Origin of the sequence: Leptospira barantonii (assembly GCF_002811925.1) — a bacterium.
Lineage (GTDB): Bacteria > Spirochaetota > Leptospiria > Leptospirales > Leptospiraceae > Leptospira > Leptospira barantonii.
In genome coordinates, this window is sequence record NZ_NPDS01000010.1 from 57055 (window position 1) to 114725 (window position 57671).

50 protein-coding genes and 1 tRNA gene (2 of these 51 only partly in view) are annotated in these 57671 nt (G+C 45.2%); 29 read left to right on the forward strand and 22 right to left on the reverse strand.

Translation table 11 applies throughout. The features are described 5' to 3' along the window. The 4 genes from CH367_RS19120 to CH367_RS19135 all read right to left on the reverse strand — a co-directional run. Positions 1 to 41: transfer RNA gene (locus CH367_RS19120), tRNA-Ile, on the reverse strand (it extends 33 nt beyond the left edge of the window). Positions 42 to 115: 74 nt separating this feature from the next. After that, entirely contained in the window at positions 116 to 1471 is a 1356-nt protein-coding gene (locus tag CH367_RS19125) for a YncE family protein (RefSeq protein ID WP_100764102.1), read from the reverse strand. A gap of 14 nt (positions 1472 to 1485) precedes the next feature. Beyond that, positions 1486 to 2661: an acyltransferase family protein gene (locus tag CH367_RS19130; RefSeq protein WP_100764103.1), complete on the reverse strand. Its 1176-nt coding sequence runs from the start codon at positions 2659 to 2661 to the stop codon at positions 1486 to 1488. Next, positions 2658 to 3272, reverse strand: coding sequence for a Crp/Fnr family transcriptional regulator (locus tag CH367_RS19135; protein ID WP_100764104.1), 615 nt, complete (start codon positions 3270 to 3272; stop codon positions 2658 to 2660). The genes CH367_RS19130 and CH367_RS19135 overlap by 4 nt, the downstream gene beginning before the upstream one ends. A gap of 334 nt (positions 3273 to 3606) precedes the next feature. Here CH367_RS19135 and CH367_RS19140 point away from each other — a divergent pair, with 334 nt between their 5' ends. From CH367_RS19140 to CH367_RS19170, 7 genes are all read left to right on the forward strand, one after another. Further along, complete coding sequence (locus CH367_RS19140) at positions 3607 to 4725, forward strand: SMP-30/gluconolactonase/LRE family protein (RefSeq protein ID WP_100764105.1); 1119 nt, start codon at positions 3607 to 3609, stop codon at positions 4723 to 4725. Further along, positions 4722 to 5021: an ArsR/SmtB family transcription factor gene (locus CH367_RS19145; RefSeq protein ID WP_100764106.1), complete on the forward strand. Its 300-nt coding sequence runs from the start codon at positions 4722 to 4724 to the stop codon at positions 5019 to 5021. The genes CH367_RS19140 and CH367_RS19145 overlap by 4 nt, the downstream gene beginning before the upstream one ends. A gap of 80 nt (positions 5022 to 5101) precedes the next feature. Further along, positions 5102 to 6277, forward strand: coding sequence for an acyl-CoA dehydrogenase family protein (locus CH367_RS19150; RefSeq protein WP_100764107.1), 1176 nt, complete (start codon positions 5102 to 5104; stop codon positions 6275 to 6277). Positions 6278 to 6297: 20 nt separating this feature from the next. Continuing rightward, on the forward strand, positions 6298 to 7338 hold the full coding sequence (locus tag CH367_RS19155; protein ID WP_100764108.1) for a phosphotransferase family protein: 1041 nt from the start codon (positions 6298 to 6300) through the stop codon (positions 7336 to 7338). After that, complete coding sequence (locus CH367_RS19160; protein WP_100764109.1) at positions 7328 to 7723, forward strand: DUF6285 domain-containing protein; 396 nt, start codon at positions 7328 to 7330, stop codon at positions 7721 to 7723. Before CH367_RS19155 ends, CH367_RS19160 begins: the two co-directional genes overlap by 11 nt. 6 nt (positions 7724 to 7729) lie before the next feature. After that, complete coding sequence (locus tag CH367_RS19165) at positions 7730 to 8464, forward strand: histidine phosphatase family protein (RefSeq protein ID WP_100764110.1); 735 nt, start codon at positions 7730 to 7732, stop codon at positions 8462 to 8464. Between the two features lie 116 nt (positions 8465 to 8580). After that, a complete protein-coding gene (locus CH367_RS19170) occupies positions 8581 to 10710 on the forward strand; it encodes a sensor histidine kinase (protein ID WP_100764111.1) in 2130 nt (709 codons plus the stop codon). A 15-nt stretch (positions 10711 to 10725) separates the two neighbouring features. Here the strand turns inward: CH367_RS19170 and CH367_RS19175 are convergent, their stop codons facing one another. The 5 genes from CH367_RS19175 to CH367_RS19195 all read right to left on the reverse strand — a co-directional run bounded on the left by CH367_RS19175 (position 10726) and on the right by CH367_RS19195 (position 17484). Continuing rightward, positions 10726 to 11400: a glutathione S-transferase family protein gene (locus CH367_RS19175; protein ID WP_100764112.1), complete on the reverse strand. Its 675-nt coding sequence runs from the start codon at positions 11398 to 11400 to the stop codon at positions 10726 to 10728. A gap of 99 nt (positions 11401 to 11499) precedes the next feature. After that, positions 11500 to 14649 carry an efflux RND transporter permease subunit gene (locus CH367_RS19180; RefSeq protein ID WP_100764113.1) on the reverse strand — a complete coding sequence of 1050 codons (3150 nt, stop codon included), beginning with the start codon at positions 14647 to 14649 and terminating at the stop codon, positions 11500 to 11502. Between the two features lie 3 nt (positions 14650 to 14652). Next, positions 14653 to 15693 carry an efflux RND transporter periplasmic adaptor subunit gene (locus CH367_RS19185; RefSeq protein WP_100764114.1) on the reverse strand — a complete coding sequence of 347 codons (1041 nt, stop codon included), beginning with the start codon at positions 15691 to 15693 and terminating at the stop codon, positions 14653 to 14655. Further along, positions 15690 to 17054: a TolC family protein gene (locus tag CH367_RS19190; RefSeq protein ID WP_100764115.1), complete on the reverse strand. Its 1365-nt coding sequence runs from the start codon at positions 17052 to 17054 to the stop codon at positions 15690 to 15692. Before CH367_RS19190 ends, CH367_RS19185 begins: the two co-directional genes overlap by 4 nt. 73 nt (positions 17055 to 17127) lie before the next feature. After that, positions 17128 to 17484 (reverse strand): hypothetical protein, encoded by a 357-nt coding sequence (locus tag CH367_RS19195; protein ID WP_125226149.1) that lies wholly within the window; start codon positions 17482 to 17484, stop codon positions 17128 to 17130. 135 nt (positions 17485 to 17619) lie between these two features. On the opposite strand from CH367_RS19195, the gene CH367_RS19200 reads away from it, so the two are divergent. Together CH367_RS19200 and CH367_RS19210 are read left to right on the forward strand one after the other, a co-directional pair. Beyond that, complete coding sequence (locus tag CH367_RS19200) at positions 17620 to 17940, forward strand: DMT family transporter (protein ID WP_100764117.1); 321 nt, start codon at positions 17620 to 17622, stop codon at positions 17938 to 17940. Positions 17941 to 18368: 428 nt separating this feature from the next. Next, complete coding sequence (locus tag CH367_RS19210; protein WP_165783343.1) at positions 18369 to 21059, forward strand: PAS domain-containing hybrid sensor histidine kinase/response regulator; 2691 nt, start codon at positions 18369 to 18371, stop codon at positions 21057 to 21059. A gap of 79 nt (positions 21060 to 21138) precedes the next feature. Here the strand turns inward: CH367_RS19210 and CH367_RS19215 are convergent, their stop codons facing one another. After that, positions 21139 to 21609: a nuclear transport factor 2 family protein gene (locus CH367_RS19215; RefSeq protein ID WP_100764120.1), complete on the reverse strand. Its 471-nt coding sequence runs from the start codon at positions 21607 to 21609 to the stop codon at positions 21139 to 21141. A gap of 105 nt (positions 21610 to 21714) precedes the next feature. Here CH367_RS19215 and CH367_RS19220 point away from each other — a divergent pair, with 105 nt between their 5' ends. Next, complete coding sequence (locus CH367_RS19220) at positions 21715 to 22335, forward strand: TetR/AcrR family transcriptional regulator (RefSeq protein WP_100764121.1); 621 nt, start codon at positions 21715 to 21717, stop codon at positions 22333 to 22335. A gap of 50 nt (positions 22336 to 22385) precedes the next feature. Here CH367_RS19220 and CH367_RS19225 read toward each other — a convergent pair whose 3' ends face one another. Continuing rightward, on the reverse strand, positions 22386 to 22961 hold the full coding sequence (locus tag CH367_RS19225) for a PaaI family thioesterase (protein WP_100764122.1): 576 nt from the start codon (positions 22959 to 22961) through the stop codon (positions 22386 to 22388). On the opposite strand from CH367_RS19225, the gene CH367_RS20880 reads away from it, so the two are divergent. Both CH367_RS20880 and CH367_RS19230 read left to right on the forward strand, forming a co-directional pair. Continuing rightward, positions 22960 to 23115, forward strand: a complete 156-nt coding sequence (locus CH367_RS20880) for a hypothetical protein (RefSeq protein WP_165783344.1) — start codon at positions 22960 to 22962, stop codon at positions 23113 to 23115. The genes CH367_RS19225 and CH367_RS20880 overlap by 2 nt on opposite strands. 96 nt (positions 23116 to 23211) lie before the next feature. Beyond that, complete coding sequence (locus CH367_RS19230) at positions 23212 to 24243, forward strand: zinc-binding dehydrogenase (RefSeq protein WP_100764123.1); 1032 nt, start codon at positions 23212 to 23214, stop codon at positions 24241 to 24243. Between the two features lie 123 nt (positions 24244 to 24366). Here the strand turns inward: CH367_RS19230 and CH367_RS19235 are convergent, their stop codons facing one another. Next, positions 24367 to 24963 (reverse strand): beta-class carbonic anhydrase, encoded by a 597-nt coding sequence (locus CH367_RS19235; protein WP_100764124.1) that lies wholly within the window; start codon positions 24961 to 24963, stop codon positions 24367 to 24369. Positions 24964 to 25257: 294 nt separating this feature from the next. Between CH367_RS19235 and CH367_RS19240 the strand changes: the two genes are divergently transcribed. From CH367_RS19240 to CH367_RS19250, 3 genes are all read left to right on the forward strand, one after another. Next, entirely contained in the window at positions 25258 to 26739 is a 1482-nt protein-coding gene (locus CH367_RS19240; protein WP_100764125.1) for a hypothetical protein, read from the forward strand. A 103-nt stretch (positions 26740 to 26842) separates the two neighbouring features. Beyond that, a complete protein-coding gene (locus tag CH367_RS19245; protein ID WP_100764126.1) occupies positions 26843 to 27418 on the forward strand; it encodes an Ig domain-containing protein in 576 nt (191 codons plus the stop codon). 76 nt (positions 27419 to 27494) lie between these two features. Next, complete coding sequence (locus tag CH367_RS19250; RefSeq protein WP_100764127.1) at positions 27495 to 28088, forward strand: hypothetical protein; 594 nt, start codon at positions 27495 to 27497, stop codon at positions 28086 to 28088. 77 nt (positions 28089 to 28165) lie between these two features. Here CH367_RS19250 and CH367_RS19255 read toward each other — a convergent pair whose 3' ends face one another. Beyond that, a complete protein-coding gene (locus tag CH367_RS19255; RefSeq protein ID WP_100764128.1) occupies positions 28166 to 29617 on the reverse strand; it encodes a pectin acetylesterase-family hydrolase in 1452 nt (483 codons plus the stop codon). 246 nt (positions 29618 to 29863) lie between these two features. Between CH367_RS19255 and lon the strand changes: the two genes are divergently transcribed. The 4 genes from lon to CH367_RS19275 all read left to right on the forward strand — a co-directional run bounded on the left by lon (position 29864) and on the right by CH367_RS19275 (position 36409). Continuing rightward, positions 29864 to 32377 carry an endopeptidase La gene (gene lon, locus CH367_RS19260; RefSeq protein WP_100764129.1) on the forward strand — a complete coding sequence of 838 codons (2514 nt, stop codon included), beginning with the start codon at positions 29864 to 29866 and terminating at the stop codon, positions 32375 to 32377. 50 nt (positions 32378 to 32427) lie between these two features. Beyond that, positions 32428 to 33552, forward strand: a complete 1125-nt coding sequence (locus CH367_RS19265; RefSeq protein ID WP_100764130.1) for a DegT/DnrJ/EryC1/StrS aminotransferase family protein — start codon at positions 32428 to 32430, stop codon at positions 33550 to 33552. A 103-nt stretch (positions 33553 to 33655) separates the two neighbouring features. Then, on the forward strand, positions 33656 to 34141 hold the full coding sequence (locus CH367_RS19270; protein WP_100764229.1) for a Dps family protein: 486 nt from the start codon (positions 33656 to 33658) through the stop codon (positions 34139 to 34141). Between the two features lie 177 nt (positions 34142 to 34318). Next, entirely contained in the window at positions 34319 to 36409 is a 2091-nt protein-coding gene (locus tag CH367_RS19275; protein WP_100764131.1) for a methyl-accepting chemotaxis protein, read from the forward strand. A gap of 54 nt (positions 36410 to 36463) precedes the next feature. Here the strand turns inward: CH367_RS19275 and CH367_RS19280 are convergent, their stop codons facing one another. The 4 genes from CH367_RS19280 to CH367_RS19295 form a co-directional block, all read right to left on the reverse strand. Next, positions 36464 to 37429, reverse strand: coding sequence for a hypothetical protein (locus CH367_RS19280; RefSeq protein ID WP_100764132.1), 966 nt, complete (start codon positions 37427 to 37429; stop codon positions 36464 to 36466). A 38-nt stretch (positions 37430 to 37467) separates the two neighbouring features. Further along, positions 37468 to 39828 carry an ammonium transporter gene (gene amt / locus CH367_RS19285; RefSeq protein WP_100764133.1) on the reverse strand — a complete coding sequence of 787 codons (2361 nt, stop codon included), beginning with the start codon at positions 39826 to 39828 and terminating at the stop codon, positions 37468 to 37470. A 251-nt stretch (positions 39829 to 40079) separates the two neighbouring features. Continuing rightward, positions 40080 to 41411, reverse strand: a complete 1332-nt coding sequence (locus tag CH367_RS19290) for an N-acetylmuramoyl-L-alanine amidase (protein WP_100764134.1) — start codon at positions 41409 to 41411, stop codon at positions 40080 to 40082. Beyond that, entirely contained in the window at positions 41408 to 41998 is a 591-nt protein-coding gene (locus CH367_RS19295) for an Asp23/Gls24 family envelope stress response protein (protein WP_100764135.1), read from the reverse strand. Before CH367_RS19295 ends, CH367_RS19290 begins: the two co-directional genes overlap by 4 nt. Positions 41999 to 42108: 110 nt before the next feature. Here CH367_RS19295 and CH367_RS20885 point away from each other — a divergent pair, with 110 nt between their 5' ends. Continuing rightward, positions 42109 to 42270: a hypothetical protein gene (locus CH367_RS20885; protein ID WP_165783345.1), complete on the forward strand. Its 162-nt coding sequence runs from the start codon at positions 42109 to 42111 to the stop codon at positions 42268 to 42270. A 114-nt stretch (positions 42271 to 42384) separates the two neighbouring features. On the opposite strand, the gene CH367_RS19300 is transcribed toward CH367_RS20885, so the two are convergent. After that, a complete protein-coding gene (locus CH367_RS19300; protein WP_100764230.1) occupies positions 42385 to 43197 on the reverse strand; it encodes a tetratricopeptide repeat protein in 813 nt (270 codons plus the stop codon). Positions 43198 to 43231: 34 nt separating this feature from the next. On the opposite strand from CH367_RS19300, the gene ribH reads away from it, so the two are divergent. From ribH to CH367_RS19320, 4 genes are read left to right on the forward strand one after another with little or no spacing between them, the layout of a single operon-like run. After that, the gene (gene ribH / locus CH367_RS19305) at positions 43232 to 43693 is read left to right on the forward strand and encodes a 6,7-dimethyl-8-ribityllumazine synthase (RefSeq protein ID WP_100764136.1); all 462 of its coding nucleotides are present in this window, start codon (positions 43232 to 43234) and stop codon (positions 43691 to 43693) included. Beyond that, positions 43694 to 44110 carry a transcription antitermination factor NusB gene (gene nusB / locus CH367_RS19310; RefSeq protein ID WP_100764137.1) on the forward strand — a complete coding sequence of 139 codons (417 nt, stop codon included), beginning with the start codon at positions 43694 to 43696 and terminating at the stop codon, positions 44108 to 44110. It begins immediately after the preceding gene. Next, positions 44103 to 46169: a tetratricopeptide repeat protein gene (locus CH367_RS19315; RefSeq protein ID WP_100764138.1), complete on the forward strand. Its 2067-nt coding sequence runs from the start codon at positions 44103 to 44105 to the stop codon at positions 46167 to 46169. Before nusB ends, CH367_RS19315 begins: the two co-directional genes overlap by 8 nt. Before the next feature lie 47 nt (positions 46170 to 46216). Beyond that, positions 46217 to 47521: a HEAT repeat domain-containing protein gene (locus tag CH367_RS19320; RefSeq protein WP_100764139.1), complete on the forward strand. Its 1305-nt coding sequence runs from the start codon at positions 46217 to 46219 to the stop codon at positions 47519 to 47521. A gap of 238 nt (positions 47522 to 47759) precedes the next feature. Here CH367_RS19320 and CH367_RS19325 read toward each other — a convergent pair whose 3' ends face one another. Continuing rightward, a complete protein-coding gene (locus CH367_RS19325; RefSeq protein WP_100764140.1) occupies positions 47760 to 48530 on the reverse strand; it encodes a hypothetical protein in 771 nt (256 codons plus the stop codon). Positions 48531 to 48620: 90 nt separating this feature from the next. Between CH367_RS19325 and CH367_RS19330 the strand changes: the two genes are divergently transcribed. Together CH367_RS19330 and CH367_RS19335 are read left to right on the forward strand one after the other, a co-directional pair. After that, positions 48621 to 49697 (forward strand): helix-turn-helix domain-containing protein, encoded by a 1077-nt coding sequence (locus tag CH367_RS19330; RefSeq protein ID WP_100764141.1) that lies wholly within the window; start codon positions 48621 to 48623, stop codon positions 49695 to 49697. Between the two features lie 292 nt (positions 49698 to 49989). After that, on the forward strand, positions 49990 to 50445 hold the full coding sequence (locus CH367_RS19335) for a PaaI family thioesterase (RefSeq protein WP_100764142.1): 456 nt from the start codon (positions 49990 to 49992) through the stop codon (positions 50443 to 50445). A gap of 96 nt (positions 50446 to 50541) precedes the next feature. Here the strand turns inward: CH367_RS19335 and CH367_RS19340 are convergent, their stop codons facing one another. After that, complete coding sequence (locus CH367_RS19340) at positions 50542 to 51705, reverse strand: Lcl C-terminal domain-containing protein (RefSeq protein ID WP_100764143.1); 1164 nt, start codon at positions 51703 to 51705, stop codon at positions 50542 to 50544. A 222-nt stretch (positions 51706 to 51927) separates the two neighbouring features. Beyond that, positions 51928 to 53100 (reverse strand): Lcl C-terminal domain-containing protein, encoded by a 1173-nt coding sequence (locus tag CH367_RS19345; protein ID WP_100764144.1) that lies wholly within the window; start codon positions 53098 to 53100, stop codon positions 51928 to 51930. 733 nt (positions 53101 to 53833) lie between these two features. On the opposite strand from CH367_RS19345, the gene CH367_RS19355 reads away from it, so the two are divergent. Both CH367_RS19355 and CH367_RS19360 read left to right on the forward strand, forming a co-directional pair. Then, positions 53834 to 54277 (forward strand): host attachment protein, encoded by a 444-nt coding sequence (locus CH367_RS19355; protein ID WP_100764146.1) that lies wholly within the window; start codon positions 53834 to 53836, stop codon positions 54275 to 54277. Between the two features lie 156 nt (positions 54278 to 54433). Continuing rightward, on the forward strand, positions 54434 to 55981 hold the full coding sequence (locus CH367_RS19360; protein ID WP_100764147.1) for a glycerol kinase 5: 1548 nt from the start codon (positions 54434 to 54436) through the stop codon (positions 55979 to 55981). Positions 55982 to 56021: 40 nt separating this feature from the next. Here the strand turns inward: CH367_RS19360 and CH367_RS19365 are convergent, their stop codons facing one another. Further along, positions 56022 to 56537: a hypothetical protein gene (locus tag CH367_RS19365; RefSeq protein WP_100764148.1), complete on the reverse strand. Its 516-nt coding sequence runs from the start codon at positions 56535 to 56537 to the stop codon at positions 56022 to 56024. A 13-nt stretch (positions 56538 to 56550) separates the two neighbouring features. On the opposite strand from CH367_RS19365, the gene CH367_RS19370 reads away from it, so the two are divergent. Further along, positions 56551 to 57671, forward strand: partial view of an alpha/beta hydrolase gene (locus CH367_RS19370; RefSeq protein WP_100764149.1) — the 5' portion only. Its footprint extends 118 nt past the window's final position; only the first 1121 of its 1239 coding nucleotides appear in the window; the start codon lies at positions 56551 to 56553; its stop codon lies beyond the right edge, outside the window.

Genomic DNA, 57671 nt, shown 5'->3' on the forward strand with positions numbered 1-57671 from the left:
GCTTATCAAGCGTGTGCTCTAACCAGCTGAGCTACAGGCCCGGTAAGAGACATGTTTTTAACTAAGATCCCAAATGCAACAGTTTTTTACTAAAAAAACGTTCTCGGGTCCGAAATTAAAAACCGTCTCTGCGAAAGACTCGAATTTGATGATCCAAAAAATCCGAGATCACCAAGTAGCGATTATCGGGAGAAACGTCGAGCCCCGTGGGTTGGTTTCCCGCTTCCCAAAATTCTTTTACGGTATCGGTCGCGGTGTCGATCACGTAAACTCTTCCGAGAACCAATCCTTTTTTGAGATAACCTTCGGTGGGATTGTTCGGACCTCTGCAGGAAACATACAAATACTTTCCATCGGGAGACAAGGCGATCGTATTCGGTTTTTCGAATACTGGAATCGTCTTTTGAACTTTCTTTTCTTTCAGATCGTAGACTTCGATTTTGCTACAACACATATCGGAAACATAAATTTTATTTTCTGTGTTTCCCGGAACGATATGACGTTTGTTACCGGGAGGGCCGATCGTATCGATCAGCTTTTCCTTTTCCATGGAATAGATTCCGAGTCTTCCTCCACCGGATTCCTGATTGCTCGCGGAGAATTGAGCTATGTATAATTCCTTTCCGTCTTTGGAAAGAAGAAGGCCTCTTGGTAAACCGATCTTATCCGTTTTGCGTACTTCCGTTTTTGTTTTTCGATCGATCACGGAAATGTCTTCGCTGATCCAATTCGAACAATAGACTAAATCTCGGATCGGATCGTAGAGAAGAATCTTGGACCACTTTCCGGTAAGATCCACTGTCGCTTTATACTCGAGTGTTTTTAGATCGAATACGTGAACCGCGTTTGCCTGCATCTGACTCACCCAGAGTTCGTTGTGTTCCGGAATCGCGATCGTTTCCACGAAGCCCAATTTCTTTTTGTATTTTTCGGGAGGAGCAAGACGAACCGTTACGCCCGTGCTGATATCGAGAACGTCCATTCCTTCGTCTTCGAGAAGAGGAATTGCAAGTCTTGTGTTGTCTATAAAACGCACGCTTTTGGGTTGCATTCCGGTTTTGAGTCTGGAAACGAAACGATGCGTTATGCCCTCTTTGTCCAAGGCGATCAATTTCTCGTTCAATTCTTCCGTGGACTTGGCGCGATAGGAAGAATTTTGAAAACCGGGAGAGGAAAGTTTCAGTTCGATTCCCTTGCCGTCCTTGTAAACGGGAGCGTCGACTTCGACCAAAGCGATATTCTTATCCGTTTCCAAAACCTTAAAGGGAAGAATCTCTTCTCCCGATTTGATTACGGTTCCTTTATACGGTTGAATGCTGAACTTAACGATCGCGCTTCCGCTCTTTTCCCGGTTTGCCGGCGAGGAGATTAGGGAAGAATTCCCGCTTTCGCAACAGACTAAGAACAAAAAAACCGGAATCAAAAACGCGACGTTCGGTTTGAGAGGATTCTTTTTGAAATTCGAGTTCAAGGGAAACTCCTGAGTTATGGATTCTTTTTTTGTTGTGTTTGGTTTCCGAGGATCAGATTGACCCAGTGAAACGGACGTATTAGAAAATGATAAATTGCGAATGTGATTCCGAAAACAGAAATCAGATGTAGTGCGAATTTCGCGGGAAGACTCAAGGAAGTATGAACCACGAAGTAGCCGACCAAAAGCGAAACCGGATGATGGACGAGATAGATCGGCAAACTCGCGGTTCTCATATATTCGGTTTGATCGTTTTTGAAATCGCAGAACTTCTGAAAAAGTCCGATCAAAAGACGGATCATCAACCAACCGGCCGCACATTTAAAAAGGATATGGAGAATTCTCCTCCAATTTCCGGTATAGCCGAAGTAAGACCAGAACGGATCGATCCTGCTGATTTCGTAAAACGCCCCAAAGGCGACTAACGCAAGAGGGGCCCAGATCCAAAAACGATCGGATTGCGGTTCCAAAAGAAGATTCTCCTTGGAGATCAAAAGACTTCCGCAAAGAAAAAAGGTGTAGTTATATACGAAGTTCACGGGTTCGATTGCGAACCAGGAGTCGTCCTTCATATAGTAGAAGTTGATCAGACATGTTCCGACAAAGCTGATAAAGGTGAAAACGAGGATCGTTTTCCATTCCTGCGCGAATCCTTTTTGAGAAGGTTCCTTTTTCAAAAGTACGGTCAGAGGAAGTGTGACTCCTCGTATGAGAATGTGCAAAACCGTAAACAGGATCAGAAAGTACAAAAACCAGAGATGAGACGGTCGTATATTCCCATTTAAGAATATTCTAAAATAAAAATCAAGATACGATACTTGTTCACCGGATTGAAGGATCGAAATGTAGGATTGCATCGGCGCAAAAAGAAGAATTCCGATCACCGTCGGAATGAAAATCCGAAAGATTCTCATTCTTAAAAAATCCTTTAGGGCCTTGGCGCGAAAGATCGCCTCGGTGAAGTAACCCGAAAGAAAAAAGAACAAGGGCATTCTGAATATATGAACCCATTCTCCGAACACGTCGAAGAACTCCGATCGTTCCTCGTTTCGGAGAGGATATTTAATTTCAGCGGCGTAAACGATCGCCACATGAAATACGAGTCCGAGCAAGAGAGCGAATGAACGAAGATTGTCTAAGTAAAAAAGTCTCTTTCGGTTTTTTGTCAAGGTCGGCTTAGTAAGGCTCAAGCATCCACCGTATATTTGAAAAGCGATTCCCGGATGATTAAGGTCGAAGGATCCTCTTTTCTCTGTTCCACCATTTTATCTTTTACTAATAGACTGATCGAACTCACCAAATCTTGATGTTCCAACCCGACTCTGAGAATCGCCCACTTGATGAAATGGCTGAGATGAATTCGATAATTGTTTCCGTCTTGTTGTCCGTTCGTTTGCGAGAAACTGATCAACGCGGAAGTCACTAAATTCTTTTTGTCCGCTTTTAAAAGCGATGCGATCGTCTTGTTGGTTTCCCGAAGTCTGGAAGAAAGAATTTTTACGATCTTCATGGAGAATCCGGGATTCGTTTGGATGAGATTGAAAAAGGCGCCTTCGTTGATTGCGATAAGCGAAACATCCGTCCTCGCGACGGCTCTTGCGCTTCGAGGCGTCTTATCGATCAGTGCCATTTCGCCGAACATATCGCCCTCTTTTAATTCTACGAGGAGTTTATAGGCTTCCTTTACTTTTTTGTGAATTCCGACTTTTCCTTTCACGATCAGGTACATCACTTCCGCTTCCTGATTTTCTTCAAAGATGATATCGGATTCTTTGAACTCAACGCCCAGCCTGTGGACCATGGATTCGGTTATTTTCATAGTTCTTAACGGACCTTAATTATAATTTCGCAATCAACTTTATCGCTTTTTAGAATTTGAATTCTTAGAGAGAGGCCTGCACCAGCTTGGAGGGCTTAGGAACCGGAATCAACTAAAATCCTGGACCGGTTTCATTTAGGCGATTTATAGAAAGCGTGAATGGAGAAGGGCGTAAAGCGAGCGGAGTTCCGACTTTTTCGAAACGGCTTCCTCGAAATTTAAGAGGTTTCATTCTCCGTAGAGAATGGAAATTGCTGTTGACTCTCACCCCGTCTCCCATAATTTTTTGGGGTCTTAGAACTTGAACGGAGGTTGCATGAACCGGAATCGGATTCTTGCCGTTGTTTTTATTCTCGTTTTACTCGGGATCGTATTTTATATTTTGAAACCTTCTCCCATCGATCCTCTTGTTTATCTTCCGCCGACTCCTCCTGCGATGGAAGGAGTTTACGCACCCAATGAATTCTTATCCGAAGCCGAGTTGATCGGTTTGGGAAAATTGCAAGGACCCGAAGATATGGAAGTGGACGATCTCGGAAACGTCTACGCTTCCTGCGAAAACGGAAAGGTGATTCATATTTCTCCCGAAGGAAACGTGAAAGCGCACGCCGCCACATCGGGTAGACCGCTCGGAAGCAAGTTGCTTCCGGATGGACGTTTGATCGTCGCCGACGCGGACAAGGGACTTTTACAAATCGGAACCAAGGGAGAAGTGAAGGTTCTCACAACCGAAGCCGAAGGAATTCCGTTTCGATTTACGGACGACCTCGACGTGGCCAAGGACGGAACGGTTTATTTTTCGGACGCATCGGACAAATACGGAAGTCAGGAATATCTTTACGATCTGATGGAGGCTCGTCCACGCGGTCGACTTTTGAAATACGATCCTTCCACGGGTAAGACCACCGTTTTGTTAAAAGAATTATACTTTGCTAATGGAGTTGCGCTTTCCAAAAACGAAGACTTCGTTTTGGTCAACGAAACCTATCGATATCGAATCCGAAGATATTGGCTCAAAGGACCCAAAGCAGGGGAGAATGATTTTTTCATCGAAAATCTTCCCGGTTTTCCGGATAATATTTCCGCGGACGGAAATGGAACCTTTTATCTCGCCCTTTTTACGGTGAGAAATTCCTTGATGGACAACGTTCTTCATCCTCGTCCCGCATTGAAGTCCTTTATCGCGAAACTTCCTAAGTTTCTTTGGCCCAAGGCTCAACCGTACGGTTTTGTTTTGCTTTTGGACGAGAATGGAACCCCACTTCGCAGTTTTCAGGAGCCTACCGGAAAACATCTGAAGGCGATCACGTCCGTGAAGTATAAGAACGGATTTTTGTATCTGGGAAGTCTTCACAACGATCGGATCGGAAAGTATAAGTTCGATCCTTCTTCGCTACACGCGGGAACATTAGAAAATTCTAAACCGATTGAATGAAAAAGAAGAAAAAATTTCCTTTCGAAACCGAATCCACTCTTCAGCTTATGTCCGCGATCTCCGATCCGGTTAAGCTGAAGATCGCGAAAATTCTTTCCTGTCATAGGGAAGTGAAAGCCGGAGATATCGCGAAAGAATTCGACATATCGAGAACGACGATCTCGCATCATCTCAATAAGATGAAACTTTTGAACCTGGTTTCGTCCCGAAAGGAAGGAAAGGAAATCTATTACTCGGTGGACAAAAGTCTGATCGTACACACTCTAAAAGAGGTTGTAAAATTTTTGGAATCTTGAAGGATTCGTAATATGTCGATGAGTGTCAACATATCGATATATAGAAAGAATCGCACGTATGTCTTTTAAGGAGATGGAGAATGGATTTTACGATACCTAAGGAAGTCGAAGAGATCAAAAAAAAGATTCGGGATTTCGTGGAGACTTACGCGATTCCCGCAGAAACTCATTACGATTACGATCACGGGAGAATGCCCGAAAAAATCACCGAAGAACTCAGAAAAAAAGTGAAGGAACTCGGTCTTTGGACTCCGCATCTTCCCAAGTCCGAAGGTGGTCTCGGGTTGGACATGGTCGGAACCGCGATCATCTTTTCCGAACTCGGACGTTCTCCGATCGCTCCTTATCTTTGTAACTGCGACGCACCGGACGAAGGTAACATGCATCTTCTTCATATCGCGGCCAACGAAGAACAAAAGAAAAAATACTATCATCCTCTTGTGGAAGGAAAAATTCGTTCCGCATTCGCTATGACCGAACCTCCACCGGGTGCGGGAGCCGATCCGCAAACGTTGACCACCAATGCGGTGAAAGACGGAACCGATTATATCATCAACGGACACAAGTGGTATTGCACCGGAGCTAACGGCGCGGGTTTTCTCATCGTGATGTCCAAGGTCGCGGATTCTTTTCGAAGAACGACTATGTTTCTCGTCCCGACCGACGCGCCTGGTTATACGATGGTGAGAGAAATCGGAGTGATGGGTTCTCACGGACCGGGCGGTCACTGCGAATTAAAATTCGAAAACGTTCGTGTTCCCGAGTCCGCGATTTTGGGAAGAGTGGGAGAAGGTTTTAAATGGTCTCAGGAGCGTCTGGGCCCTGCTCGCCTAACACACTGCATGCGATGGATCGGTCTCGCAAGAAGATCGATGGAAATCGCGAGGGAATACGCGATCAAACGAGAAGTTTTCGGTCAGAGAATCGCGGATCATCAGGGAATTCAATGGATGTTCGCGGAATCCGCGCTTGAAATCGAATCGGGTTATATGCTTACCTTAAAGGCCGCTCATACTTTGAGATCGGGAGAAGACGCACGACAGATCATCTCGATGGCCAAGTGGCAGGTTTCCGAAACTCTTTGTAAGGTGATCGATCGTGCGATTCAAATCTGCGGATCACACGGTTACGGAAGGGATATGAAACTCGAACTCTTTTACAGGGACGCGAGAGCCGCGAGAATCGCGGACGGACCGAGCGAGGTTCACAAAATGGTGATCGGAAGAAATCTGGTCAGCGGCAAAAACGATTTTTAATATTAGAATAAAAGAATATTATGAACGACACCGAATTAAAAAACGCACTGGAAGGTTATCTTTCCGGAAGATTGAAGGGAAAAACGGAGATCCATTCTATGGTTTCTCTGAGCGGCGGGGCCTGTCAGGAAAATTTTTCCGCACAGGTTCAGGTAATGGACGGCCCCGAAAAGGGTTCGTATGACACCGTGTTTCGAACGGACAAAGGCGCGGCCTTACTCGCTTCCTTAAGTAGGGAAGACGAGTTCGGCGTTTGCGATCTTGCATACAAGGCGGGCGTAAACACACCTCGACCTTTCTGGTTGGAAACAGATCGGGGAGTTACAGGAAGTCCGTTTTACTTTATGCAGAAAATTTCCGGCAAAGCTACGGGAAGATACGTCGTAAAGGATCCTTCGCTTAACAAAATGCGTAAGTCGCTCTCGACGGATCTCGCCGAGAACCTCGCCAAACTTCATTCCGTAAAACCTTCGGATTGTAAGGATGAAAAACTCCGCAAAACTTTGTGGATGGGTCAGGACCCGAACGACAGGATCGTCGCAACCGGATCGATTCATTCTCTTCGATTGGAGTTGGAAAGAATGACGGAAAGTTATCCGGCTATGGAGATGATTCTCAACTGGTTGGAAAAAAAAGCGAAACCTTCGGACGATGTCGTATTAATACACGGTGATTTTAGAACCGGAAATTTTATGGTAACGCCGGACGGTCTTCAGGGAATCGTGGACTGGGAGTTTGCGCATTGGGGAGATCGTCACGAAGATCTTACCTGGCTTTGTATGCGCGATTGGAGATTTGGAAAACTCAACAAAGAAGCGGGCGGCTTTGCGGATCGTACGGAATTTTACGAAGCCTATGAAAAGGCTTCCGGTGTTAAACTGGATCCCGCGATGGTCACGTATTGGGAAGTGATGGGAAATCTTCGTTGGGCGATCGGATGTATCGGTCAGGCCGAAAGACATCTTTCCGGAAAGGACAAAGGAATCGAACTCGCGGCGATCGGAAGAAGGGCCTGCGAAATGGAATACGAAGCGATGAGGATCATAGAAAATGCAGGATAAACCGACGTCCACGGACTTACTCGAAGCAATTCAGGATTTTCTAATGAAGGAAGTTCTTCCTCAATTCAAGGATAAGGATCTTTTATCCTATAAAACATTAGTAAGTTGGAATATGCTCGGAGTCGTATCGAGGGAAATCCGTTCCGGCGAAGAATTGCTGGATCAGGAACTTGCCCGTCTCGTTCGATTGTTGAAAAAGAATTCTTCCCTTCCGATCACATTAAACGAGAAAAAAAATCTCGCTCATTCCTGGAACGTCGAACTGCGCGATAAGATCCGTAAGGAAAAACTTTCCATCGAAGACGCCGAATATTGGAATCACGTAAAAGAAACCGTTCGGGAAAAGGTGGAAGTCACCAATCCGAGATTTTCTACGGAAAGTTAGTCGCTCATGTCGGTGATTCATCTGATCCGTCACGGTCAGGCAAATTCTCAAGGTGAAAACTACGATCTTCTGACTCCGCACGGAAAGAAGCAGGCTTATGAACTCGGAAAGTTCATGGCACAAAACGGAGACGTTCCCGATCGAATCGTTACGGGAACTCTTCGAAGGCATTTGGAAACCGCCGATTCTTTTATGGAAGGTGCGATTTCCGTGATCGGACAACGGGATCATTTTAAATCCGAGTCGTTTATAAATCGAGACGCGGGTTGGAACGAATTCTCAGCCGAACTTTGGAGTTCCTATTCCAAACTTCTCGCTTCGAGAAAACCGGAGTTCGCAAAAACATTTTCTCAATTTTCCAAAGTAAGACTCAAAGGCGGAATCCGATCCGCGGCGTTGTTCTTTAAACTTACGGAAGAGATTCTAAAATTTTGGAGAGAAGGAACGGAAACTCCGGAAGGAATCGAAACGTATAAACACTTCGAAGAAAGAGTATTCCATTCTTCTAATGTATGGTTTTCTCCGGCGGATCAAGAAAGAAGCTTTATCTTCACTTCCGGAACTCCGATCTCTCTCGTGCTCCATCGTTTTTTACGTCAGGACGAGGATAATTTTTCCTGGATGCCTTGGATCTGGAATACTTCCTTAAGTACCTTTCGCTGGGTGAGAGGGAAATATCTTCCCGTTTCCATAAACGGGGCGCCGCATCTTCCCGATAAATCCGATAGAACGCTGTTTTAAAACGAATTCCGAAGAATATTTACGTAAGATTCCGTTTTTGAGAGTCTTATAACGAGAAAAGAGATCGACGGTGCGACCGCTTAACGTCTATACTGTCCGTCGTTCACGAGCGATTGATGACAAGTTCAAAAAGTCATTCTCGATCCTCTTCCTTAACCAAAATCGGGTTATGGATTTTCTGGATCAGCACGATCTTGGTATTCGTATCCTTCTTCGCAAATTATCATTACGAAGAAAGAAACGTCGACAGACTCATAGACAACGTTCACTGGACCATTTCGTATCTCTGCGCGGCGATTCTTGCTTGGCTCGGATATTTCGCGGTCGAAGGCGGAATCCATCGTTTTAGACTTTGGTTCGCTCTCGGTCTTACCGCAAACGCCCTCGGTCAACTTTCTTGGGCCATTCAAGTTTATCTCGATTACTACGTTACTCCCACTCCGAGCGATTATCTATTTCCCTGGGTCGCTCCGAGTTTTGTCATCGGATATTCTATTATAGTTATTGAATGTGATCGAAATAGAATCCGAGCGGCGGTTCTAGACGCGTTGGGTCTAATCACCGCCATTCTTACCTTTTCACTCGCGTTGTATCTTCCGCAAAGGGAAGGTGTGGGAATTCCCCAGCTTCTTCCCTTGATCAATCATCCGGTTTCGTTTTTGACCGCGTCCGCTTTGGGAATTCTTCTCATACCTCTTCTAAGATTGCGGCCCGATACGTCTTGGTTCGCGTTCATTCTCGGAATGGGAGGAACCGGTCTTTGTTGGTTATTGTGGAACGCGTTCTTCATCGTGGAAATTCCTCCGGACGGAACCTTACTCAACGCGGGTTTTTCAATCGCGGCTTTGATCTTGGGTTACGGCGCCCTGACCTGGGTTCCGAAATTCAACGATCATCCGATTTGGGGAAGAAGGTTCGAAGCGGCACTACGTTTATTACCATTGTTTGAAATAGTCGCGAGCTCGATTACGATCGTACTCGCGGGAACTCTCGCGGGTTTGCCGGAAGGGGTTCGAATCGTAGCGTGGACCGGAACGACGATCGTTGTCGTGATCGCAAGCGTGAGACAAACGTTTCTCGTAAAGGAGATGACTGACGCGGAACAAAAGATCCGTTTGATCAACGAGGGACTCGAAGGAATCGTCGCCAAAAGAACGGAAGAATTAAGAACCGTGAATCAATATCTTGTTTCCAAAAACGAACAAGTCATCCGTGCGATCGAAGACCTGAGAAGCGCGCAAAAACAACTCATACGATCCGAAAAGATGGCCGTGCTCGGACAACTCGTAGCTGGAATCGCGCACGAACTCAATACTCCGTTAGGCGCCATCGTGTCCTCCAACGAAGGAATCCGATCGGTGTTGTCCAATTCCTGGGAAACCCTTTTGAGAAATTATTCCAAGTTCGACGAAGATGAAAAAACGATTTGGGAAAAACTCTTTTCCAAAGGGATTTCACAAAGGGAATTCTACGATACGAAAGAGGAAAGGGCGAAAAGAAAAAGGATCGCCGGTTTGTTAAACGAACTCGGAATTTCCGAAGCGTTGCGTTTGGCCGATATTCTTACGGATCTCGGATTGGATTCCGAAGACGTTTCCGAAATTTTTAAGAACGTCACGCAGAAAGATAAATTCTTAACGATCGCACAAAACGCACTTTCCTTATCGGGAATCGCTCGCGCGAGTTTTACAATCGAGAAGGCCGCGGAAAAAGCCTCACTCGTGATACAAGCTCTCAAAGAATATACGTATAAGGATAGAACCGGAACCACGATGGGACCGGTCGACGTCCGTAAACAATTGGAGACGGTGCTCACTCTTTATTATTCCAAATACAAAACCCAAGTGGAAATCGTTCGGGATATGCCGGACGCGTCTCACGTTTGGGGAAACACGGAAGCGCTCACGCAGGTTTGGACGAACCTCATCGGCAACGCGCTTTATTCGATGAGTTATAAGGGAAGAATGAAAATTTCCTGTAAGAAAAGACCGATGGGTTGGGAGATCGCGATCGAAGACAGCGGAACCGGAATCGAGGACACGATACGGGATCGGATCTTCGAACCTTTTTTCACAACAAAACCTTCGGGAGCGGGAACGGGATTGGGGTTGGATATATGCAGAAGAATCGTGGAGGATCACAACGGAAAGATCTTCTTCGAAACCTCGGAAAAGGGAACGACTTTCTACGTGATTCTTCCCGTAGCGGAACCGATTTCCGAACAATCCGAAAATCAGGTCCCATAAGAATATTAGAAAATTCTACTTTCCTAACATAGCCTGCGCTTTCTTTTTGATTTCCTCCGCGTCGGCTTTGTGATCCACCTTATTCGGAATGTCCATTCCTTTGATGAACGCGGGACGTTTTGAAAGTTCCTCTTCCCATCGTTTGAGATTCGGAAACTCGTCCAAAGAAATTTCCACGTAATCGTGTACGTTCACCCAAGGCCAGGTCGATATGTCCGCGATGGACAATTCTTTCCCGCCTAAAAATTTACTTTCGGCGAGTCTTCGATCCAAAACCGCATAAAGTCTTTTCGTTTCGTTTTGATAACGCGCGATTGCGAACGGGATTTTTTCGGGAGCGTATTTCAAAAATACTCCGGCTTGTCCCTGCATCGGACCGACCCCGCCCATCTGAAACATAAGCCACTGAAGAACCGTACTTTTTTCCTTCACGTCTTTCGGCAGAAGTTTACCGGTTTTTTCGGCGAGGTAGATTAGAATCGCGCCCGATTCGAAAATCGCGAAGTCTCCGTTGTCCTTGTCGATGATTGCGGGAATTCTTCCGTTCGGATTGATCTTCAAAAACCAATCCTGTTTTTGTTCCAGTTTGCCGAGATCAATCGGGTGAACCGTATAAGGAATTCCTAATTCTTCCAGCATAATGGAAACTTTTCTTCCGTTGGGTGTGGAAGCTGAATATAACTCGATCACAGTGTTTTCTCCGTATTATTGGGTATTAGACTTCTGAGTCTTCGATTGTAAATAAAAAACTTACAAGAAGTTCCCCATCCGATTCCCAATTGCAAAGAATTATCCGATTCCTTTTCCTCTTTCCGAAAGATAAAACAGGGACGGAATGTAAATCAAAGTGACGAGAAGTTCCAAACTTAAGCCGCCCACGATGACGGTAGCGAGCGGTCTTTGTATATCCGAGCCGATTCCGCTTGCGATCGTCGCGGGAATCAAACCCAAAAGCGCGAGAAGAATGGTCATGATTCTCGGTCTGAGTTGGATCACCGCGGCTTCGAGAACGGAGGTTTTCAGATCCTTTACGCCTCGTTTTTCAATTACATGCAATAATCTTGATATAAAAAGAACCCCGGTCATCGTCGATATTCCGAAGAGAGAAATAAAACCCACACCCGCAGAAACGGAAAAGTTCATTCCTCGTAAAAGAAGGGCCAACAATCCGCCGCTGATCGAAATCGGAATCCCGGACATCGCCAAAAGAACCATACGGGGACTTCGGAACATCGTATAGAGTATTATAAAAATTGCAAGTAGAGTCAACGGGATCACGAATCGAAGACGTAAAACCGCTCTATGAAGATTTTCAAACTGACCTCCCCAGTGAATGTCGATTCCTTCTGGGATTTTTATCTTTTCGGCGACCTTGTCCTTCGCCTCCGCGACAAAACTTCCCTGATCCCTTCCTCTTACGTTAGTTCTCACGGAAATTTGTCTTTTACCGTCCTGTCTTTGGATGATGGTGGGACCGTCTTTGAATTCTATCTTTGCAAGTTCTGCGAGAGGAATTCTCGCACCTCCGGGTCCGGTGACGAGTAACGTATGCACCGAGTCGATCGAAGAACGAAAGTCGTTCGTATATCGTACGATGATTTCGAATCTTTTCGAACCGTCGTAAAGAATTCCGACTTCCTTACCTCCGATCGCGGCTTCCATCGTATCCAAAATTTCGGACGCGTTGATTCCGTATCTCGCGGATTGTTTGCGATCGATTTCGATCGTGAGTTGAGCTTGATCTCCTTCCTGTTCGATTCCGGATTCGGTTGCGCCCGGAATTTCGGAAACGACGGAAAGAATTTCTTTCCCTAAACTTCTCAGAGTGTTTAAGTCTTCTCCGTTGATGAGAATGGCGAGATCGGAAACGCTACCCGTAACCGCTTCGGTGACGTTGTCCAAAATCGGTTGTGAAAAAAGAAAACTCGCGCCGGGAAGAATTTCCTGAAGATCCTTTTTGATCTTGTGAAGAAGTTCCGCTTTAGAAATTTTTTCTTTCCAATTCGAATAATCCTTTAAGCTGATCAGAATTTCCAAACGGTTCGGGCCGTACGGATCGGTTCCTTCGTCGTTTCTTCCGAGTTGAGTAAGCACCGAAGAAACCTGTTCGTGTTTCAAAATCGAGCTCCTGAGAATCGGAACGTATTTTTCCGACGTTCTCAAAGAAACGCCGACGGGAAGAAAACAACGGATATTGATCGAACCTTCGTCCAATTCCGGAAGAAACTCGGTTCCTAATTTAAAAAAGGAAAATCCTCCGATCCCTAAAATTAGAATCAAAGCGGAAGCCGCGACCCGTTTCGGATTCATCAATCGTTCGGTCAGAAACAGGGAATAAAAATCGCGAATTCGAAGAAAGATCGGATTCTGCCATTCCAAAGAATCGTTTCCCTTACTTTCCAACTTCGTTCTATAAAGATAAGTCATCAAAACCGGAATTAAGGTCAACGCGATGAGCATACTTCCAAGGATCGCATACGCGAGCGTAAACGCCATAGGGGAGAATAGTTTTCCCTCGATTCTTTGAAAGGTGAAAATCGGTAAATATGCAAGAATGATAATGGAGATGGAAAAGAAAATTTCCGTCCCGACTTCCTTTGTAGAATCGATCGTAAGGGTTTCGATCTCGCGATACGAAAGACCGGAATTCTTTTTTTCCTTCGCTTCCTTATATCTTCGCGAAATATTGTCCACGATCACGACCGCACCGTCCACGATGATTCCGAAATCGATCGCCCCCAAGGATAGTAGGTTCGCCGGTATGTTCGTGATTTTCATCATAGAAAACGCGAACAAAAGGGAAAGAGGAATGGTGCAAGCGACGACTAACGCGGATCGTACACTTCCTATAAAAAAGATCAAAACGAGAACGACGATGCTCACTCCTTCGAATAGGGTTCTTGAGATCGTTCTTACCGTATAGTTTACGAGATCGCTTCTGTCATAGGTCGCCGTCAAACGAATTCCTTCCGGTAAATAGTTTCGATTGATCTCTTCGATTTTTTTCTTAACGCGGGTCACGACCTCGGACGCGTTTTCTCCTCTTCGCATCGCGATTAAACCCTGAACACCCGATTCCCTCAGTTTGATTTTTGAAGAATCCGGATCTCGGATCGCATAACTGAAAATTCCGTCGGGTCGTTTCGGATATTCTTCGACGGAAGCGAGATTGCCGATGTAAATCGGAGTTCCACCCGACGACGTGACCACCGTGTTTCGGATGTCGTCCGCGTTTTGAATCGCACCTAACCCGCGTACGGCGAAACTCTGATCCCCTCTTGTAAGGGTATGACCTCCGGTATTTCTGTTATTCGAAGAGACCGCTTCTATGACGTCCTGTAGAGAAAGATTGTAACGATAGATCCGATTGGGGGAAGTGATGATATGATATTGTTTGACCAGACCTCCGAAGTTGATCACGTCCGCAACACCGCCTACTTGACGTAAGGCGGGAACCACAACCCAGTCTTGGATCGTTCTTAGGTCCATGCCGGTCCATTCCTCCCCGGCCTCGATCGTATAACGAAACACTTCTCCCACGGGACCGGTAAGAGGGGCCAAAGAAAGATCGGCTTCTTCGGGAAGATCCGCGTCTCTGATTTTTTCCAAGACGAGTTGTCTTGCGGTAAAGTCGCTGACCCCGTCTTCGAAGATCATCTGCAAAACGCTCAAACCGAAGATCGTTTTGGATCTTCTCGTTAATACGTAAGGAACCGTGTTGAGTTCTCTTTCCAGAGGAAGAGTGACCTGTCTTTCCACTTCAAGCGCGGCCTTACCCGACAACAAGGCGATGACCGTAACCTGCGTGTCACCGACGTCGGGATAGGCTTCCTTTTTTAGCGTGGTCCAGGACCAGATTCCGATTCCAAGCACGCATAACGCTAGTAAAACTGTGGGGATTCTTTTTGTAAGGGAGAATTCTATCAGCCTGTCGATCATCGTTTAAAACCCGAAACTGATTCCTTTGAGGAGAATGGCCCCGTCGATCACGATCTCGTCGCCTTCGGATAAACCGTCCTTGACGATCGTTCTTTCGTCTCCGGAAGAACCCAATACGACTTGTTTTCTACGGAAGGAATGCTCGTCTTCCTTTAGAAAAACGTAATGTTTTTCATCCACGGTAACGATCGCCTGGTTCGGAATCGCAAGCACCGAGGAACGGGGATCTCCGAAATCCACTCTTGCGAACATACCGGGAAGAATTCTTTCCTTCGTGTTTTTTAAAGTGACTCGAACCTTTACCGCTCTTAAAACGGGATCGATCACTTCTCCCACCGCTTCCGCTTTACCAAGAAATATCTTTCCGGGAAAGGATGAGAATTGAATCTTCACCTCTTCTCCGTTTTCCACTTCGCTGAGTTGCGATTCGGGAACGTCGCAGATGATCCAATATGAAGAGCCCGAACCGGAAACGGCATCAAGCTCCTTCGGATTAAAACCGATCGTTCTCAATTTGGATTCGGCTTCCGCGGATTCAGCCTTGGCAACCGCGAAGTTGGATTCCGCTTCGGTAACGTCCCTTCTTGTTGCGGCTTGGTTGACATACATATCTTTGATTCTCGCCAAATCCTTATAACCCTTCGAGGCGACTGCGCGTGTGCGTTTGTATTCGGAATAAAGATGAGTCGTTTCTCCGGAATCGAAGAGAATCAATCGTTCTCCCGAGTTGACCGAAGTGTTGATGCTTGCGATCACTCTTGCGGAAGCGATTACGGAGAACGCGGCGTTTCCCTTTCCGATCTTTTGATACACAAGACGCGCAAGTCCGGGATGTTCTTTCGGAAATTCGATTCTGGCTCCGGCTTCCGTCACGCGAGGACTTCTCGCCTTTTCCAACTTCCAGTGCTCCTGCGCTTTTCGGGAAGTGTTCCAGTTTTGAAGAAAGATCGCAAGGGTAAGAAGCAAAACGGAACCCATCAAAACGATTCTCGGGCGTTTTTGATAAAAGGAGACGAAGGAATGGAATAGATTCTTAAAAATCATTTACCGATCTCCAATATGGTTCCGCCTAACGTGTAGTTTACCGATTCCGTACTTTCTATCCGATCCGATTGAAGACGGATCATTTTCAAAAAGCTGTCGCTGTAAGCCTCGAAAAAATCCGCAAATTCCAAAATCGTTAAATACTTCTTTCTATAATTCTCAACCATTAAACCCGCCAAATTCTGATAATCCTTCGTAAAGGATTCCTTATATTCCGAAAGTAGTCTTTCCTTCTCCTTCGCTCTGCCCACCGCGGAAAGAACTTCGGCTCTGATCTTGATTCTTTTTTCCTCATACTTCGTCTTTTTAGCCGCGAGAACCAATTCGGATTCTCTAATATTCCCCTGATTGCGGTCGAAGGTGGGGATCGCCATAGAAACAGTTACTCCGTAGTAGTTGTTGATGTAGTTTCCCGCGCGATCCCAATTGCCTCCGAGTTTTAGATCCGGAACGGCGAGAGATCTTTGTAACGCAAGATTCGTTTGTTCCGCTTTGATGCCGAATTCCAAGGCTTTTAGGTCCGGTCTTTTTTCATAAGCGATGGAAAGGAGTTCCTGAGCGCTTTTGGCAAGAATCGGATTTCGTTTTTCTTCGGGACCGACGGTCTCGATCTCGAATACCACGTCCGAATACTCGGGTTCGTTGAGTAACAGTTTTAGAATATTCTCTTTTTCTATTATACCGGTTACGATCTCGGAGCGGTCCGTTTCCAAACGGAAAAGAATGGACTTGAGACGCAATACCTCGGAGAGAAGAATGTCCCGATTTTTATAAACCGCTTCCGAACTTTGAATCGTCTTGCGGATCGATCGGATGTTTTCATCGAAAAATTCCAAGGACTTTTTAAGATAGAATAGTTTATAGAACGTAACCCTGAGTTCCAATTTCAAAGTTCGCAGAAGATCGTAAAAGTCCTGTTCTCCCGTGTTCGCGTTCCACTGAGCGAGTCGAATTCGTTTATCGCGTTTTCCCGCTAATACGAAAAGTTGTTCGATCTGAATCGCGGTCTGACCGTTTTTGGAAGCGTCCAGATATTGTCCCGTGTTTTGATTGTATGCGTTTTGATCCACGGAAACGACCGGGTTGTCCCAAAGACGGGTTTGTATGATCTCCGCCTTCGACGCTTCCACTTCGAGACGTTTTGCGAGAAGCGAAAGATTGTTTCTTAGAAAAGTTTCCTCCGCTTTTTTCAAATCGATTCTAACCCGTACGGGAGAATCGGATTCTTCCTTAACGATCGGATCGCCGAAAAAAGCCAAAGGGCTTTCGTTTCCTTGGGAAAAAATCTCGAACGTAAAAAAGAATAACATAATAAACTGAAGAATACGAATAAAAACGACGCGTTGTGTCGATGCGCACATAATCGGCTCCGAAATAACTTTTTGAAAGAGAGCAGATTCTATCAAAAAAGAAGAAGTCTGCGAGTCATAAATTTCAGGAAATCGGAGGCGGAAGGTTGATTAGAAAATGTGAAAGTCTGAAGTCGGAACCGGTCTCAAGAGTTGAATCGGTGGACTCGTTTTTAAATTCGGATTGGATCGGAAGATATTCCGCTTTCGCTGTCTCGGATTCTACGGAATCCTCAAGCCAAAAGGGAGAAGTTTCGTTTTCTTCCCCTTCGAAAGAACGGGAGGGAAGTTTGCTTTTGCCAGCTTGAACCGCTCCGAGTTTCGCCGAAACACCGGAGTATTCCGCGTTTTCGCAATCGGTAAACGTGAACGAAAGAAGATATAAAAAGAAAACCGGCAACAAGAAGCGCGCACAATTGCGTATCCATCCGGTTTGTTTCATACGGAACGATTTCAATAGAACGACGGATTTTGAAAAGAACTTTGTTGTTTGTCTCGATTCTAAAGTTGAAAGAAGCTTTAGTCGGTTCGAAGGTTAATGAGTTGATGTCTTTCTAACGTAAAAAAGCGTGGAGTTATGGCTTGGATCTATCTCATCATCGCTTCCGCATTCGAGATCGGATTTACGACTTGTCTGAAGTTGTCCGATAACTTTTCTAAACCGACATGGACCGGCGGATTCGTCGTTTCTGCTGTACTCAGTTTGGTTTTTTTGAATAAAGCGATTCAAACGATTCCTATGGGAACCGGTTACGCGATCTGGACCGGTTTAGGTGCGGTGGGAACCGTTCTTGTGGGAATCTTTTTTCACGGAGAACCGATCGATTTTTGGAGAGGATTTTTTCTTTCCACTTTGATTTTGTCCGTCTTAGGTCTTAAATTTCTGGTTTCCGAATAAGGCCGATCGAAACAACCGGGTACCGACGGATCGGCTTCGATCAAAACGATCCGTCTTCGGTTCGATTTAAGAAATTAGAATATTCTAATTTTTATATATTCTTTTTTGAACGTAAACTTCGGATTTCTTCCGTGTTTTCCCTCTTATACTTCCTTTTAAATTCCTTCATTGTCAATGGAAATCGATCGTCGGATTCGGGCTTCATTCTCCCTTTTTGGAAACAAATTTTTGACATATTTGATTAGAGAGAACGTTTCAAAAGAATAAGTCTTAGTGTATAGTCCGTTTCGATAAGAATCGTTTGTAAAATTAGCTTCGTTTCTTAATTCGTCCAAATAGAGAGAAAATTCTTCCCGTTCCGTTTAGAATGATTTCAAACTCATCTAATCCGAACGGTTTATCGCCGAGGTTCAGGAGTTATGTTGGAAATGCTGGAGAAGGAAGAGACGAATCGATCGGAAATGGACAAGGTAAAACGAGAATATCTCTACAGACAAATCACGAAACAATTTCCCAACGGAGGAGTCGCCGTTTTTGATCGCAATCTTCGTTATATCATCTTCGAAGGAAGAGGTCTTACTCTGATCGATCTGACCTCGGAGTTCGTTCAAGGCAAAACGATGCGGGAAGTTTTTCCGAAAGATATCTGCGATCTGAGCGAACCTCTATATCACGCGGCTCTCGAAGGAAGATCGACTACGATCGAAATTCCTTATATGGGAAGAATTTTCAAACTGGAACACGCGCCGATCGAAAGTGAAAACGGACAAATCGATTACGGGCTCGTGATGGCCCAAGATATCACCGCGCGCAAAAAAGCGGAAGACGCTTTGAAGGATTCCGAGTTGGATCTAAGAGCGTTGTTCTCCGCGATGACCGACATCATTCTCGTCATGGACGCGGGAGGAAGATATTTAAAGATCGCTCCCACAAAGGCAAAATTCTTAACCGCACCTCCTACGGAACTTCTCGGCAATCGAGTTCGGGATTTTTTCGCTTCGGATAAGGCCGACCTTGCGGAAAACACGATTCGCAAAACGTTACAAACGGGCAAAACACAAAACATAGAATACGATTTGGAAGTTCACGGAGAAGTTCTTTGGTTTGAAGCGAGCGTTTCTTATCGTTCCGAAAATACGGTCTACTGGGTTGCAAGAAACATAACGCAGTTTAAGCGGATCGAAAACGCGGAGAAAAAAAGTCAGAAACATCTCAGAGATATCATAGACGGTCTTCTTCCGAACATGTTCGTGGGTTTGATTCAACCGGACGGAGTTTTGATCGAAGTCAACAAGGCGCCTTTGACCGTAGCCAATCTACGATTCGAAGACGTATTGGGAAAACCTTTCGATGAAACGTATTGGTGGTCCTATTCCGATCGAAGCAAAGAACGTCTTAGAGAATCCATACAAAGAGCTTGTATGGGAGAAACTCTTCGATACGACACCGAGATCCGAATTGCAGGGGGAGAATTTGTCGTAATCGATTTTGCAATACAACCCATGCGGGACGAATCCGGAGCCGTAAAATTCTTGATCGCATCCGGAACCGTGATCACGGAAAGAAAAAACGCCGAAGCCGCGCTTCAGGAATCACAACAAAAATACAGAGAACTCGTGGAGAACATCAACGACGTCATCTTTTCCGCGAGTGTACTCTGCAACGTGACGTATATCAGTCCGATCATTCATTCGCTTACCGGGTATTCTTCGGATTCGATCACGGGAAACAGTTTCAAGGATATGATTCTGGAGGAAGACCGGGAATTCTCAAGAAGGCTCATCTCATCCGCGCTCTCGGGAAACCGGGACATGTGCGAATGCAGAATGAAACTCAAGGACGGCGGTTCGGTTTGGGTTCAGATTTCGGTACGACCTATATTCAGAGACGGTAATATTGCCGGATTCGCGGGTGTGATCATGGACATCACGAAACGCAGACAGCTCGAACAACGATTGTTCCGAAGTCAAAAACTGGAAAGTTTGGGGACTCTCGCCGGAGGTATCGCGCACGACTTCAACAATCTTTTGGGAATCATGTCCTGTCATCTTTCCATTCTTCAGGACGAAGGTTCGGACGTTCATAAACTCGCCAAAAGTAAGGAAGCCATCTCCAAAACGATCAAACGAGGAGCGGATCTGGTAGGACAGTTGCTTACGATCGCAAGAAAAGGCGACATGACCTTGGAGCCGGTGCATTTGAATTCCGTAATATTCGAAGTTGTGCATCTGATGGACGAAACATTTCCCAAGTTGATCGAAGTCGATTTGACTATGAACTGCGATCTTCCTCAGGTCTTGGCGGATCATTCTCAGATTCATCAAGTACTTTTGAATCTTTGTGTGAACGCGAGAGACGCGATGGAACCGGGCGGAGGAAAGATCACGATCGGAACCAAAACCGTCAAAGGCGAAGAGATACGTGGAAAACACGAAAAGGCGGAAGCCGCGGTTTACTTGGAACTGAGCGTAAGCGATACCGGTATCGGAATGGATTCTTTTACCAAGGCGAGAATTTTCGAACCATTCTTTACGACGAAGGAATCCGGAAGAGGAACCGGGCTCGGTCTTGCGACGACATACGGAATCGTGGAACGACATCGTGGATTTATCGAAGTGGATACCGAGCTTGGAATCGGGACCACGTTCAAAATTTTTCTGCCCGCACAAACACAAACTCGCGAAGCGGAACCCAAAGAAACAAAGGAAGAATCGGTTTCTAAAATTTCCACTCAGGGATCGGGAACGATTCTACTCGTGGAAGACGAAGATATGTTGCGAGAAGTTTTAACTTCCATTCTCGAGAAGGAAGGATACAAGGTCCTGGTCGCTATGAACGGATTGGACGCGGTCGAAATTTATAGAACTCATTGGAATCGAATCGATCTTGTTCTTTCCGACGTAGGACTTCCCGGAATCGAAGGGGATAGAATGTATTACGAGATGAAACGGATTCATCCGGAGGTCCGTGCGATTCTCGCGAGCGGTTTTATAGAACCCGGAAAGAAGTCCGAGTTATTAAAGGCCGGAGTCGTAGACGTATTACAAAAACCTTATTTAACCGTGGAGATTCTCAACAGAATCAAAACGGTGATTCATCCGGGAACTTGGAGCGTTTGACATAACTCAAAAAGACCGGGCGCACGTTCGATTGTTTGCCCGGTCAGGTTTAAGGAAACCGAATCTAAATCTTAAATCCTCAACGATTGGCTACGTCGAACGAGGAAGTATCTTCGTAAAAACGATATTCTAAAATTTTACCGTCCTTAACGATACATTTCAAAGCCCAGTCGCTTTCATACGTTTTGCCCGTGGATTTCAATTCGTGTTTGAAACGTCCGTTTGCAAACACCACTTCCTTGTTTCCGATCACGTTCTCGACCACGAACTCTTTCGTGTTGAACGTTTTTCCCAGGTTGGAAACGAATTCTTCCGCTCCTTTTTTACCGGTATAAGATCCGTAGAGTTCTCCGGATTTTCTGGAAGCCTTTCTCACCGCAGTGATCGATGCGTTCTCGTGAAAACTGCCGATCACACCGGGAAGATCGCCTTTTCCGAAGGCCGAAAAGAAACCGTTCACCACGTTGACGGGTGTGTTCGATTTTTTTTCGGCGCTCAGAGCGAACGCAAAGATGCCGGAAAGGATCAGGGTCGATATCGCTGTGCGCATTATGATTCTCCTTGAATTATTTACGATACTGGTAGTTTCGTATATTCGATACCAGCAGTATCGTAAATGTCTTGACCGTCAAGAGTTTTTTTGAGAAAAGAAAATATGCCCGCAAAAAAGAAATCCCGCAAAAAAGAGGAAAATTCTCCCGTAAGGGGAAGACCTCGGACCCAGGATTACGAAGAATCCATCCTGAAGGCCACTTTCGAACTTTTGGCTTCGAAGGGATTTTACGGTTTTTCCATAGACGATATTGTGGAAAAAACCGGGGTCGCAAGAACCACGATCTACAGAAGATGGCCGAGTAAGGCGACCTTGGCGATGAACACCATTCTCACCTTAATCAGTCCTTATTTGGATTTTCCGGAAGGACTTTCTTTAGAGGAAGGAATGATCAAACAAATGAAAGGTTTGGCCGGGGTCTTTCAAGGAGATTACGGAAAGGTAATATCTTCCGTGATCGGAGCCGCGCAAGACGACGCCGAATTGGCAAAGGCGATCAAGGACGATTATCTAAGACCTAGAAGAAAGATCGCGGTGGAATACATCAAACAAGGAAAACACACCGGAGAATTTCCGGATGTCAGCGACTCGGAAGTGGAAGGGTTTATCGATCTTTTATACGGTGGATTGTATTTCCGACTTCTTTTAAAACACAAAAAGCCGGGTTTGGACGGTTTGGAATCCTGGATTCGCCAAGTGTTTCAAACGATTCGGTCCGACTAGTATATTGTAAATTTTTGTATTATAAAACCAGAATATAATAAAAGCCGCTTTTAGGAAGCGGCCTTTTGAAGTTTGAGGCGTTTACGGATTTCCTTGCCTCGTCTTTGATTGACTTCCAAAACCTGAAGAAGAGTGTCGATGGGGAACACGGTTCCTTGGAACATTCTTCTCATCGTTCTTTCGGACATATCATACCAACGCGCTTTAGAGGAAACGAGAAGTTCTCCCGTTTTGGAAAGATGAATCGTCGCTTTGGTGTAAAGTCTTCTTCTACGAACCATCGTAACCCAACAACGAACTTCCACTTCCTCGTTGAGAGGAACCGCTTTGTGATAACGCATATAAAGCTGGTCGGTCATCACAAAATGTCCGAGATGAAAACAAAGAACTCCTTGAGCCTCGTCGAGAAGAGTCGCAAGAACCCCGCCGTGCGCGTAACCCGGAGCGCCTTCGAATGCCTTTTCGATTTTAAACGGAAATCGAACCTCTCCGCTTTCTTCGTGAAACGGAAAACTTGCGTGGATCCCTTTTGAATTTTCGGGTCCACAACCGAAACAATTCTTATGATGCCAATCTTGGCCGTTCTGGCTGGCTTTGATCTCCCGGTAGATAGTCTCTGGTTCCATGTGTTCCTCCGGAAGGAGTTTTATCGATCGAATCGTTCGATTTTACATCGAGGACGATTCTTCTTCCATGAAAAAACCCGAGGTTCTGGATTCAAGTGCTAAACCCGGAAAAATTCTCGGGTTAAAACGCGTTTTTACGATCGTAATTTTTTAAAATTCGAGGAGGCGAACGTAAATTCCCGTTCAAATCACCTTGACTGAGACAAGATCGATCTTAATCTACGTTGCGTCTTGTTATGGAGAATCGAAAATGAAAGCCGCAGTTTTAGAATCCGGTAAAAAAATTTTAGACATTAGGGATGTTCCCGTTCCGTCTCTCGGACCCGATCAGGTAAAAGTAAAAATCAAAGCCTGCGGAATCTGCGGCTCCGATGTTCATCTCGTCGTTCACGGAACGCTCAAGTGTAAACATTTTCCGAGAGTTCCCGGTCATGAATCTTCCGGTATTGTCGAAGAGATCGGTGAAAAAGTAAGTCGTTTTAAAAAAGGGGATCGTGTCGTGATCGCGGCCGGAACTTCCTGCGGAGTATGTAATTACTGTAAGGCGGGTCACGAAAATCTTTGTAAGGATCTCGGCGTTTTCGGATTCGATCGGGACGGAAGTTTCGCCGAATACAACGTCGTCGAAGAACGTTATTTGTATTCTCTGCCGGAAGCGATTCCTTTTGATCAGGGAGCGATTCTTGCCGATGCGGTTTCCACACCGTATCACGCGATTCGTTATCGTGGGAATATCAAGGACGGAGATACGGTTGCGATCTTCGGTTGTGGCGGACTTGGAATCCACGCGGTTGCTGTCGCGAGGGCTTTGACGAGCGGGAAGGTGATTGCGCTCGACGTAGACAAAGGTCCGCTGGAGAATGCGGCGAAATACGGAGCCGATGAGATTATCAATTTGAAAGAGGTTCGAAATCCCGGAAAGGCTTTGAAGGAAGTTTCAAACGGAGTGGATCTTCTCGCGGATTTTTCGGGTTATATGTCCAACGTGGAAGAATCTCTTCGCGCCATGAATCCGGGAGGAAGAATCGTTCTTGTCGGAATCGGAAGACAACCGTTGAAGTTTCAGATTCCTTTTATATTGATCGAAAAGATGATTTCCGTTTCCGGTTCGTACGGTTCCGATCGAAGAGCCATTCCGGAGTTGATCGATCTTTATCTTAAGGGAAAGATCAATCTTACGAATTCCATCACTTCGCATCATTCATTAGAAGAATTGAATGAATGTCTCGAGGCTCTCGACGAAAGAAAGGGAAATCCGATCCGGTTTATCATAGAACCTTGAGTTCGAATTTCGTAAAAAAGAAGAATCGAAAGCTAAAAGGATGCGACACGGTTTCACGCGATCGTTGTCTTCGTTTGGCGTGAGAATCTGTCGTCTCGCGCGAAACGCACGCATCCGATTTTGTTAAGCGAATTCTTCCACAAGAGCCTTTCCGATTTCGGTAGCTTCGGGAACCGGAAGAAGTTTGCCCGTTTTGACGTCGTAAACGTAACCGTAGATCGGAATATTCTTCGGTACAAGAGGATGATTCCGGATCCGTTTCACGTCGTCGACCACGCTTGAAAATTCATTCTCAAAAGTGAGCCAATTCACGAACTCCGCTTCCTTGGAACCCGGACCTTTGCCGATATCCTTCCAACCCGCTTCGCCAACGGTTGCGGTTTCCAGACTGTTCGCCAAAAGGCGACGAATGATCACGTCCGTAAAAAGCGCCATCCCACAATCGGTATGATGGATCACGAACCATTCTTTCGTGCCGAGTAGTTTATAAGAAATTACTAATGAACGAATCGCGTCGTCGGAAGCCCGGCCACCGGCGTTTCGGATAACGTGCGCGTCTCCTTCCGAAAGACCGGCGTATTTTGCCGGATCCAATCTTGCGTCCATACAGGTTAGAATCGCGAACCTTCTTCCGGGCGGAAGAGCCAATTTTCCCTTTTCACCAAATTCGTTGGAATACTGCTCGTTGGCAGATTCTACTTCTCGAACCAATTCAGACATTTTCAGGCCTCCAGTTTTTGAGATTGTTCGTTATAGTAGATTTTAATATGTTATAATAAAAATTAGTCAAATAAAAAGGAAAAAGTTTTGAGATATTAAGAAGAATTTAGATTCTTATCTTGGAATTTTGAATCATCGATTGTGCGAATGTGGGAACTCCTTCTTTTTCAGAACCGAACAGAGCGCACGTTGTTATTTTCCTGTAGCGATCGTTATAAAATATCTTGCAATTTAAAAATCAGGAATTAGGTTTGGGGGAATACTTCAGTAATATATATCGATTGTTATATAAAGGTGGTTGGTTTGAAAGCTCAGGTTCAAAGATTGATTCTTCGGGGTGCGATCGTATTCTCCATTCTTCTTGTTTTTCCGGTTTTAGGCGCGTTGTCGCTCAAGGACATCCCTCCTTCCATCGGACCGGACGGAAGAGAAATCTCAAAACAATTCCTCGGTTTTTTGAGAGGAGTCGCGAAGAAGGTTCAATACGACGGAAAAGCATTAGAATTTCATAAATATATAGAAGCATCTCTCGAAAAGTTCGAACTGAAAAAACTCTATCATTCCGAGTTCTTGCAAAAGGAAGAGGACGGAACTCATTGGGTTTCGTATAAGGGAAAATTCTCCTCCGAAGGTTATAAAATCAGTCTCGAAGAAAAAAGAATGAAAACGATCGCAGTTCCTTCCTTCGGGGATTTCAGCGCGGAATTCGATCTCAAACACAATCCAAAACCTCTTTACAGCGGAACTTCTTATTCCGGAAATTTGGATTTAGTCACTCATCTCGGACCGTTTACGCACAAACACGCGGTGATGGCGATGGAATCCTCTTTGAAGTTTTTGGATCCGCATAACGTGAAACAAATCGAAGCTCCGAATTCGATGATCTTTAAAAAGATCAACAACCCCGAAGCGCGAAAGGTTTTGAACGATCTTTCCAAGTCGTTTCCCGATCTCGGTAAATTCTTAAATTATTATTTCGGATTGGATTCTCTTTTGGTTCTTTCGGAAGAAAAAGAGGGTAAGGGAGAATCCGCGGTCACACGATTCAACTTTAAAGGATCGATTTCCAGAAATCTTGCGGACGACTACGAAGAGTTAGGCGATTACCTCGATACGATCAAATATTTGGGTTGGGTGAATATCAAGATCGAAAATCAAAAGGGAAAAACTCTCGCTGAGATTCGTTTAAACTCGAAAACCCCGGATATTTCGTTTAAGTTTTTGACCGCACACGGAAAAATTCTTCCCTATGATTCTAAAAATCATTTTCCGGAAGACGCGATTTCGATTCCTTCCTTGAATCATTTTCCGTTTCAGGTTCGTGTTTCTCTCGAAGCGAACCTCTACGGTCTTTTATTAGAGAATCCTGAAATTCTTCTTTCGGGCGTTTTTGTAAATCATCCCGATAACGGTTCTCTTTCGTTTAAGATTCAGAAAATCGAGAAGTTCGACGTTTCCGGCGGTTTTTCGTATGTGATTCCGACCTGGGCGATCAATCTTGTGATTCCCGGAAATCTCGAATCGATCATTCATGAATTCACCGAAACGCTCGTTCATGCGAACGGGGACAAAGGAACCAAGGTCGCGCTTACTTGGAGCCGAGACGCGGGCAAAACCTTGCTGAAAACTCACGTGGAATCGGAGTTTCTGGACAATTTCTTCATTCGTTTCGGATTAAAAATCTGGAATCATAAGGTTCTTCCTTCAGAAGAAGCCAGAGACGATATTCGCAAAGTTTTTATCCGTATGATGGATTTGATCATTAAGGATATTTAAAATTAAAATACGAAATCCCTTATTTTATTCGAGGTAAGCTGACCGTTCTTGGAAGTAAAGTAAATAGAATGAATTACTAATACTTCAAATAAGGATCTGTCTCTTGAAAAAATCTATTCTAGCGTTGTTGCTCTTTTCTTCGATTTTCATTTCTTGCGATGATGAAAAGAAAAAGCAGGACGACAACGTAACGCTTCTTCTTTTACAACAATTGTCCACTCTCTGTCCTTCAAGTATCACTATGATTTCCAGCAATACTACGATCAATGCGCAGGTTGGCAGTGCGATTCCTTCTATAGGAATTCATTTTACTTCCCCATCCGCGAGTGAAACGCAATTGTTAGCGAATAAGAATTGTAAGTTCGATAATTTTACTCTTACGTCTACTTTACCTGCCGGTCTTAGTTTTAATTCTTCCACCGGGAATGTGACCGGAACGCCCACCGCTCAGGGTGGTCCTACTGCGATTACTTTTACGGCGTCCGTAACCGCAAACGGCGGAGCGCCGGTAACCGTTACTGGAGCGAAATCGATTAAAGTGCTCGCGGCCGGTGTGCTCACATGTAGCTCGGTTGGATTCGCGGGCGGCTGTACTACGAAACCTTATTCCTGTACGAATTCATCCTTCTGTTATAGTACTATGTCCGGATGTCTTTCCGCTTCCGAATGCGGGTATTAATTTTTCTTAGAAGTTTTGTCCGTGCTACTCTCAGAAAAGATATAAACGTTAAACACCCTTTTAAAGGAAAATAGAAATGAAGGAATTCAATCAGGTTAGTTGCCCAAATACATTCACAGGAGGTTCGTTCGGATTTTTTAAGATTTCTAGAAGTTTAGTTTTAGGTCTTTTGATTTTAACGATCGCAGTTTCCTGTAAGCCGAAAGAAACAGACGAGGAAAAGTCAGATAAACTTTTTCAGAATCTTATCTTCGCGACCGTTCTCTTAAATCCATGTAACGGAGCGAATCGTTTCAGCGTAAGTCCGACCGGCTTCACCGTTCCTGCGGGTCAGAGTATGACGATTTGTGCGGATCAAAACGGAACACCAACTTTGACTTTTACACAAGCGGGTAGTTATAAACTGACTGCAATCAACGGAACTCAAACACATAGTTCCAGCAAATGTAATTCGAACTATTCCGATTTCTCGCTTACCGTGAAAGATCCGGGTAGTACATTGATTCTGACCAGCTCTACGACGGGAGCGTCTTTGGATATCAACGCGACTGCGAACAGTCAATATACGCTTACGGTGAGCGGGATCGCTTCCTCTTCCCCTTATACATGCCAAGGTTTGAGAGCGTCCATTTCCACAACGGCGGCTCGTCTGACGGTAACGCCTAACTGATTTTTCTAATTTAGAAAAAGAAGATATTTGGATCAGAAAATCCGCACGATCGAAAGGCCGTGCGGATTTTTTTTATATTAGAGACCTGTAATGGTCCCGCAGGTAGTCACTAAATTCTTGGAACTCGGATACGATTGATCCGAAGTCGCCGCACTTAATGCGAGATTGATCTTGCTCTTGATCAGATTCGAAGTCGCGCAGTTTCCGCTGTTGCTTGTACACTTAACGTTCCCCGGTTTCACTCCCGTGGAAAGAGTTGTGAGCCAAGTAACGAAGTTGGTTCCACCGGAATTCACACCGTACATGTCTTCCGAAGTGGTGATCGTATGAACGTCCCCCGGAGCGATGTAATACGAATAATTCGTTGTTCCTCCCGAGATTCCGTTCATAGAAGTGACCGCTTGTTGTGTCCAACCGCAACTCGAACCGTCCGTGGAAGCGGGGGTTCCATCGGGAACCGAACTACCGTCCGTATCTCCGAATAAAGAAGAATAAGTTTTGGAAGAATCATAAGGGTCCGTCGTTTTCGAATCCGTATAAGTCGGAGCCGCGTTGATGGTGGTCATTACCTTATAAAAGAATCTTTGGTTCCCGTCGAATGTCGCCGTATATTGTCCGGTCTTATCTCCGGAAGCCGTGTAGTATGTGGAAACCTTCGTAAAGAAATCCTGAATCGAAGGTGTACCCGTTGTGAGATAGTTGCCTGCGATCCCGGTCACCCAAGTCGGAAGATTCGGATCGGCTCCCCATTGAGTGCTCAAAAGGTTGAAGAAACCGTTCGGTACCACACCGTTAGACGCATCGGAAAGCATGTTGATCTTTACGGAAGCGTTCAATCCTTTCACAGTTTCTCTTACGATCGGATAGTTCAAGAGCGCACCGTAACCGCCCGCACTTTGCCCCGTTACGAAAACGGTTTCCACTCCGGTATATTCGGATTGTATATACTTCAAAGTTGCAAGAACGTTATCGTATCCTCTGTGTTTCACCACAGTCGCGGTTCCCGTATTCGGGTTTGTGTACGTTGTATCCTTGGAACCGATATGAAGATCTCCCGTACAATACGGAATAAAAACCACGTCGTAATCCTTGAATGGATTGGAAGCGTTCTTTTCGTTCATCACACCTTGGAACGCGACCTTGACGAATAGATCCGGAACGGAATTGAGCTGATTGAAATATGTGGTCGTGCTCGATCCGAAACAGTTGTAGGCGCTCCAACAAGCGCCGCCACCCATAAAGTTGATGAGAAGTTTTTTATTCGAAGCGCTCACCTTCTTTCTGTAAATGGAGAATGTAGTATTACCGTCCGCTCCCGTACATGCCGGAGAATAAGCCCGGTTCGTATAACTCGCGCCCGCAACCGTGATCGTTCCCGCGGAAGGGGTGATCTTTTCGTAGGGATTGTATAAAAAGTCCGCCACAACCAAACCGAGGATTGTTTTGTCGGTATCGTCTTCGTTTTTTTTACAATCCGCAGACGATAAAACAAGACAAGCCGCCATGAAGTATATTGCCCATCGTTTCATCTTTTTTGAACTCCTCACTCTTCGTTTCTCTTTTGAACTCGCCAATTATAGGATTTCATGGAATGAAAGTCAACCGATACCGCGGAAATCGAAGATCCGGAGGAATGAACTTCAGGAACTCCCGTTTCCGCCCTCCCAATTTAGATTGAAAACGGGTCGGATTTGATTTGAGAATCCCTTCCTGTGTAGGAACCTGGACAAAATCCGGTCTTCGCCGGTATTTTTTGCGAAAATTGAGGAGGCCTTTTGGAACCTTTAGAGGATTTGTCGGGAATTGATGAGAATCCAATCATTCCATTGGACTCTATTTTACCACCGGAGTTGTTTTTAATTCCGATCAAGTCTCGACCCGTATTTCCGGGGATCATCACACCCTTGATCGTTCCGAGCGGTAAATTCGCGAAGGCAGTGGAAGAATCCATAAAAGGAAATTCTTTTCTGGGACTCGTACTTTTAAAGGACGAGGAGAATGAAAAGGAAACCTCCGAAAACGTCTATCAATACGGCGTAGTCGCAAAGATATTAAAAAAAGTGAATCTACCCGACGGCGCGGTGAACATTCTCATCAACACCGTTAGACGTTTTAAAATCGGATCGTATGTAAACATCGATCCGTTGATCGCAAAGGTTTCTTATCCGGAAGAGGAACCGGGCGCGCCTAAGAATACGATCAAGGCGATGATGAGAACTCTTCTCGTCATGACTCGCGAACTAGCGCAGAACAATCCGTTGTTTACCGAAGAGATGAAACTCACGATGCTCAACGTAAACGAACCCGGAAAGATGGCGGATTTTGTTTGTTCCATTCTCAACTTGGAAAAGGAAGAATACCAATCCGTAATCGAATCCAACGTATTGAAGGAAAGAATCGAAAAGGTTCTTCTTTTTCTCAAAAAAGAAATCGAACTCGTATCCATACAAAGAGAAATCTCCGATCAGATCCAAGACAAGATCGACAAACAACAAAGACAATTTTTTCTTCGGGAACAACTCAAGGCGATTCAAAACGAACTCGGAATCAAGGACGATAAGTTCGAAAAGAAATACGAGAAATTTTTGGAACGTTTGAAATCGATCGGAGCCGATCCGGAAGTCATCGAAGAAGTAACGAGAGAATTGGATAAATTCTCTTACGCCGATCCGAACACCGGGGATTATAACGTTATCCGAAATTACTTGGACATCCTCGAGTCGCTTCCCTGGGAACCCGCGGTTCACAGAGAGATCGATCTTGAAAAGGCCAAAAGAACCTTGGACCGCGATCACTATAAACTCGAGGACGTAAAGGATAGAATTTTAGAATTCCTCGCGGTCAAAAAACTGAAAAGCGACGAGAAAGGAACGATCCTTCTTTTAGTCGGACCTCCCGGAGTGGGAAAAACTTCCATCGCAAAGTCCATCGCGGAAGCGATGGGAAGAAAGTTTTTTAGATTCTCCGTCGGAGGAATGAGGGACGAGGCAGAGATCAAAGGACATAGAAGAACATACATCGGTTCCATGCCCGGAAAGATCATCTCCGCACTTCGCATAACAAAAGAAAGGGACTGCGTCATCCTTCTCGACGAGATCGACAAACTCGCGGTGGGAATCCAAGGAGATCCTGCTTCGGCATTGCTCGAAGTTTTGGACCCGGAACAGAATAAAAATTTCAGGGATCATTATCTGGATCTTCCATTCGATATTTCGAATGTGTTTTTTATCGCGACCGCGAATACGCTCGATTCCATCTCGAGAATTCTTTTGGATAGAATGGAGATCATCAATCTTTCCGGTTATATTACGGATGAGAAGGTTCAGATCTTTCAGAAATATCTTTGGAAAAAAGTTTTAAATAAGAATGGAGTCGCTCCGTACGGAATCGACTTCGATAAAAAGGCCGTGGTTGCGCTCATCGATTCTTATTCGAGAGAATCGGGCGTTCGTGGTCTTGAAAAAGTCACGGATAAGCTCGTACGTAAGATCGCGATGAAGATCGTAAAGAAGGAACCGTTTCCAAAGATCGTAAAGGATACGGATTTGGAAACTTTCCTAGGCGTTCCGAAGTTTACCGATGAAAGAATGGTCCGGGCTTCCGTTCCCGGAACCGCGCTCGGTCTTGCTTGGACATCCGTCGGAGGGGCGACCCTTCTCATCGAAGCGCTTTTCGTAAAAGGAAAGGGCGGGATTCTTCTTACGGGAATGATCGGAAAGACGATGGAAGAATCGTCCAGCATCGCGTTGAGTTATATTAAAAATTTCTTAAGTAATGACGAATTGTTTTCGGAAAGAATGGTTCACTTGCACGTTCCGGACGGCGCAACTCCCAAGGACGGACCTTCCGCGGGAATTACGATGGCGACCGCGATTCTTTCCCTCGCTTTGAGCGTGAAAATCAAAGCGGGTTACGGAATGACCGGTGAAATCACGTTAACCGGAGAGGTTCTTGCGATCGGCGGTTTACGTGAGAAGATCGTCGCGGCAAAACGAGTCGGAATTCATAAGATCATCTACCCGAAGGACAATCTTCAACACCTGGAAGAGATTCCGGATTACGTCAAAAAGGGAATGTCCTTTTTTCCGGTAAGTCGTTACGAGGAAGTCGCCGCGTTGATGTTCGACGAGAAGATTCTTCTGAAGGCAAATCCTTCCTTTCGCGAAAAGTTGAAGGCGCTTGAAGTTCCCGTAAAGAAGACCGCTTCGAAAAAAAAGCCGGTTAAGCCCGTCGCCAAAAAGAAAACGTCTCCTTCCAAGAAGAAGGCCGCGAAAAAAAGAAAGAAGTAGTATTTTAGAATATTCTTAAATATAAATTTAAAAAAATATAGGAGAGCCAAATGGGCGTTCCATTTATCGATATCAAAAGGTTTGAACCGGGACTACTGGAAGAATGGGAAGAGAAGGTTAAGATTCTCAGCAAGAACGCGAGTTTTATCGGCGGGGAAGAAGTTTCCCTATTGGAAAAAAATCTAGCGGCGCAAGCCGATGCAAAGTATGCGGTCGCTTGTGCGAACGGAACGGACGCACTTCAATTGGCGTTACGCGCATTGGGCGTGGGTAAGGGCGACGCGGTTCTTCTTCCCGATTCCACTTTCTGGGCTACGTTTGAAGCTGTGGTTAACGTAGGCGCGGATCCTTATACGATCGATACGAATCCGGACGATCTCCAGATGGATTTCGCGGAATTCGAAAAGGCCGTGGACAAAGTGAAACCGAAGGCCGCGATGATCGTTCATCTTTACGGTTGGGGTTCTTCCCGTTTGGAAGATTTCCGCAAACTCTGCAAGTCGAAAGGAATTCCGTTGCTGGAAGACGGAGCTCAGTGTTACGGAGTGAAATACAAAGGCGCTTCGATTTACAAGGACGCTTTGATCACTACCACTTCTTTTTATCCCGCAAAAGTTTTAGGCGGCGCCGGAGACGGCGGAGCGGTTTTTACGAACGACGAAGAACTCGCGAACAAGGTAAGAATGCTTTCCAATCACGGAAGAATTTCTCATTACGCATACGGCGACGTGGGTTGGAACTCGAGGCTCGATACTTTGCAAGCCGCGTTTCTCAACATCAACCTGAAACATCTCGATGCGAGAATCGTTTCTCGCAGAAAAGCCGCACAAAAATATTATGAAATACTCCCAAACCTCGGCATTCAAGTGATTCAACCGCCTAAGGACTACGAGGAAAACGGATATTGCAACGTGACTCTTTCCACTCCGGAAGAACGTCCTTTGATTCAGGATGTTCTGAAGGAAAAAGGAATCGGTTTCGGTAATATTTATCCAGGCGCGATGAGCGATCAACCCGGAGCAAAACCTTATATCAAGGGAAAATTCGGGGATAAACATACGACGGGGAGAATCTGCGCGTCCGTGCTCAACTATCCTTTGTTTCCTTATATGAAAGACGAAGAGTTGGAGGAAGTTTTCTCCGCGATCCGCGCTTACAATTCCAAGAAAAAATAATTTAAACCGAACGGTGTGGAAATTCTTTCACACCGTTTTATTATATAACTTTTTTCTTGTTCTTTTATTCCCTCGGTCTAAAATGAAACAGGGGGATCTGAATATGACTGACATAGATATAGGAATATCCGAAAAAAATAGAGAGTCCATCAACACAGGGTTGCAAAAACTTTTAGCAGACACGTACATTCTTTACTTTAAGACTCATAGTTATCACTGGAACGTGACGGGTCCGCTGTTCAACACTTTGCATCTGATGTTCCAAACACAATACAACGAGCTTTGGCTTTCCATAGATCTGATCGCGGAAAGAATCCGTTCCTTGGGTTTTTATGCGCCCAGCTCTTCCCATCATTTGGGCAAGCTCACTTCGATTCACGAAGAAGGCGGAGTTCCGGTCGCAGAGGACATGATCCGTCATTTAGTGAGCGGACATGAAACCGTGATCAAAACGGCTCGCACGCTTCTTCCCGTAGCGGACGAAGGTGGTGACGAAGTGACTTTGGATTTGCTTACGCAGAGACTGGAAATTCACGAAAAAACCGCGTGGATGCTCCGTAGTATGCTCGTTGTCGAAAAAAGTACCTGAAATTTAAACCGAATTCGTTTATCAAACGGGTGTTTTCTCGCAAGGGGATTCACCCGTTTTCTTTAAAACACATATTCAAAATCGGTAAAATCATTTTTTATTATCCGCTTATGCAATAATTTCTTGAAATAAGCTCGAAATCGGCTTCACTCTTCCTCCTTCAAGGATCGTAAAGCCGTGATACGAACAATATACAATCTTTCCCTTCTTAAAAAACTTTCTCTCGTCATTCTTCCCACTCTGATTCCACTGCTTCTCGCGAGTTTTTTCTTTTTAAAAGAATTTATAGATAAGAGCGATTTTACGAAGAAGGAAGTGTTGGGGATCGATTTCTTTTTCGGCGCGATCGATCTCTATTCCAAATTCGTGGATCGCCGTAAGGATTTCTTTTATGTGATGAAGGGAAAAACCCCCGCTTCGGTTTTGAAAAAAAGCAATCAGGACGTGGAGGATAAACTCGCACATCTTGAAACCTTGGAGAAAGAAATAGGATTTATGAAAGATTCTCCGGTGTTTCTCGCTTCGATGCGTAAGGAATGGAATAAACTTCCGAAAACGCCGGACTCTTCTCTAAGTGTGGAAGGAGTCATTCAAGCGCACGAGCCGTTCTTTCGGTTGTTGATGGATTATCAGGACTACGTCGCCCAGGACTCCAATCTGATCCTCGATTCTTATCCCGAAACTTTTTACGTTTTGTCCGTTAATATATTATACATTCCGAATATAATCAGCGACCTCGCCCTGATTCGCGGGACCGGTTATCAACTACTTGAAAAACCGAACCCGGATTTTCTTTCCAAGGAAGCGATTCAGATTTCCAACAAGATTCATCATATCGAAAGCAATCAAAAGGAAGTGACCGCGCTTTTACAAAGATCGGTGGCGCAAAACGGACCGATCAAAGAGAAGTTTGAAAAAAGAATCGGGGACTTGGACAAACACGTTAAGGAGAATTTGGATCGTTGTAAAAAAACGTTCTCGGGTCAATCTTCGGAAACTCCGGACATATTCTTAAAACGAATGTTGGCGTTTGTCGAAGAATACAAAACTCTGGAACGCGACCTACTTGCTACTTCGCAGGTTCTTCTCAATGAAAGACTCAAAGCCGATCGTTTGAGAATCGTAACCGCGATTTCCGGTCTTTTGATTCTTCTTTCCGTAACCGGAATATTCTGTTTTATTGTGATTCGTTCCATCATAGATCCGGTTCATAAGATCACGCTCGGATTGAAACAGGCAATGGGCGAACGGGATTTGACGATTCAAATCGACGCGGTTTACAAAAACGAAATCGGGGAGATAACGGTCACCGCAAACGAATTCTTAAAATATCTTTCCGATCTTTTTCAAACCCTTTCGAAGATGGCGCATAACTCGAATCAAATCGTAAACCAACTAACGGAGTCTATACGAAATCTCAATCAATCCGCGCAGTCCCAAGCGGCCGGAACGGAAGAATCTTCAGCGGCCTTGGAAGAGATCGCGGCTTCTTTACAAAACGTTCTTCAATCCGTCGAAGGGGAAGCGAGAGACGCTCAGGATTTGAAGGTGAGATCGGGCGAGTTGAAAACTTCCATGGGTCAAGCCGGTGAAAAATTAGTAAGTTTAAGCGATTCGGTTCGTAAGACGGCGACGGCCGCGGTGGAAGGAAAGGAAACGATTCTACAAGCGACGAAGGCTATCGACGAGATTCGAGAGATGGCGAAACAAATCAACTCGATCACAACGTTGATCACCGGAATATCGGATCAAACAAATTTGCTTTCGTTAAACGCGGCGATCGAAGCCGCGCGCGCCGGAGAAGCCGGACGAGGTTTTGCGGTGGTCGCCGAGGAAATTTCCAAGTTGGCGGATCGTTCCGTCACAAGCGTAAGAAACATTGAACGTCTTGTCTCCAACACACACGAAGCCGTGACTAAAGGATCGAATGACGTAAACACAGTCGTCACCTTTCTTTTGGAGTTGATAGAAAATACGAATCGATATCAACAAGAGGTAGTCGATCTCGTGAACAACGTAAAAGAGAACACACAACGTGTGGATGGAATTACGGAAACCATCGGAAAGGTTTCGACCGAATCGCTTCAAATCGAAACAGCCACGAAGGAACAAAAACTTTCCACGGATCAAATCGCGGATACGATTCAGTTGATCACGACCGAATCCCAATCCATCGCTTCCAATTCGGACGAGGTTTCGAGAGTCGCGGAAAAAATTCAGCGTCAAGCAAACGAGCTCAATTCGATTCTTTCCCAGTTTAAGTTTTAAAACGGATTTTTCTTTACAAAAGCGTTTAACGTGACAAGACGGATTCGATCGAAATTATTTCCGATTCTGTAAACGTTTTTCCAAAAATTCCACGATCAATGTTTGTCTCGTGGATTCTTGTGTAAAGTCGTCCAACCCGATCGTGTCGTCCGGATCGGAAAATGGCGTTCCAAATCGAATTCTCTCCGTCGGTTTGAATATCCAAATCGGCCATAAAAAATAGTTCCAAACCGATTTTCTCATTCGTCCCATAGAGCGCATAACGTATGTTTCGTTTTCGGTTCCGACTTCCGATTCTGTTTTGAGTATAGAACCAGCGTAAACGTGGGAATCCAAGCTCATGAAGCCGAGTGAAAGGATGTTAAACATCCATCCCAGGCCGTAACCTAAACTTCGAGTCGTATAACGAATGTTAAATCGTATTTTCCCTTCCGCCAACAAAACAGCCTCTTGACGGCTAATATCTATAGTAAGTTCGGATTTAGGAATTGGAATACAAGTTTCCGAAAATCTAGAACGTATTATATTTATGGAATTTACTTTCCGAATCTTATGACATAGATGCGGTTTTTCTTTTTGTATCTCCGCGTATTTTTCAAGTTGGAATTTCCATTTGTTGTCATCGAGATAAACGTTTTCTTTGGTTTCGACGGTGGAACAGTAATCGGATTTAAAAAGAGCGCTCGGAATCGCGTTTTTGATCAAAGTCCGGAGTTTATCCGAAGGTTTTCCGTTGTACGTTTCGTTTCGATCGTAAATATCAAACGCGGGAATTTCACGTTTACCGTTTTCATGAACGCATTCCAAGGAGCCTAACGGATCTCCAACGATGAGAGGGGCTCCATCGGAAATTCGTATTAGAATCGGCTTGTAGATTACGTCCTCCTCCGTCTGGAAAATTCTTTTCTTGAGAGGAACCTGTTGTGTATCCGCAGTAAGCCAAATGCAGGAAAAAAACGATAACAAGCTAAAGAAAAGAAACAAACGTAAAGACGATCTCAAAAAAAATTTCAGCGGCATATAGTTTTTCTTATATCCCTTTCTCGGAAGAAATCTTGTTATCCCGGAATCAGTTCCTGAGAAACGTCCTTCTCCACTCTGAAATTCCGAACGAGCGAGTTGAGAATTCCCGCGAGTTGTTTTAAAAAATCTCCGGTTGCGGTTAACTCTTCGGATTGCGCTGAAATTTCATGAAACGCTCCGTTGATAAACTCGACCGATTCGTACAAACCTCCGATCTCGGAAACCCTTTGTTCAATGTTGGTCATGATGATTTCGCTCTGATCCGTGATGGAAACGTTGAGAAGATTTAGATTCTCGATCAGATCCGAGTAGTGGGCGCTGTTTTGACGAATTGAAATTTGAGTCCGAGCGATGGAGCTGAATTCATCCGTAAGATTTTTGAAAAATTCAACCGTGTTGGAAACGGTGGTTTTACCGCGAGAAACCGAGGATTGAATTTCTCCCAAAATTTCGGTGGCCTTCTTTGTGCTTTCCTGTGTGCCGTAAGCGAGTTTATTGATTTCTTCAGCGACCACTCCGAAACCTTTTCCGGAAGTTCCCGAACGTGCGGCTTCGATCGATGCGTTGATGGAAAGCATTCCCAGTTTCGTAGAGATGTCGTTTAACAATTTAACGAGACCTTCCACCTTCTTCGCGGAGGAACCGATGTCGTTGATATCGGATTCGAGATTGTTTAGTTCCTTTTTACTGGAGTCGATCGTTCTTACGGACGCTTCCGATTTTTGCGAACCGTTTTCCAGATCGATATTAAAACGTTGGAAACCGGAAACGAGTTCGCTTAACAATTTCCTGGAGGTTTGTTCGATCTCTTTTTGTTCGGAGGCGGAAGCGGAGATTCTTCGAAACGATTCTCGGAAAGAATCGAAGATGGACGTTACTTCCTCGAGACTCGCGGCTTGTTCCTGAATCCCTTGGCTCATATTTCCCCAAGCGGAGGAGATTTCGGAAGCGGAATGTTCCAGCTCGCCCGATTTTTCTTTGATCGTATAGATCATCTTTCCGAGATTTCCCAGGTATTGATTCATTAGAAACGCGATCGCACCCGCTTCGGTTCCCGCGTCGACGTGAATTTTTCTCGTAAGATCACCTCCGCCCTTGGAAAGATCTTTGAGAGAATGGATCAGATCGATCCAACTTGAACCCGCTCCGTGTTCCGCGACGTTCAAACCTTTTTCCTCGTATTCTTCGTTGACTCGAATGCCGATCGAAACTTTTAAGATCCAGAATAGAATCAAACCGAGGCCGAACGCCCAAACGGCGCAGACGGCCACGCCGATCAACTGTGAGTATATTTGAATATTAGAATTCTTTGATAGAACCGGAAGAAGAAGGGTTCCGATCATCCCACAAACGCCGTGAACCGGGAACGCTCCGACTACGTCGTCCAAACGAAATACCTTCTCCAAAATCCAAGCGGTAAACACGACCGACGCGCCCGCGATGCCTCCGAGCAACAATGCTGAAGAGGGTTGAATTTCGTGACAACCCGCGGTGACCGCGACGAGTCCGCCAAGAACTCCGTTCATACATTCTTCCACGGACGCGATTCTATAAAACAACCATGAAATAAAAATCGCGGCAATTCCGCCGGCGCTTCCCGCTAAACTTGTATTGAGAATGATCAAAGGAACCTGATCCGTAAAAGAGAGGGCGCTTCCTCCGTTGAACCCGAACCAACCGAACCAAAGAATAAAAACTCCCAAAACCGAAAACGTAAGATTGTGTCCTTGAATTTTTCGAGGAGTTCCGTCCTCTTTGAACTTATCCTTTCTTGCGCCGAGAAGAATCACGCCGGCTAAAGAGATCCATCCGCCTAACGAATGTACTACGGTAGACCCCGCGAAGTCCACAAAGCCGAGTTTTGCGATCCAACCTCCGCCCCAGGTCCAATGACCAAAAATCGGATATATAAAAATCGAAACCGCAACCGATACGATTAAATATGCAGAAAACTTAATGCGCTCCGCGACGGCGCCGGACACGATCGTTGCCGCGGTTCCCATAAACGCCACTTGAAAAAGGAAGAATGCGAATTCTTTGCCGTCCTTTAAACCTTCCAGAAAAAACGAATCGGTTCCGAACCAACCTCCGTTGGAAAGCCCGAACATAAGACCGAAGCCCACACAAAAGAACGCGATCGTTCCCACGATATAATCCATCAGATTTTTTACGGCGACGTTGATCGTATTTTTCAATCGAGACAATCCGGTTTCCAACATAAGAAATCCGGCCTGCATAAAGAAGACTAACGCGGCGCAGACGATGATCCAGATCGGATCCACGGATTTGGAAAGTTCCTGCGCGGGGGATTCGGATAACAAAGGTTCTGCGAAGCCGAAAAGAAGAAAAAGGAAAATTGGGAGCACGGCAAAAGTGTTTTGAATGTGTTTTTTCATATCGTTCTAACGGAGTTGAAATTCGTGTTTCAACTCGGATTTTTTTAGGGTTCTAATCGATCGAATTTACGGTCGATTAGTATGGAAAGAAATTTAAAGGAAGAGGTATCAACGATTAATTAAAAGGAATGAAAATTTTATCCCGTTTCGGTAAAATCCGTTAGGCGAAACTCAATCGATCGTGTTTAACGTCTTGATTCAACGAGAAAACGAAACGCGAATTATAAATCAGAATGTTTGAGTGAGAATGTTTACGGTTGAAAGGAAGTGAACAGAAGAATCCATTCGTTGCTCTGTCTTTCATACCAGTTTTCTTCCGGATAAAAGGTTCCGCCTGCCAGATCCAGAACCTCTTTCATATACGGTTCGCCGGGATCAAAATCCTTTCCGTCGAGATAAATCGAACCGCCCCATTTTTTCTTCGCTTGTGTATGAGAATAAACCCCGCGCAAGGATTCGACGCGTTCGTTGTTCAGAGGGATTTTATACTTTTCGGAAAGTTCTTTTACGAGACGAACGACGGCCTTGGTCTGTTCCTTGTTGGCAAGAAGCATGTCCGTGTCCTTGCCGACGATCTCCACTTGAAAACAATTTGCGTTCGTTCCGGTTGCCGCGGCCGCGGTATCAAAGATGGAATCCAAAAGTTGATATGTTTTTCCGTCCTGATCGGCGAGAAAGGTCGCGGATAGATTCCGTTTTTCTAATACATCCAAAGTCTTTTGATAATCCGGAATCGCGGTATAATGAAGAACGATACAATCGGGACGGATCGTTCCTCTATGATTGTAACGAAGTCTTCTTTCTTCGGGAGCTTTTCCGTTTCCATCTTTTTCGATAGATTCCAAGTTTACGACCGGAGCCGGGGAGCTTCCTCTTCCGTGGCTGTAAGTAGGAACGATTTTTTTACCGGAAGAATCCGTGAACTTTTCTTTGCGAAGAACCCAACCCGGAACGAATCGATCCTTCCATTCGGTTTCGGGAAAGAATTTTCCCTGGACTTTGGAAAGAACCGCGGAAAGAACTTTCTCGCTTCCGCATTCTCCCGTATCGAGAAAACGCCCGAACTTCTTCTTACTTTGAGTGTGCGTAAAAATTCCCTTTCCGGAAGATATGTCGAAGTTATTTAGAGAAATTGAATATTCTTTGGAAAGACCCTGGATCAGTTCGGTGAGCGCCTTAAGTTGCGCTTCGTTTTTTAAAACGGAATCGTTTGCACCTTCCCAAGAAACGTGAATCGCGGTTTCGTCCATTCCCGGCGCGGCCCTATAAAGAATTTTGGAAGGTTCTTCCACTCCGTAGACGCTTCCGTTTTCCAAAACGATGAAGTGAACCATCCATCCGCCGGACTTACTTTTCTCGAGATATTCTTCAGCTTTTAATCCGGAAGTGTGATGCAAAAGAATCGACTTAACCCGATAAGACCATCTGCTTTTTCCGATCGAATCCAAGGATTCTTTTCCGATTCCCAAGGTTAAAAAGGGGAGAATTCCGTTCGACTGCGAAGCGGAAACTTCTTTCGTTTGCGGAGAACAATTGAGAAGTAAAGCGAACGTTAAGAAAAGAAAGGGGAAAAGATATTTCATACGTTGGAAACCTTGTCTCGGAGTCGGGTCAGATCCTCTCGTAGTTTTTCGAGGGTTCTGGAAAGTTTTCTATGACGGTTGATTAAATCTGAATATTCGGAAATTCTAAAGTTCTTTGCGTTTTTCTTTTTGTCCTCGTCCTCTTCGGGCGCGAGAGGAATTTCGCGGAATAAATCCGAGGAGGAATCGAATTCCCGGGTGAGTTTTAAAAATTCGGCGGAACAAGCCGAAAAGAATTCGGGGGAAAGTTTCGGTTTGGAGGATTCGATCTGTTTTTCGAGTCCGTCCTTTGCGGTTTTTAAAAAGGAGAATAGGGACTGATTGTCCTGAACCACCTCATTGAGGGATTCCTGAAGATGAAGTTCGGTTTTGCTTTTGGAATGTAAAATTCCTCTTTTGGCCTTTAGATAAATCAGGTAGATCAGGACGACGGACACGATAAAAATCGCGGAAAAAAGAAAGAAGGTTCTTTTTTCGTAGATCCATTCCACGGTTTCCCATTGAAACAGATCGGGCGCGTAAGCCGCTAACGCCAAACCTCCCAGAAAGATAAAAACCACTGTGTAAAAAAAGACACGAAATGCCATTCGATTTCATAACAGATTCTCCGCTTACGCTTGTCAAGGAACCTTCTTTCGGTAAAGAAATCGCGTTCGGGATTTAAGATCGGCCTTATCGATTTCCGATATAAAAAGGGATGGAAGAACCCACTCCAAAACCGCTTTCAAGCTCTAAAGTCGTCAATCTCGGAATGTATAAAATTAAAAAGACTCTGAGAGAAGAGGGTTTCGAAGTTGTGGAAAGACCGGACGGCAAGATTTCTCTCGTGATCCGAGTCGGCAAAGAAAAACAGAACTAGTTTCGTTTTTCGATTTCGGTTTAATAAACCGCAAACTTCAAAAATTCTAATTTAGAAAATTCTTAACTGATAAACAAAACGAATCGATTTGCGCGGCCGCATAACGTTTGGGCTCTACAAAGCATCCGGGTCCGCGTCGGGAAGCTCCACTTCCTCTCGTTGGCGTTCCGGTTTTAAAAATTCTCCGCATTTTTCGGTGAGCACGTCGTGTATTTTCCATTTGTCACCGGCAAGAGGCATAACTCTGAGATACAATCTGTAGTTGCGAATCGACCCCTTGCAGTAACCGCCTTTGAGGTAGAGTTGTCCTAAAAGTTTTCGCGCCGCGGGATGTGCGGGTTCGAGTTCTATGACTTGATTGGCGAGTCTCACGGCCTTATCGGGATTGTTCGCCGCGAGTTTTCTCGCTTCTTCCCAAATCGGAAGAGTTTCCTTTTCATACTTTCGATAAAGATCGGTGTTGCCCATTTGAAAAAGACGAAAGATGATCGCGTCCTCTTTTCCGTTCTGACAGATTCCATACCAAACGTCTTCTTCTCTTTCGGTGATTCGATTGGCTCTGATCCCCGCGAGTCTTGAGCCGTCGATACAACCGGTCGCTTCAAAAAGATCCTTCATGGCTTGCGGAGAAGTCGCTAAAATTCTTCTCGCTCTGTTTTCAAACGTTGCGATCTCGTCTTCGGGTAAAGAATCTTCCGGGTTCGGAAGATCTTGCAAACCCGACAAAACTCGGAGCTTTACGTTGGATTCCAAAACCCATTCGGGAAGATTGAGCGATTTTAAAAACGGATCTTCTTTAGGGAAGATTCTTCTATAAACGGAACAATCCGATAAAGCGAGAATGATGCAGAAAAATAAAACGAAACGTCGAGAGGAGGAGAAAAACGATCCTGAGAGGACTTTTTGATTTGCCACAATAGGTAACATGTGATTTCTCAACAATAGAATCAATCAGGAATCTATGATCCAAGAACTCAAAGCAGATCTAAACGGAAAGGGACAAAAACACTGTGTGATCGTCTCCCGTTTCAACGAATTTATCACCGAAAGCCTTTTGAAAGGCGCTCTTGAATCCTTCCGTATGCACGGAGTTAAGGAAGAAGACGTGACCGTGGTTCGAGTTCCCGGCGCATACGAAATGCCGGTGGTGGTCGCGAAAGCGGCGGCTTCCAAAAAATTCAATTCCATCATTTGTCTCGGTGCGGTCATTCGAGGAGCGACCGCCCATTTCGATTTCGTTGCCGGAGAATCCGCGAAGATCGGATCGATCGGAGTTCAACATTCTATTCCCGTGGTGTTCGGGGTGTTGACCACCGATACGATCGAACAAGCGATCGAAAGAGCTGGGACCAAAGCCGGTAACAAAGGCGCCGAATCGGCGGCCACGGCGATCGAAATGGTCAACTTGCTTTCCCTTCTTTAAATGTCAGCCAGACGCACATCCAGAGAAATCGCCGTAATGGCACTGTACCAATTGGAACTCACGGGACCTCCTCTCAAAGAGGTTCTCAAGTTCAAGTGGTATGACAAAAAAACCGAACCCGAAGAAAGGGATTTCGCCATTTCCATCGTAAATGGGGTTGTGAAAAATCAGGAACAGATCGATACTCTGATCAAGAAGTATTCCAAAAATTGGGACTTTTCCAGAATCAGCGTCGTGAATAAGGCGATTCTTCGTTTGTCCGTATACGCGTTGTTGTTTACGTGGGAAGTTCCGAAGAACGTTACGATCGACGAAGCGGTGGAGCTTACGAAAGAATTCGAAAGCGAAGAATCCGCAAGATTTATAAACGGAATACTGGACGCAATTCTCAAAAACGAAATCAAATCCGATGGATAAAGAAATCCGAAAAAACAGGTTGTTCTTGGAGGGAATGGAGGAGAAGGAACTCTATTTTCCCGAAGACAGGGAACCCGTTCGGATTCGCAGATCATACAATAAACTTCTAATATTCTGGATTTTGATGGGGGCTCTCGTTCTGGGAGGACTCGGTTTCGCGGTTTACTATCAATTCTTCCGTTCTTCTTCTCCTGGTTCCGAGTTTGCGGGTGCATTCAACAAGGATCTGATCCAAAACAAATCGGATATCAATCGTCTATTAGAAAGACCTTATCTTCCCGACGGAAACGCGAACCCACAACTCACCAAGTGTATCAATCTTTATAAGGAAAGATTCACGAGACAGGCATTCGATTACTGCAACGAATTTTTGGATTCCACGGGAACCCAGGAAGAGAAGTCCATCGCCTTGACCGTGTTAGGCGTCATTCACGACGAAAGCGGACGTTATCCGCAAGCGATCGAACGTCTTCAGAAAGCGGTTCAATTCGATCCTAAGAATTTTTACGCATACTACAATCTCACTCTCGCTTACAAACACGCCGGAAGATTCGCGGACGCGAGAATGGCGGCTCTCAAAGCGAAAGAGATCGCGCCGAACGATCCAAGAGTTTCTCTTCTTGCGGGAAATCTTTTCAACGAACTGAACGATCCGGACGCGGCCATCGACGCGTATAAGGAAGGACTTTCCGCGGCGCCGGACGATATGTATCTGACCTACAATCTTGCGGTCAGTTATTTCAAAAAAGGCGATATTCCTCAGGCGGAGGAAGAATTTAAGAAAGTCGTAATGAAAACTCCTTCGGGAAGACTCGCGGCTTTGTCGCATTCTTATCTTGGAAACATCGCCTACAACAAACAGGATTACAAAAGCGCGGAATATCATTTTCGTCAGGCGAGCAATCTTTCTCCGAACGAAGCGAAGTATCTCTACAATCTTGCCGTGGTTCTTCAGAAAAACGGAAACAAGGAAGAAGCTCTTAAATATTTAGAACTCGCGCGCGACGCGGGTGCGAACGATCCCGAAATTTATAGACTGATCGCAGAAGGATTCTCCAATTTAAACCAAGGAGAAATGTCCATCTCCGCGCTTCAGAAAAGTTTAAAATACAATCCGACCGACATCGATTCTCTCTTTCAACTCGCAGAAGCGTATTACAACAAAGGCGATCTCTTATCCGCCGAAGAAACCTATCGTAGAATCGTTTCTTCCACACCCGGAGACAGTTTTACCGAAACGGCTCTCATCAATTTGGGCGTTGTCCTCGATCAAATGGAACGTTATTCCGAAGCGATCACTGCGTTAAACCGAGTGTTGGAACTCAATCCGAAAAGTGCAAAGGCCTATCATACATTAGGACTTGTTTATAAACATTCCGGTAACGGAACCCTTGCCATCGAAAACTGGAGAAAGTCAACTGCGATCGAACCGGAGAACGTTCAGAGTCGCGAAGCCCTCGGAGATTATCTTCTTGAGAATAAATTCTTCCGTGAAGCCGTGGAAGAATATACGGGAGTCGTAAAACACAAAAACGACGCCTATAAGGTCTATCTCAAAATGGCGGAAGCCTATATGGGAATGCAGGACGATTCCAACGCGGAAAAAATTCTTTTGAAAGTGTTGAACACTTCCCGCGACGGCTCCGATCTGAAAAACGCACATAAAAAACTCGCGCTTCTTTACAACAAGTCCAAGGACCCGGATCTAAAGAACCGCGCCAAGGACGAAGCCTTTCGTTCCGCGCACATGGACCCGGAGGATATGGAAGGGCGTTTGGTACTTGCGAAAATTCTAATAGACTCCAACTCGATTTTGGATCGTGAAAAGGCGATCGACGAGTTGACCGCGATCGTTCGTTCCGACGTAAGACCTAAAACCGCGGCGACGGCGTATAACTATCTTGGAATCTGTTATTATAAAAACGGGGAATTCAAAAGGGCCGTTCGTTCGTTTCAAAGTTCGATCGACCTCGATCCTTCTCTGTCCGAAGCGTATGAGAATAAACGCGCCGCTTCCGCGGCTCTGGAAGAATCCACTCGCAGGGAGGGATTTTTCTGAAGATTTTTTTCCGGAGCGTTTTTCTCGTTCTCCTTCCGTTCTTTCTCATCGTATCGATTTCGATCCCGGCCGCCGAAACTCCCAAGGATGAATTTAAGGAAAAGGTAATAGGCTTTTCCAAGGCGCAAGCCGTTGCGATTTCCGAAATCCGTTCCAGAAATCGTTTGGATCTCGTGAAAGAACTTCCGGCGATCTTTCAAAACGAATCGGTGGAAGAACGAACTCAGATTGCGGTCTTAAAACTTTTCTCCGAATTGGAAGAACTTGATTCCTTGGCGCCGAATTGGACGAACGCATTGGATTCCGTTTTTCAAAAGACGACTAACGTGACTTTGAAAAAGGAAATTCTTCTTTTGGCGGAAAAGAAAAAGGAAAAAAGACTGATCTATTCGGTGATCTCCGCGTTCAGCGATCCCGAAACTCCCGTAAGAACGCTGAGTTATCGTTTGATGCATCTTTTAAAGGACGACCGCGCGCTTCCGATCTTGCTCGATATGTCCTTGTCCAAGGATCCGGTACAAAGAATGTATTTTCTCGAATCTTCTTTGATCATCAAGGACGAACGGATTCAAAATCAAATTCATAAACTTGCAAACGACGAAAGTTCCGGCGTTCGTAAAAAATACCTGATCGCGATCAATCGACTCGGGATGACCGAAAAATTCTCGCAGTTTCAAAAGTCAGCGACGAGCGATCCCGACGACGACGTTAAGATGGTCGCGTTGGAAATTCTCAAAAACAAAAAGAACCGCCAATACATCTCGCTATTTTATAAGGGACTTACGGATTCCAATCCCGATCTCAGAAGAATTTCTTTGGAAGCGCTTTTGATCTTTCAGGACAAACAAGGAGCCAAGGCAATTTCCGATCAACTCACGAAGGAAGACACTTTGTTTCTCAAGGCGAGAATGATCGATCTTCTTTTGGATCTGGGAAACAACGGCGGTGGTCAGGGGATTCTCGCGGTATTGACGAACGGAGAAGAACCCGAACTCAGAACCAAGGCCGCGTACGCAGTTGGAAAACTCGGTGCGAACACGAGCGCGGCCGAACTCACGAAAATTCTTTCTGAAGAAAAAGAGAACATGGTCAAGTGGCAACTCATTCATTCCTTGGGAGAATTGAAGGAGAAGAACGCCGTTCCCGCGTTGCTCGTTCTTGCCAGAAACTCGAGGGAAAAGTTAAATTTGAGAATCGAAGCGGTTTCGACGATCCGCGCGATCAACGATCCGGATAGTCTTCCTTCTATCTTTGAAGCATACGTTTCCGAAAACGAAAAAACTCTCCGCGTCGAACTGGAAAACACGATGCGTGAAATCCTCAGCCTGAAATTTCCTCCGAAAGTTCCATAAGAATTTTCGAATATTTTTAAATAACATCCCCATCGTTTTCTATCGATTCCAGCGGATCGTGTTTATCCTACGAACTGCGTCTTCAAAAAAAGGGTTGAACCCGGGCGGGGAGCCCGAGTCCAACCGAAATGCCTTCAATGTTCGTGGATGGAGAAAAATTCTTCAAAGATCGAATCGATCGACATAAAATCAAAGTTTTAAAATATTCTAACTTTATAATGTATTCTGCGCTTGCGTCTCATTCCAACTGTTTGTAATAACCGATCGAGACGTTTACAAAAAGCCCCTGTTCGTGCGCCTTGTGAAGACCCAACACCCCGTATTGATTTTCAAACGCCACACGATTCGGAGAATCCGTCCAAACGTTCGGCCAATAACGCAAGGAAGGCTCTATCATCAAACCCTCCTTACCACCCAACGGGAAAATACGATAGTAAAGACCGAGACCCGCAGATCTCGTTCTATAACGATGTGTCGTACCGGGCATGACGTAATGCGCGTTGTAAAGAAATTCCGATTCGACCGCTTTCCGAAGGGTTACATCCATAAAGTTTTCGTTTTGAGCAAGAGGAGGCACCCAGTTCTCCGCGCCGTTTCCGCTCACGGGAAGATCGGAACGAATTCCCAGAGCCTGAGAAAGATAGAGTTCGTCCGGCGACGTATTCGATTGAACCCTATAAAAATGTTCCTTGAATTCGAGACGAAGATCGAAGTTGGGAGTGAACAGATAACCGATTCCGAATCCGGTCGTATAAGGAGCGTGCACTTTGAGATCTTGTTTTCTTTCATTCTCACTCAAACCCGCGCCTCCCATACGATCGAAGTGCAGATCGGAGCCGTGAGAATATTCGAATAAGAATTTCTTACCGTAATACGTTCCCGCTAAATTCCAACCGCCTAAGAGAGGTTGAGAAAGTCCGCCTTGGATCGAAACACCTTCCGCGTTTACGGAGAATGCGGTAAAAAAGAGAAGAATGGAAACTGCTGTTTTCTTTAAGATTGTTGACATTGGGTTCCTCCGAACGATTCTACTTTAGCCCGTTTCAAGGAATCGGTCGCCCCGCCCCATGGGGTGGAACCCGTTTTTTAGGAGAATTTTTTGTTCGGTTTAGATTTTGGCTCCTTTGTGATCGCCTCCGGGTTGGTTCAGTCCGTTTTACTCGGATTCTTTTTCAAACGATCGGATCGATCCGGAAGAAACTCGTCCTTATTGGGTTGGGCGTTTTTACTTTTGTCCGTTCTATTGGCGCTCGGTCTTGCGTTTCAAACCGGACTTGTATTGGAGTTCCCGCATTTATCCAGGGTAGGGCATCCGTTGGGCGCGTTGGCGGCCCCTCTTTTTGCGATCGCACTTCAGAAATACTTCGGATATCCCAAAGAAAGAAGAATTTGGATTCTTCTGTTTTTCGCGGTTCCCACGTTGATCTTTTTATATTCGATTCCGCATTACGCGATGGGTTGGGACGAAAAACTTGCCTATGTATTGGAAGACCGAAAGTCCCCGCATTTGGAATGTACTGTGATCGGAGCGGTAACGTTATTTTTTAATATTCTAATCTTCACGAGAATCTATTACAGATTGGGAGGATTCGAGGAAGAATTCTCCCGTGCCGCAATCCGAGAAGTTTCCGTGTTTCGAAAGTTCGTATTGGTATGCGTGTTTCTTTTGGCGGTTTCGATTTTATTCTTCGTTTTGTTTCCGGGTCTTCGATCGGAAACGATTTCAAACGCCGCACTCGGGATCTGGATCATCGTGTTCGCTTGGTTTCGGGTATATTCCGAAAATGCGGAGTCCGTTTCCGAGGAAAAGGAAGAATCGAAATACAAAAAAGCGTATCTGAGCGAGGAAATCGTAACGGAGAATGGAAAACGAATATTCCAAATGTTGAATGAACAAAAATCCTATTTGGACCCGGATTTCGATTTGGCAAGTCTTTCCAAGTCTCTCGGGATCTCCGCACACGCCGCTTCTCAGGTGATCGGAAGATATTTCGGAAAAGGATTTTTGGAACTCTGCAGAGAATTTAAGATCGCAAAAGCGGAACAACTTTTGAAAGAAACCGATCTTCCGATTTTAAGAATCGGTTTGGATGCGGGGTTCAATTCGAAAACAAGTTTTTTAAGAGCCTTCAAAGAAGAGAAGGGAATGACTCCGAGCGAGTTTCGAGAAAAATAAAATCAATAACCGTTTTTAAAAAAACAAAAGTATAAAGATAAAAATCGTAGTAGTTTGTTTTCGTTTGTCGTTTTTTGTAAGACTGGAATTAGTTTGATATAAAAATTATTTATGTGACTTCGCTTTGGTTTGGATTCGATTTATATCGAATTTTATTTTGATAGGAGGATTGAGCCTTACTTTGTGCGGGTTCATCCGATTCTTGCGGAGTTCATTCCTGAAAACGTTTTTTAGAGATCTACAAAACAAAAAAAGAATTCTCCATTCAAGAGGATGAATTGCAATTGTGACTATGTCAGAGTCCATCTTAACAACCTCAGAAGAACACTATAGAAAATTAGAGAAAATGTACAACGGCGCTCCGGTGAACGAATATTTTAAACCGACACTCACCATATCCAAAGGCGCCAGCGAACTTAGAATTCAAATTCGAGAAGATTTCTTTCACGCGGCGGGTGCGACCCACGGTGTTGTTTACTTCAAGGCGGCGGACGACGCGGCTTTTTTTGCGGCGAATTCTCTTGTAAAGGGAGGTTTTGTTCTTACCTCCACTTTCAATCTTACCTTGCTCCGGCCGATTCAATCCGGAATTTTATTGGCGAAGGGTTTGGTGGTCCAAAACGCTTCTCATCAGATCATCGCAGAGGCGACTCTTTGGGACGAAAGAGGAAGGGAAATCGGAAGAGGGATCGGTAATTTTGCGAAGAGCTCGATTCCTTTAACTCCGGAAATGGGTTATAAGCTGTAAAGATTTTTCGTTTTGCCGTTTGTGTTTCGCGTCTCGCGCGTTTTATGATGTTTCGCATAACGTGTTTTTTGTTTTGTCCGATCTGTTGTTTTTGCTTTAGTTTGCTGTAACACAACGGACCGAGAGAGAACTGCTTTTGTCGTTCGATCCCAGTAGTCCGTTTGTAAAGTCGAAAAGAAGAGCCGACGTTTTCATATTGTCAAACGTGGTCGAGGTCCAATGAGAACCGGGGCTGTTTGGAAAGATCGGATGGATCAAAGGTGCGACTGGTTGTGTATAATCCGCGATACTTAAAAGTTCGTTCGGGTTTGGAAGCCTCCAATTGTTTCTTCCGGCAAAATTCGAGAGTTCGCATGTATTGCGGGCGACGTTCCAATCGATCGCGCTCGCCGCACCTGCGCATCCAGGTCCGGCTGTTCCATCCACACATTTCATCCAAAGAAGATTCGTATTCGAATCCGTGACCGTTCCGTCTCCGTTGTCCACAAAGGCAAAAGGAGATATCGTATTTCCCGAAACACAACGAAGGTTGATGATCGATCCTTGTGTGTTTGAATAGAATCCGAGATTCGGAGCGTCAATACGGATTACGAAATTGCTTCCTAGATTCAGTGGATCGATCGTATTGGTCCAATAGCTGATGCCCGAAAACGTATTCGGGAATTGGCTGTCAATGTGCGGATTGTTCGTGTAGTGCAACAAAGAAGCGAGTTCTCTCACAGTGGGAATTCTCCAATTCGTTTTTCCCGCGTATCCCTTTCCAGCATTGAGAGTGTTCAATTCCACGCAACTTCCGGGAAGACCTGCATTTGCGTCCGTCCAAGTGATCGAAGTCGGAACTCCGATCCCGCAATTCGAACCGGATTGTCCCTGAACACAAGACTTCCAAGTGAGACCATGAAGCGTGTCGAGAGTCGTATAATCGGCCGCGTATTTGCAATATTGTGTAGGTCCTACGAAACTTCTCGCGTTGGGAATGTTATTGTAATCCGCGTCTTCTCCGCCCGCCGTGCAAGGAATACTAACTCCGCCGCCTCCACCGCCGTAACAGTTGACTTGTCCCGTATCGGAGATTGCGTTCGCGTCGAAGTTGGAAAATCCGGTCGGACATTCTTCCGCGGGAGGTTGATTGTCCCCGTTCTGGGAAGAATTTACGTTCTGTAGATATTGCAACATGACGTAGGGAGGATCCGGTTTGCCCGGAGGTTTTACGCAGAAGACGAACTGCAACGCCGCTAATAAAATAAGTATGAATCTCATAGGCCGTTCTCGAAAATATTATTTGAAAATAGATTCAAAAATTAGAATATACGAGTATTCTAATGATTTTCCGGATTCCAGGATCAATCATCCGTCTTAGAATCCGGTTTGTGAATCTAACGTTTTTTGTACATACGATATCTTCGTGTTTTTGAGAATCCAAATTTAAGAACAAGCGCGTTCAGGTTATATTCTGAACCGGCTCTTCCTTGCTTCTGTGAATCAGTTCGTTACACAAATCGCTCGTGCTCCGACCGTTTTTGCCGTTCCGGCTATGGTTCCGTTTGAAAAATCGATCGTTAAGTTTTCGATTGGAATGTTTGGATTCGTCGTGGAGGACCAAAAAACCGCCCCGGGAAAATTGGGAAAGGTCGCAGTCGGAACGACGGGAGTGGCCGCAATCGAATGATCTACGAGGCTGAGTAATTCATTGATGTTCGGCAATCTCCAGTCGCTTCTTCCCGCATAAACCAAGTTGTTGCAGTTGGTATAAGCCGAATTCAAATTCCCCACGAATAGAACTCCCACTGCGCAAGTTGTAGCGGATTTGCCGAACGGACATTTCACCCAGAGAAGATTCGTGTTTCGATCCGTTACGGTTCCGAGCAAGGCTCCCGTATTCACTTGAAACGACTGTGCAGGCGGTGGATTTCCGGAAACACATCGAAGCAGACCGTTTGCGTTCTTTACAAAGGTTCTTGTGTTCGTCATATTCAAAAAATCAAACTGCCAAGCTTGAGCCGCGTTCGTTGCGTCGTCCGTATTCGCTATATACAACGCACTCATGTCAGCGTTCGGAAATTGAGTCGTTTCCATGTGAATCGGCACGGTCGTATAAAGATACAGAGGGAAGAATTCTTGGATGAGTGGAATTCTCCAGTTGTTTTTTCCCGCGTAACCGTTTCCTCCGTTCAAGCCGTTGAGAGCTTGGCAAGAACCTGGACCACCTAACAAGGCGTTGGTGATAGAAATTTGATTGGCAAGTCCGACGCATGCCCCGCCGGTTTGACCTTCGGGACAAGTTTTCCATACGAGACCGCGAAGACTGTCCAAGGTCGTGTAATCGTTCGTATATTGAGAATGTTGTGTCGGCCCGGTAAACGAACGGATGTTGGGGACGTTGGAAAATTCTCCATCTTGTCCCGTTCCCGTGCAGGCGACTACGGCGCCCGCATTGTTGTAGCATTGTGTTTGTCCCGTGTCGCTGATCGTACTTGGGTTATAAGAAGGGGACGGAGGAGTCGGCGTGGTAGTCCCCGATCCGTTCGAATTGGTAGGATTGATCAGATAATTGAGAAGCGTATACGGAGGATCCGGTTTGTCCGGTGGCTGTGCTATACAAGAAAAATGGAATGTATAAATACTCAATAAAAATAGAATGTATTTAATGTTCATAAAAAACCTCCGAAGGCCGAAACAACCCTTGATTTATATTGATAGAAAGAGTTGTAAGTATGTCGTACCTACGATTGATTCTTGTTTTTGAGAACTTATATTTCCGCTTAAAAGTATTCAGGTTATATCTTGGCTTGTGATGAAAGGGCGAGCTGGTGAGACATAGATATGTTCTTGATCGCGAGGACGAAGGAAGTTGTGTAATAGTCAGAAAGTTATTTCAACGGGATAGGGATGTTCGAAGGAATATAAAGAATTGCAAAAGTTTACTCTAAGAAGATTCGATCTTGGAAATGCCATTTAGGCGGTTCGGATTTTGTGGTAGTTCCTACAATGTTTTGATTCCACGACTTTCTTTGTGTATTTGGCATATTCTACTAGGAGTTCCTACATTCTCATTCTTCCCCAAAGAATCCTCACGACCTTCCACATCCCCTAAGAGATTCGTAAGAGTTCCCACACTTTCCCAAACATTCTCGACTTGTCCCGATTGACTGCCAAAACGTTCGTTATACATAAAAGCCCCTAAGCCATCTACAAAACCGAACTTTCAAAAAAGGGATTGAACTTTCTCATCAATTCGTATAAAACAATGGGGTTTTAGAGTTCTTAAAAGGTTCGTATATAGTTTTACTAAGACGAATGTTTCTATATAGCAGACATACAATGAAATGAATCGCTCAAGAGAAAACTTAGCATCTCGCATTAGGGATGCTCGATAGGGGGAACGAGTATGAAGAATAAATGGGTGGTGGTCGCAAACCGATCCGAAGCGAAAATCTTCGAGTATAAAGGATCTCGGAACGGACTCGAGCTTCTCGAAAGCATCGAAAATCCGAAAGGAAGAATGAAAAATCGAGAACTCATTCTCGAGGCTTCCGGTCCGGGCAAAAGCGCAAAGGCACAGAGAGTCGCATTCGATACGGAATCCGTACAAGAGCCGAAACGAAGAGTTGCGGAATCTTTTGCGAGTCAGATTTCAGACGTGATTTCTCAAGGAAGAAAATCCAATCGTTTTCTCAGTCTCGTTCTCGTTTCCGAACCCCGGTTTCTCGGAATGATTTTGGATAAGATGGATCGTAAGTCCCAGTCTATGATCTTTCATAAGATGGGAAAGGACCTCGCCGCGACGAACAACCGCGAGATACTATCGCATCTTAGGGGGATTCTCGTTTAGAAAAGAATCGATTCTAACTTGAATCCGTTTTACAAGGAATGCCTTCCGAAGATCGGGAGGCATTTTTTTTGGGAAATCAATGGACAGAATCCCACTCGTTCGATTACATAATTTTTTGATTTCTTTTTAAATAGATCGATATTCGGAGATATTGGAATGGCCAATTCGCAGGGCAAATACGTGCTTTCCATCGACAGCGGTGGAAGCGGGATCCGCGCGTTCTTACTGGACCGCAAAGGAAAGATCGTCGAAAGACAATACGAAAAAACTCCTCCGAACATTCCCACGGCCGGGGCTTTGGAACACGACCCCGAAGTTTTATGGAAGGCCCTTCTTTCCTTATTGAAAAAAATCCAGAAGAACAAACAAGCCGCGAAAGAAATCGCCGCATTAGGAATTTGTAATCAACGAGGTTCCTTTCTTCTTTGGGAAAAATCCTCGGGCAAACCTCTGACACCTTTGATCAGCTGGGCGGACGTTCGTTCTCATCAAACCGCCGAAGCGATGAACCGCAATTTTATCTGGAACCTGATTCGTTTCGTCTCCACGATCATAGGAAGATTGACCAATCATCCTATGATGATCGCGACTTCCATGTTGAGATTCACAACCGATCACGCGACCTGCAGATTGAAATGGGTTTTGGACGGGAATCCCGAACTCAAACAAAGATGTAAGAAGGGAGAAGTTCTGTTTGGAACCTTGGACACTTGGTTCATCTATAAACTCACGGGCGGCAAACAACACCTAACGGATTCGTCTAACGCGGTCGCTACGGGAATGTTCAATCCGTTTCAGTTGATCTGGAATCAACCGATCTTCACTATATTTGGGATTCCTTCGAATCTGTTTCCGGAAGTAAAGGACAGCAACGGGGATTTCGGAAATTCTTTACCGGAGTTTCTCGGAGGAAATTCGGTTCCGATCCGCGCTTCCATCGGAGATCAGATGGCCGCTCTGTTCGGACAATGTTGTTTCGAACCGGGTGAAGTAAAAATTTCCCAAGGTTCGGGAGCCTTTGTCGATATCAACATCGGACCCAAAGCGAAACTTTCCAGACGCGGTCTTTTTCCTATGATCGCTTGGAGAATCGACGGTAAGACTACGTACATGCTCGAAGGTTTCGTCGCAACCGCGGGAACTCTCATCGATTGGCTCGGTAAGGGAATCGGACTTTCCGATACTCCGAAAGTTTTGAACGAACTCGCGTCACAAGCCGAAGACACCGAAGGAATCGTTTTTATTCCGACTCCTACGGGCGCTCGTTTTCCGTATTTTAATCCTCGCGCCAAGGCGTCGGTGATCGGACTTTCTTTGGCGAGTCATAGAAGACATGTCGCAAGAGCGGTCTTGGAAGGAATTTCCTTAAGCCTCTATGAAATTTTGGAAGGAATTCAACGCGATACGAAGGTGAAGATCAAGGAGATTAAAGTGGACGGAGGCGTATCTCAGTCCGATATCCTTCTTCAGTGTTTATCAGATTTTTCTAATGTAAGAGTGGATCGCGCGCCCGAGCCGGATATGACGGCAACCGGAGCCGCTTATCTTGCGGGGCTTTCGATCGGTTTTTGGAAGAATTTAGAGGAACTGAAAGGTCTTCAAAAAGGTTATAAGTCGTTCGAGCCGAAGATGGATCCTGCAAAAAGAACGCAGAAAATTCAAAGATGGAAGAAGGCGGTCGCGGCGACTCTTTCGATCGAGTAAAATCGATTCTTAGCTGAATCAAAACGTTTCAGCTAAGCGTTCAGCTAAAACGAATCGAACTGATAACGGTGGTGAGCTCGCTTACTAAATACGCGGGCGGCATCTCATCGCTGTTGTAGGTGAGCAATGTCATTCGTTTTTGATTGGCGATCATATAAACCATCCAGAAACGATCCTCTTTTACGAATTCGCAGGCCATGATCTTACTGCCTTCTTCGTTTTCAAAGGACGCGATCTTATCGTCTTCGAAGTCGATCTCGTGGGTTTTTAAATATCGTTCGAGTTCTTCCTTGAGATTGTAGTTGCCGGCCTTGTTTTCAAATGCGTAAACTTGAAGAGCGCCGCTTCCGTTTTCCTCGAAAAAAGCGGGAATTCCTTCAATGACCATGTGAACCCAATGCGCGGGAACTACCATAGAATACCAACCGTTGGGCGAAGTGTAGAGTTTGTATTCCGGGGTTTGAGGCATGAATTCTAAGATTCCTTTGCTACCAGATTCTTTTCTTGGATTTTTCGGGCAAGCAGCTTCTAATTCTTGACATTTCCCAAATTGCATTATTTTTTATTCTGTGATCGCCATTCTCAAGAATCGTAGAAGTCCTTTCTACTTAGCGACTACGTTTTTAATCCTTTTACTCTTCGCGTTGTTCGCTTCCACGCTCGCATTCATTTTCACCGGAGTTTTGATCTTAATTCTTCTGATCCATCCGCTTCTTCTAAACTGGATCGGAAAATTATACGGACAAGAAGACATCGCCGACGAGGTTCATTTCGCAAAAACAAAAGACGGATGGAACCTCGCGCTTCACAGACATATTCCTCCGCAACCGAATCGTCAACTGGCGCCTGTGTTGGTCGTTCACGGAATCGCGACGAATAAGTTCGTAGTCGATCTGGATCGAAGACATTCTCTTCCGTATTATCTGAAACTCAGAGGATACGAGGTGTATGCGGTTTCTCTGAGAGGATGTGGACGTTCTTATCACGAAAGTCCGACGCGTTACGAGGATTTTACGTTCGACGATATCGTGAAATACGACGTTCCCGCGATGATCGAGAAGGTGAAAAAAATCTCCGGCTCCGATCGAATTTCCTACGTGGGACATTCCATGGGAGCGATGATTCTATATTCTCATTTTTGCATGTCCGAACACAAAAAGGATACAAAGGACATCGCCGCCTTCGTATCGTTAGGCGGTCCGGGAAACCTGAATCATATCGGGATCACTTTGATCGGTCTTCTTTCGCGGTTTCCCCGCGCGAGAAAGATGTTGGATTTGAAATTCGGAGCTTCGATTTTGGCGCCGCTTGCGGGAGAATTGTATACGCCGATCGACGAAATTCTTTACAACCCGAAGGTGACTTCTTCCAAAACGGTGAAGAAGATCATGAAGAACGCGATCGAGAATATTTCGGACGGGGTCACCGAACAGTTTATGAACTGGATCGAAACCAAACGGATGCATTCTCTCAACGGCTTTTACGATTACGTGGAACTTCAAAAAAATATTTCGGTTCCTTCCTTGTTTATCGCGGGTGAAAAGGATGTGATCGCAACTCCCGATGCGGTTCGTTCCGTTTATGAAAACGCAAGTTCTAAGAAGAAAGAATTCAGAGTGATCTCCAAGGCCAACGGTTCCTCGGACGATTACGGTCACGCTTGTCTTGTGATGGGGGACCGGGCCGAAGA

What these genes read in the sequence shown, in the direction of transcription:
- CH367_RS19210 (WP_165783343.1), top strand. Translation starts at nt 18,369, where the DNA reads ATGCTGGAGAAGGAAGAGACGAATCGATCGGAAATGGACAAGGTAAAA.
- CH367_RS19360 (WP_100764147.1), top strand. Translation starts at nt 54,434, where the DNA reads ATGGCCAATTCGCAGGGCAAATACGTGCTTTCCATCGACAGCGGTGGA.
- CH367_RS20880 (WP_165783344.1), top strand. Translation starts at nt 22,960, where the DNA reads ATGTGTTCCTCCGGAAGGAGTTTTATCGATCGAATCGTTCGATTTTAC.
- CH367_RS19335 (WP_100764142.1), top strand. Translation starts at nt 49,990, where the DNA reads ATGTCAGAGTCCATCTTAACAACCTCAGAAGAACACTATAGAAAATTA.
- CH367_RS19365 (WP_100764148.1), bottom strand. Translation starts at nt 56,537, where the DNA reads ATGCAATTTGGGAAATGTCAAGAATTAGAAGCTGCTTGCCCGAAAAAT.
- CH367_RS19225 (WP_100764122.1), bottom strand. Translation starts at nt 22,961, where the DNA reads ATGGAACCAGAGACTATCTACCGGGAGATCAAAGCCAGCCAGAACGGC.
- CH367_RS19250 (WP_100764127.1), top strand. Translation starts at nt 27,495, where the DNA reads ATGAAGGAATTCAATCAGGTTAGTTGCCCAAATACATTCACAGGAGGT.
- CH367_RS19195 (WP_125226149.1), bottom strand. Translation starts at nt 17,484, where the DNA reads ATGAAACAAACCGGATGGATACGCAATTGTGCGCGCTTCTTGTTGCCG.
- nusB (WP_100764137.1), top strand. Translation starts at nt 43,694, where the DNA reads ATGTCAGCCAGACGCACATCCAGAGAAATCGCCGTAATGGCACTGTAC.
- CH367_RS19160 (WP_100764109.1), top strand. Translation starts at nt 7,328, where the DNA reads ATGCAGGATAAACCGACGTCCACGGACTTACTCGAAGCAATTCAGGAT.
- CH367_RS20885 (WP_165783345.1), top strand. Translation starts at nt 42,109, where the DNA reads ATGGAAGAACCCACTCCAAAACCGCTTTCAAGCTCTAAAGTCGTCAAT.
- CH367_RS19235 (WP_100764124.1), bottom strand. Translation starts at nt 24,963, where the DNA reads ATGTCTGAATTGGTTCGAGAAGTAGAATCTGCCAACGAGCAGTATTCC.
- ribH (WP_100764136.1), top strand. Translation starts at nt 43,232, where the DNA reads ATGATCCAAGAACTCAAAGCAGATCTAAACGGAAAGGGACAAAAACAC.
- CH367_RS19345 (WP_100764144.1), bottom strand. Translation starts at nt 53,100, where the DNA reads ATGAACATTAAATACATTCTATTTTTATTGAGTATTTATACATTCCAT.
- CH367_RS19355 (WP_100764146.1), top strand. Translation starts at nt 53,834, where the DNA reads ATGAAGAATAAATGGGTGGTGGTCGCAAACCGATCCGAAGCGAAAATC.
- CH367_RS19270 (WP_100764229.1), top strand. Translation starts at nt 33,656, where the DNA reads ATGACTGACATAGATATAGGAATATCCGAAAAAAATAGAGAGTCCATC.
- CH367_RS19185 (WP_100764114.1), bottom strand. Translation starts at nt 15,693, where the DNA reads ATGATTTTTAAGAATCTATTCCATTCCTTCGTCTCCTTTTATCAAAAA.
- CH367_RS19150 (WP_100764107.1), top strand. Translation starts at nt 5,102, where the DNA reads ATGGATTTTACGATACCTAAGGAAGTCGAAGAGATCAAAAAAAAGATT.
- CH367_RS19215 (WP_100764120.1), bottom strand. Translation starts at nt 21,609, where the DNA reads ATGCGCACAGCGATATCGACCCTGATCCTTTCCGGCATCTTTGCGTTC.
- CH367_RS19325 (WP_100764140.1), bottom strand. Translation starts at nt 48,530, where the DNA reads ATGTCAACAATCTTAAAGAAAACAGCAGTTTCCATTCTTCTCTTTTTT.
- CH367_RS19280 (WP_100764132.1), bottom strand. Translation starts at nt 37,429, where the DNA reads ATGCCGCTGAAATTTTTTTTGAGATCGTCTTTACGTTTGTTTCTTTTC.
- CH367_RS19200 (WP_100764117.1), top strand. Translation starts at nt 17,620, where the DNA reads ATGGCTTGGATCTATCTCATCATCGCTTCCGCATTCGAGATCGGATTT.
- CH367_RS19140 (WP_100764105.1), top strand. Translation starts at nt 3,607, where the DNA reads ATGAACCGGAATCGGATTCTTGCCGTTGTTTTTATTCTCGTTTTACTC.
- CH367_RS19190 (WP_100764115.1), bottom strand. Translation starts at nt 17,054, where the DNA reads ATGTGCGCATCGACACAACGCGTCGTTTTTATTCGTATTCTTCAGTTT.
- CH367_RS19230 (WP_100764123.1), top strand. Translation starts at nt 23,212, where the DNA reads ATGAAAGCCGCAGTTTTAGAATCCGGTAAAAAAATTTTAGACATTAGG.
- amt (WP_100764133.1), bottom strand. Translation starts at nt 39,828, where the DNA reads ATGAAAAAACACATTCAAAACACTTTTGCCGTGCTCCCAATTTTCCTT.
- CH367_RS19220 (WP_100764121.1), top strand. Translation starts at nt 21,715, where the DNA reads ATGCCCGCAAAAAAGAAATCCCGCAAAAAAGAGGAAAATTCTCCCGTA.
- CH367_RS19135 (WP_100764104.1), bottom strand. Translation starts at nt 3,272, where the DNA reads ATGGTCCACAGGCTGGGCGTTGAGTTCAAAGAATCCGATATCATCTTT.
- CH367_RS19290 (WP_100764134.1), bottom strand. Translation starts at nt 41,411, where the DNA reads ATGAAATATCTTTTCCCCTTTCTTTTCTTAACGTTCGCTTTACTTCTC.
- CH367_RS19155 (WP_100764108.1), top strand. Translation starts at nt 6,298, where the DNA reads ATGAACGACACCGAATTAAAAAACGCACTGGAAGGTTATCTTTCCGGA.
- CH367_RS19340 (WP_100764143.1), bottom strand. Translation starts at nt 51,705, where the DNA reads ATGAGATTCATACTTATTTTATTAGCGGCGTTGCAGTTCGTCTTCTGC.
- CH367_RS19295 (WP_100764135.1), bottom strand. Translation starts at nt 41,998, where the DNA reads ATGGCATTTCGTGTCTTTTTTTACACAGTGGTTTTTATCTTTCTGGGA.
- CH367_RS19145 (WP_100764106.1), top strand. Translation starts at nt 4,722, where the DNA reads ATGAAAAAGAAGAAAAAATTTCCTTTCGAAACCGAATCCACTCTTCAG.
- CH367_RS19255 (WP_100764128.1), bottom strand. Translation starts at nt 29,617, where the DNA reads ATGAAACGATGGGCAATATACTTCATGGCGGCTTGTCTTGTTTTATCG.
- CH367_RS19265 (WP_100764130.1), top strand. Translation starts at nt 32,428, where the DNA reads ATGGGCGTTCCATTTATCGATATCAAAAGGTTTGAACCGGGACTACTG.
- CH367_RS19315 (WP_100764138.1), top strand. Translation starts at nt 44,103, where the DNA reads ATGGATAAAGAAATCCGAAAAAACAGGTTGTTCTTGGAGGGAATGGAG.
- CH367_RS19165 (WP_100764110.1), top strand. Translation starts at nt 7,730, where the DNA reads ATGTCGGTGATTCATCTGATCCGTCACGGTCAGGCAAATTCTCAAGGT.
- CH367_RS19180 (WP_100764113.1), bottom strand. Translation starts at nt 14,649, where the DNA reads ATGATCGACAGGCTGATAGAATTCTCCCTTACAAAAAGAATCCCCACA.
- CH367_RS19170 (WP_100764111.1), top strand. Translation starts at nt 8,581, where the DNA reads ATGACAAGTTCAAAAAGTCATTCTCGATCCTCTTCCTTAACCAAAATC.
- CH367_RS19300 (WP_100764230.1), bottom strand. Translation starts at nt 43,197, where the DNA reads ATGTTACCTATTGTGGCAAATCAAAAAGTCCTCTCAGGATCGTTTTTC.